General features: G+C 63.6%; 46 protein-coding genes and 4 pseudogenes (1 of these 50 running past the window's edge). 36 read left to right on the top strand and 14 right to left on the bottom strand.

Annotated features, from left to right (window positions below; translation table 11 throughout):
- A pseudogene (locus KZX66_RS23020) lies at window positions 1-366 on the top strand (L-arabinose ABC transporter permease AraH); the annotation flags it as partial.
- Window positions 367-420: 54 nt separating this feature from the next.
- Here the strand turns inward: KZX66_RS23020 and KZX66_RS23025 are convergent.
- Window positions 421-1,569 carry an aldose epimerase family protein gene (locus KZX66_RS23025; RefSeq protein WP_248083542.1) on the bottom strand — a complete coding sequence of 383 codons (1,149 nt, stop codon included), beginning with the start codon at window positions 1,567-1,569 and terminating at the stop codon, window positions 421-423.
- Window positions 1,570-1,705: 136 nt separating this feature from the next.
- Between KZX66_RS23025 and KZX66_RS23030 the strand changes: the two genes are divergently transcribed.
- The gene (locus KZX66_RS23030; RefSeq protein WP_248083543.1) at window positions 1,706-2,473 is read left to right on the top strand and encodes an SDR family oxidoreductase; all 768 of its coding nucleotides are present in this window, start codon (window positions 1,706-1,708) and stop codon (window positions 2,471-2,473) included.
- Window positions 2,474-2,536: 63 nt separating this feature from the next.
- Here the strand turns inward: KZX66_RS23030 and KZX66_RS23035 are convergent, their stop codons facing one another.
- Window positions 2,537-3,139, bottom strand: coding sequence for a glutathione S-transferase family protein (locus KZX66_RS23035; RefSeq protein ID WP_248083544.1), 603 nt, complete (start codon window positions 3,137-3,139; stop codon window positions 2,537-2,539).
- An 80-nt stretch (window positions 3,140-3,219) separates the two neighbouring features.
- Window positions 3,220-4,221, bottom strand: coding sequence for an AraC family transcriptional regulator (locus KZX66_RS23040; protein WP_248083545.1), 1,002 nt, complete (start codon window positions 4,219-4,221; stop codon window positions 3,220-3,222).
- 61 nt (window positions 4,222-4,282) lie between these two features.
- Between KZX66_RS23040 and KZX66_RS23045 the strand changes: the two genes are divergently transcribed.
- Both KZX66_RS23045 and yghU read left to right on the top strand, forming a co-directional pair.
- Window positions 4,283-5,518, top strand: a complete 1,236-nt coding sequence (locus KZX66_RS23045; protein ID WP_248083546.1) for an MFS transporter — start codon at window positions 4,283-4,285, stop codon at window positions 5,516-5,518.
- Between the two features lie 44 nt (window positions 5,519-5,562).
- Window positions 5,563-6,396 carry a glutathione-dependent disulfide-bond oxidoreductase gene (gene yghU / locus KZX66_RS23050; protein ID WP_248083547.1) on the top strand — a complete coding sequence of 278 codons (834 nt, stop codon included), beginning with the start codon at window positions 5,563-5,565 and terminating at the stop codon, window positions 6,394-6,396.
- A gap of 69 nt (window positions 6,397-6,465) precedes the next feature.
- On the opposite strand, the gene KZX66_RS23055 is transcribed toward yghU, so the two are convergent.
- The gene (locus KZX66_RS23055) at window positions 6,466-7,341 is read right to left on the bottom strand and encodes an undecaprenyl-diphosphate phosphatase (RefSeq protein WP_248083548.1); all 876 of its coding nucleotides are present in this window, start codon (window positions 7,339-7,341) and stop codon (window positions 6,466-6,468) included.
- Window positions 7,342-7,480: 139 nt separating this feature from the next.
- On the opposite strand from KZX66_RS23055, the pseudogene KZX66_RS23060 reads away from it, so the two are divergent.
- Window positions 7,481-8,025 (top strand): annotated as a pseudogene (locus KZX66_RS23060) (GNAT family N-acetyltransferase).
- On the opposite strand, the gene KZX66_RS23065 reads toward KZX66_RS23060, so the two are convergent.
- Window positions 8,003-8,947 (bottom strand): GlxA family transcriptional regulator, encoded by a 945-nt coding sequence (locus KZX66_RS23065; RefSeq protein ID WP_248083550.1) that lies wholly within the window; start codon window positions 8,945-8,947, stop codon window positions 8,003-8,005. The pseudogene KZX66_RS23060 and the gene KZX66_RS23065 sit on opposite strands and share 23 nt — an antisense overlap.
- Window positions 8,948-9,120: 173 nt before the next feature.
- Here KZX66_RS23065 and KZX66_RS23070 point away from each other — a divergent pair.
- From KZX66_RS23070 to KZX66_RS23080, 3 genes and pseudogenes are all read left to right on the top strand, one after another.
- Window positions 9,121-9,748, top strand: a pseudogene (locus KZX66_RS23070) (TetR/AcrR family transcriptional regulator).
- Window positions 9,745-10,422, top strand: coding sequence for a type 1 glutamine amidotransferase domain-containing protein (locus KZX66_RS23075; RefSeq protein WP_248083551.1), 678 nt, complete (start codon window positions 9,745-9,747; stop codon window positions 10,420-10,422). Before KZX66_RS23070 ends, KZX66_RS23075 begins: the two are co-directional and overlap by 4 nt.
- Before the next feature lie 77 nt (window positions 10,423-10,499).
- On the top strand, window positions 10,500-11,624 hold the full coding sequence (locus KZX66_RS23080) for an alkene reductase (protein ID WP_248083552.1): 1,125 nt from the start codon (window positions 10,500-10,502) through the stop codon (window positions 11,622-11,624).
- 187 nt (window positions 11,625-11,811) lie between these two features.
- Here KZX66_RS23080 and KZX66_RS23085 read toward each other — a convergent pair whose 3' ends face one another.
- Window positions 11,812-12,810: an NAD(P)H-quinone oxidoreductase gene (locus KZX66_RS23085; protein ID WP_248083553.1), complete on the bottom strand. Its 999-nt coding sequence runs from the start codon at window positions 12,808-12,810 to the stop codon at window positions 11,812-11,814.
- Window positions 12,807-13,064 (bottom strand): annotated as a pseudogene (locus KZX66_RS23090) (MFS transporter); the annotation flags it as partial. The pseudogene KZX66_RS23090 and the gene KZX66_RS23085, both read right to left, overlap by 4 nt.
- A 145-nt stretch (window positions 13,065-13,209) precedes the next feature.
- Here KZX66_RS23090 and KZX66_RS23095 point away from each other — a divergent pair.
- Window positions 13,210-13,596 (top strand): DoxX family protein, encoded by a 387-nt coding sequence (locus tag KZX66_RS23095; protein ID WP_248083555.1) that lies wholly within the window; start codon window positions 13,210-13,212, stop codon window positions 13,594-13,596.
- 55 nt (window positions 13,597-13,651) lie between these two features.
- On the opposite strand, the gene KZX66_RS23100 is transcribed toward KZX66_RS23095, so the two are convergent.
- The gene (locus tag KZX66_RS23100; protein ID WP_248083556.1) at window positions 13,652-14,470 is read right to left on the bottom strand and encodes an alpha/beta hydrolase; all 819 of its coding nucleotides are present in this window, start codon (window positions 14,468-14,470) and stop codon (window positions 13,652-13,654) included.
- A gap of 93 nt (window positions 14,471-14,563) precedes the next feature.
- Window positions 14,564-14,875 (bottom strand): hypothetical protein, encoded by a 312-nt coding sequence (locus tag KZX66_RS23105; RefSeq protein ID WP_248083557.1) that lies wholly within the window; start codon window positions 14,873-14,875, stop codon window positions 14,564-14,566.
- A 217-nt stretch (window positions 14,876-15,092) separates the two neighbouring features.
- Here KZX66_RS23105 and KZX66_RS23110 point away from each other — a divergent pair, with 217 nt between their 5' ends.
- The 3 genes from KZX66_RS23110 to KZX66_RS23120 are packed head-to-tail and all read left to right on the top strand — an operon-like array spanning window position 15,093 to window position 17,243.
- Window positions 15,093-15,737, top strand: coding sequence for a secretin and TonB N-terminal domain-containing protein (locus KZX66_RS23110; protein ID WP_248083623.1), 645 nt, complete (start codon window positions 15,093-15,095; stop codon window positions 15,735-15,737).
- Window positions 15,734-16,279, top strand: a complete 546-nt coding sequence (locus tag KZX66_RS23115) for an RNA polymerase sigma factor (protein ID WP_248083558.1) — start codon at window positions 15,734-15,736, stop codon at window positions 16,277-16,279. Before KZX66_RS23110 ends, KZX66_RS23115 begins: the two co-directional genes overlap by 4 nt.
- Window positions 16,280-16,316: 37 nt before the next feature.
- Window positions 16,317-17,243, top strand: coding sequence for a FecR domain-containing protein (locus KZX66_RS23120; RefSeq protein WP_248083559.1), 927 nt, complete (start codon window positions 16,317-16,319; stop codon window positions 17,241-17,243).
- A gap of 43 nt (window positions 17,244-17,286) precedes the next feature.
- Here the strand turns inward: KZX66_RS23120 and KZX66_RS23125 are convergent, their stop codons facing one another.
- Together KZX66_RS23125 and gspH are read right to left on the bottom strand one after the other, a co-directional pair.
- On the bottom strand, window positions 17,287-17,880 hold the full coding sequence (locus KZX66_RS23125; RefSeq protein WP_248083560.1) for a type II secretion system protein GspJ: 594 nt from the start codon (window positions 17,878-17,880) through the stop codon (window positions 17,287-17,289).
- On the bottom strand, window positions 17,877-18,329 hold the full coding sequence (gene gspH, locus KZX66_RS23130; RefSeq protein WP_248083561.1) for a type II secretion system minor pseudopilin GspH: 453 nt from the start codon (window positions 18,327-18,329) through the stop codon (window positions 17,877-17,879). The genes KZX66_RS23125 and gspH overlap by 4 nt, the downstream gene beginning before the upstream one ends.
- 93 nt (window positions 18,330-18,422) lie before the next feature.
- Here gspH and KZX66_RS23135 point away from each other — a divergent pair, with 93 nt between their 5' ends.
- On the top strand, window positions 18,423-18,854 hold the full coding sequence (locus KZX66_RS23135) for a type II secretion system protein N (protein ID WP_248083562.1): 432 nt from the start codon (window positions 18,423-18,425) through the stop codon (window positions 18,852-18,854).
- Here KZX66_RS23135 and gspI read toward each other — a convergent pair.
- Entirely contained in the window at window positions 18,841-19,206 is a 366-nt protein-coding gene (gene gspI, locus KZX66_RS23140; RefSeq protein ID WP_248083564.1) for a type II secretion system minor pseudopilin GspI, read from the bottom strand. The genes KZX66_RS23135 and gspI overlap by 14 nt on opposite strands.
- A 148-nt stretch (window positions 19,207-19,354) precedes the next feature.
- Between gspI and gspG the strand changes: the two genes are divergently transcribed.
- The 22 genes from gspG (at window position 19,355) to KZX66_RS23250 (ending at window position 53,678) form a co-directional block, all read left to right on the top strand.
- Window positions 19,355-19,804 carry a type II secretion system major pseudopilin GspG gene (gene gspG / locus KZX66_RS23145; RefSeq protein ID WP_248083565.1) on the top strand — a complete coding sequence of 150 codons (450 nt, stop codon included), beginning with the start codon at window positions 19,355-19,357 and terminating at the stop codon, window positions 19,802-19,804.
- An 8-nt stretch (window positions 19,805-19,812) separates the two neighbouring features.
- Window positions 19,813-20,691 carry a type II secretion system minor pseudopilin GspK gene (gene gspK, locus KZX66_RS23150; RefSeq protein ID WP_248083567.1) on the top strand — a complete coding sequence of 293 codons (879 nt, stop codon included), beginning with the start codon at window positions 19,813-19,815 and terminating at the stop codon, window positions 20,689-20,691.
- Window positions 20,688-21,758 carry a type II secretion system protein GspL gene (gene gspL, locus KZX66_RS23155; RefSeq protein WP_248083568.1) on the top strand — a complete coding sequence of 357 codons (1,071 nt, stop codon included), beginning with the start codon at window positions 20,688-20,690 and terminating at the stop codon, window positions 21,756-21,758. The genes gspK and gspL overlap by 4 nt, the downstream gene beginning before the upstream one ends.
- A complete protein-coding gene (gspM, locus tag KZX66_RS23160) occupies window positions 21,751-22,263 on the top strand; it encodes a type II secretion system protein GspM (RefSeq protein WP_248083569.1) in 513 nt (170 codons plus the stop codon). The genes gspL and gspM overlap by 8 nt, the downstream gene beginning before the upstream one ends.
- The gene (gene gspD, locus KZX66_RS23165; RefSeq protein WP_248083570.1) at window positions 22,260-24,563 is read left to right on the top strand and encodes a type II secretion system secretin GspD; all 2,304 of its coding nucleotides are present in this window, start codon (window positions 22,260-22,262) and stop codon (window positions 24,561-24,563) included. The genes gspM and gspD overlap by 4 nt, the downstream gene beginning before the upstream one ends.
- Window positions 24,560-25,978, top strand: coding sequence for a type II secretion system ATPase GspE (gene gspE, locus KZX66_RS23170; RefSeq protein WP_248083571.1), 1,419 nt, complete (start codon window positions 24,560-24,562; stop codon window positions 25,976-25,978). The genes gspD and gspE overlap by 4 nt, the downstream gene beginning before the upstream one ends.
- On the top strand, window positions 25,978-27,189 hold the full coding sequence (gene gspF / locus KZX66_RS23175; RefSeq protein ID WP_248083572.1) for a type II secretion system inner membrane protein GspF: 1,212 nt from the start codon (window positions 25,978-25,980) through the stop codon (window positions 27,187-27,189). The genes gspE and gspF overlap by 1 nt, the downstream gene beginning before the upstream one ends.
- Window positions 27,190-27,524: 335 nt before the next feature.
- The gene (locus tag KZX66_RS23180) at window positions 27,525-28,706 is read left to right on the top strand and encodes a substrate-binding domain-containing protein (RefSeq protein WP_248083573.1); all 1,182 of its coding nucleotides are present in this window, start codon (window positions 27,525-27,527) and stop codon (window positions 28,704-28,706) included.
- 198 nt (window positions 28,707-28,904) lie between these two features.
- On the top strand, window positions 28,905-41,180 hold the full coding sequence (locus KZX66_RS23185; RefSeq protein WP_248083574.1) for a filamentous haemagglutinin family protein: 12,276 nt from the start codon (window positions 28,905-28,907) through the stop codon (window positions 41,178-41,180).
- A gap of 241 nt (window positions 41,181-41,421) precedes the next feature.
- The gene (locus KZX66_RS23190; RefSeq protein WP_248083624.1) at window positions 41,422-42,015 is read left to right on the top strand and encodes a transposase; all 594 of its coding nucleotides are present in this window, start codon (window positions 41,422-41,424) and stop codon (window positions 42,013-42,015) included.
- 59 nt (window positions 42,016-42,074) lie between these two features.
- Window positions 42,075-43,658: a ShlB/FhaC/HecB family hemolysin secretion/activation protein gene (locus KZX66_RS23195; RefSeq protein WP_248083575.1), complete on the top strand. Its 1,584-nt coding sequence runs from the start codon at window positions 42,075-42,077 to the stop codon at window positions 43,656-43,658.
- A 24-nt stretch (window positions 43,659-43,682) separates the two neighbouring features.
- On the top strand, window positions 43,683-45,482 hold the full coding sequence (locus KZX66_RS23200) for a MotA/TolQ/ExbB proton channel family protein (RefSeq protein WP_248083576.1): 1,800 nt from the start codon (window positions 43,683-43,685) through the stop codon (window positions 45,480-45,482).
- 11 nt (window positions 45,483-45,493) lie between these two features.
- Window positions 45,494-45,919: a biopolymer transporter ExbD gene (locus tag KZX66_RS23205; protein ID WP_010211136.1), complete on the top strand. Its 426-nt coding sequence runs from the start codon at window positions 45,494-45,496 to the stop codon at window positions 45,917-45,919.
- A 3-nt stretch (window positions 45,920-45,922) separates the two neighbouring features.
- Window positions 45,923-46,627, top strand: coding sequence for an energy transducer TonB (locus KZX66_RS23210; RefSeq protein WP_248083577.1), 705 nt, complete (start codon window positions 45,923-45,925; stop codon window positions 46,625-46,627).
- Between the two features lie 69 nt (window positions 46,628-46,696).
- A complete protein-coding gene (locus KZX66_RS23215; RefSeq protein WP_248083578.1) occupies window positions 46,697-48,397 on the top strand; it encodes a putative porin in 1,701 nt (566 codons plus the stop codon).
- Window positions 48,398-48,415: 18 nt separating this feature from the next.
- Window positions 48,416-49,042 carry a DNA repair protein gene (locus KZX66_RS23220; protein ID WP_248083579.1) on the top strand — a complete coding sequence of 209 codons (627 nt, stop codon included), beginning with the start codon at window positions 48,416-48,418 and terminating at the stop codon, window positions 49,040-49,042.
- A gap of 20 nt (window positions 49,043-49,062) precedes the next feature.
- Window positions 49,063-49,530 (top strand): YbjN domain-containing protein, encoded by a 468-nt coding sequence (locus KZX66_RS23225; protein WP_248083580.1) that lies wholly within the window; start codon window positions 49,063-49,065, stop codon window positions 49,528-49,530.
- On the top strand, window positions 49,527-50,468 hold the full coding sequence (locus KZX66_RS23230; RefSeq protein WP_248083581.1) for a peptidylprolyl isomerase: 942 nt from the start codon (window positions 49,527-49,529) through the stop codon (window positions 50,466-50,468). Before KZX66_RS23225 ends, KZX66_RS23230 begins: the two co-directional genes overlap by 4 nt.
- A 51-nt stretch (window positions 50,469-50,519) precedes the next feature.
- Window positions 50,520-51,497: a LysR family transcriptional regulator gene (locus KZX66_RS23235; protein ID WP_248083582.1), complete on the top strand. Its 978-nt coding sequence runs from the start codon at window positions 50,520-50,522 to the stop codon at window positions 51,495-51,497.
- A 93-nt stretch (window positions 51,498-51,590) separates the two neighbouring features.
- A complete protein-coding gene (locus KZX66_RS23240) occupies window positions 51,591-52,181 on the top strand; it encodes a histidine phosphatase family protein (protein ID WP_248083583.1) in 591 nt (196 codons plus the stop codon).
- Window positions 52,182-52,190: 9 nt separating this feature from the next.
- The gene (cobF, locus tag KZX66_RS23245) at window positions 52,191-52,946 is read left to right on the top strand and encodes a precorrin-6A synthase (deacetylating) (protein ID WP_248083584.1); all 756 of its coding nucleotides are present in this window, start codon (window positions 52,191-52,193) and stop codon (window positions 52,944-52,946) included.
- Between the two features lie 12 nt (window positions 52,947-52,958).
- Window positions 52,959-53,678 (top strand): alpha/beta fold hydrolase, encoded by a 720-nt coding sequence (locus KZX66_RS23250; RefSeq protein ID WP_248083585.1) that lies wholly within the window; start codon window positions 52,959-52,961, stop codon window positions 53,676-53,678.
- Window positions 53,679-53,707: 29 nt separating this feature from the next.
- Here KZX66_RS23250 and KZX66_RS23255 read toward each other — a convergent pair whose 3' ends face one another.
- Both KZX66_RS23255 and KZX66_RS23260 read right to left on the bottom strand, forming a co-directional pair.
- Window positions 53,708-54,262 carry a hypothetical protein gene (locus KZX66_RS23255; RefSeq protein ID WP_248083586.1) on the bottom strand — a complete coding sequence of 185 codons (555 nt, stop codon included), beginning with the start codon at window positions 54,260-54,262 and terminating at the stop codon, window positions 53,708-53,710.
- A 72-nt stretch (window positions 54,263-54,334) separates the two neighbouring features.
- On the bottom strand, window positions 54,335-56,143 hold the full coding sequence (locus KZX66_RS23260; protein ID WP_248083587.1) for a monovalent cation:proton antiporter-2 (CPA2) family protein: 1,809 nt from the start codon (window positions 56,141-56,143) through the stop codon (window positions 54,335-54,337).
- Window positions 56,144-56,309: 166 nt separating this feature from the next.
- Here KZX66_RS23260 and KZX66_RS23265 point away from each other — a divergent pair, with 166 nt between their 5' ends.
- On the top strand, window positions 56,310-57,671 hold the 5' portion of the coding sequence (locus KZX66_RS23265) for a DUF726 domain-containing protein (protein WP_248083588.1). Its footprint extends 192 nt past the window's final position; 1,362 of the gene's 1,554 nt are visible here — the first part of the coding sequence; it begins with the start codon at window positions 56,310-56,312; its stop codon lies off the right edge, out of view.

Below are 57,671 nucleotides of genomic sequence, written 5' to 3' on the forward strand. Positions count from 1 at the left end.
ATCGGCGGCAACCCGGAAGCGGCGCTGCTGGCAGGTGTAAACGTGGATCGCACCAAGATCCTGATCTTCGCCGTGCACGGCTTGATCGGCGCACTGGCTGGGGTGATCCTTGCCTCGCGCATGACCTCGGGCCAGCCGATGATCGGCCAGGGCTTCGAGCTGACGGTGATCTCGGCGTGCGTACTGGGTGGGGTGTCGTTGAGCGGCGGGATCGGCATGATCCGCCATGTGATTGCCGGGGTGCTGATTCTGGCGATCATCGAGAATGCGATGAACCTGAAGAACATCGACACGTTTTACCAATACGTGATCCGCGGCTCGATCCTGCTGCTGGCGGTGGTCATCGACCGTATGAAGCAACGCTGATCAAAAGCCCTGTGAGGGTCAACGGTGGGAGGGAGCAAGCCCCCTCCCACCGTTTTACTCGGCGCTGAACTTGAAGACGGTGTTCTGCGTGTAGGTCTGCCCTGGGTTCAAACGAGTTGATGCAAAGCTGGGCTGGTTAGGCGCATCCGGATAGTGCTGGGTCTCCAGCGTAAACCCACTCCAGTGCAGGTAAGTCTTGCCTGCTTTGCCCTTCACCGAACCATCGAGGAAGTTGCTGGTATAGAACTGCACCCCCGGTTCGCTGGTGTAGAGCTGCAAGCGCCGGCCAGACTCCGGGTCATGCACTTCGGCGGCCAGCTTTTTCACGTCGCCCTTGGTGTCCAGCGCCCAGTTGAAGTCAAACCCGCCTTGCTTCGGTTCGGCGAATTTGAGCTGCGGATGATCGTCCTTGATGTGCTGGCCGATCGGCGTGGGCTTGAGGAAGTCCATCGGCGTGCCCTTGACTGGGGCGAGTTCGCCGGTAGGAATCAGCGTCGCATTGACCGGCGTGTAGTGGCTGGCATGCAAAGTGGCGACCTGTTTTAGGATGTCGCCATTGCCCGCGCCGGCCAGGTTGAAGTAGCTGTGGTTGGTCAGGTTGAGCACCGTGGGTTTGTCGGTGGTGGCCTTGTAGTCGATGTGCAGTTCGTTCTTGTCGTTGAGGCTGTAGGTGACCTCGGTTTTCAAGTTGCCGGGGAAGCCCATCTCACCGTCCTTGGACAGGTAGGTGAGGGTGACCCCAACCGAGTCCTTGCCCTTGACCGGCTCGGCTTTCCATACATGCTTGTCGAAGCCCTGCGCGCCGCCATGCAATGCGTTGGGGCCGTCGTTGAGCGGCACCTGGAAGCGTTTGCCGTCGAGCTCAAAGGCGCCGCCAGCCAGGCGATTGCCGAAGCGCCCGATGGTCGCGCCGAAAAACGCCGTACCGGCCTGGTAGCCCTGCACATCGTCAAAGCCAAGCACCACGTCCTCGACCTTGCCGTGTTTGTCCGGCACTTTGAGCGACTGCAAGACACCGCCGTAGGTGATGACCGTGGCTTGCATGCCATGGCTGTTGCGCAGGATGTACTGTTCGACGGCGGTGCCGTCATTGGTTTTACCGAAAGCTTTGTGCTCGCTGGTGAGCCCCGCCGCCTGGGCGCCGCCGCTGGCGACCAGCATGGACATGGCGAGGCCCGAGAGCAGGTATCGAGGGTGCTTCATGGTCGAACTTCCTTTTGTTGTTTTGAGTGGAATAGTTCTACTAATAGCGATATTTTGTTGGTGTTACAGCGAATTTATAGCCTTTAAAGCCTATTTCGTAAAATAAAATAAGACTAATTGATCGAGGCACCGTTATATGAGTACTGCACAGGCTGTTTATCCCGACCTTGAAGGCAAGACCGTACTGATCTCCGGGGGCGCCTCGGGTATCGGCGAATTCATGGTGCGCGCCTTTGCCGCGCAAGGCGCCAAGGTGGCTTTTGTGGATCGTGCACAAAGCCAGGGTGAACGCTTGGCGGCGCTGTTGAGCTCCCAGGGGCATACGGTGGAGTTCGTGTGTTGCGACATTACCGACGAGATCGGCTTTCGGGCGGCAATCACGCGGTTTGAGCAGTCGCTGGGGCCGATTACGGTGCTGGTGAACAACGCCGCCAACGACGTACGCCATACCCTGGAAGAAATCGACTCGGAGATGTTCGACCGGTTGATCGCGGTCAACCTCAAACACGCGTTTTTCGCCGCCAAGGCAGTGGTGCCCATGATGAAAGGCGCCGGCGGCGGCTCGATCATCAACCTCGGTTCGGTCGGCTGGATGATGGCCTCCGCCGGTTACCCGGTGTACGCCGCCAGTAAGGCCGCTGCGCACGGTATGACCCGCGGCCTGGCACGGGAGCTGGGGCCTCACCATATCCGCGTCAATACGCTCGTGCCCGGTTGGGTGATGACCGAAAAACAACTGGCCATGTGGGTCGACGATGCGGCCAGGGACCTGATCGCCCGCAGCCAATGCATGCCCGGCAGCGTGATGCCGGAGCATATCGCCAACATGGCGTTGTTCCTGGCCTCGGATGCCTCGGCGATGTGTTCGGCGCAGAACTTTATCGTGGACGGTGGCTGGGTCTGAGTCGGTCTGCGCAGGCCCATGTGGGGCAGGGAAAATCCCTGCTCCCACACGTGAACAGCGACCTTATTCGATGGGGTATTTCTTGAAGGCCGGGTGCTGTTCCAGGCGTTCGGCGAGGCGTTGCAGGTGCGGGAAGTCGGCCGCCTTTACCACGGATGCCACCGTGAACTGGCTGAACGACCAGGCCACCGCTGCCGTCAGTGAGGCTTGGTTCAAGTCGGCGTCATCGCCACGGGCGAGCTGTTCATCGAGCCGCGAGAAGGCCGCCAGCAACTGGCCGGTGACGCGCTCGAGCCACGGTGCATGCAGTTTTTCGGCCGGGCGCAGGTTGTGCTCATAGACGATCTGCACGCTTTTCTCACAGGCCGCCAGGGCCAGTCCGAGCAGTTGCAGGTCGCGTGCGCGTGCGTTTAATGCCTGTGGCAACAGTTTTTTGTCGGCGGGGGCCAGGGCTTCCAGGTAATCGAGGATCAGGCTCGAATCCATCAGCACCGTGCCGTCATCCAGCACCAGTGTAGGGGCCTTGACCACCGGGTTGATCTGCGAAAACTCGGTGAAGGTGCGGAACACGGACAAGGGCTCATGCACAAAATCCACCCCGTACAAATCCAGGGAAATTGCCACGCGACGCACGTAAGGCGAGTCCAGCATGCCGATCAGTTTCATGAAGCCTCCATTGCTATCAGGGTGATGAGCTCAAGAGATTAAGGGCACTCGGGCGACCTGCGCAATTGCCGGGACGCCCGTTATGCCGGGGGCCTGAAGCCTTGGCGGCTGGCGCCCGGCGGTTGTCCGGTGATGCGTTTGTAGGCGCGACTGAAGGCTGCCTGAGAGGTATAGCCGAGGCGGTACGCCACCTCTTCGATGGGCAGGCGCTCCAGGGTCAGCCACTGGCTGGCCAGGCGCATGCGCAGTTCGGTCACATAACGCAGCGGCGCAACCCCCAGGGTGGCCTGGAAACGCTCTGCGAACACCGAGCGTGAGGTATGACAGTGCGCCGCCAGTTCGGCCACGCTCCAGTCGCGGCCCGGTTCCTGGTGCAGGGCGAGCAGGGCGCCCGCCAGCCGGGTATCGCGCAATGCGGCTGCCAGGCCTGACGCGTTGGCGCAGGCGCATTCGACCCAGCCTCGCACGATCATCGCCGCCACCACATCGGCCAGGCGCGCGAGGATGCCGGCATAACCGATGCGGGCGCTGGAGACTTCGCGCTCCATCACCGCCAGGATCGGCATCAAGCCGGGGTAACGCTGGCCCCCGGCGTCGATCAGCATCAAGGCCGGCATCAGGTTGCCGAGCCCCTGGATACTGTCGAGCTCGAACTCCATGCAGGCGCTGAACAGCAGGGTGCTGGGAGCATCACAGGGCGAGGCGTTCACGGCACACACGGTATCGCCCAGCGGTGCGGCCTCGAAGTGGGCGATGTCCTGCACGGGGGCGTCCGGTTGGGATAACAGCGCATGGGCGCCACCGTGGGCGATAAACACCGCATTACCGGCGGACAGCTCAAAGAGGCTGCCGTCGTGCAGGCGCAAGGTCGCGCAGCCGGCGGCCAGGAAATGGAAATACGCATGGCCAGGCTTGGCCGCGAAGCTGATGCCGAATATCGGCCCGGCCTGGATGCGCCGGTACTGCACACCGCGCAGGCGCATGCTGCGCAGCAGCTCGTTAATCAGCTCGGAGGACAGGGTGAACGCGCTGTGGGCTGTCATCGTCGGGGTTTCGGTCAAAAAATCAAGGTTTTGAATCATAGATCATCCTGGCGACGAAACCTAGACTGGCCGTCACGCTAATGCTTGAGGATGTCTTGTGATGAATGATTGTGTGTCCCATGCCCCTGTCGATGGCAGGGCAGAACCGACCGCGCCGGCCTGGATGGCGGTGTTTTCCCTGGCGATGGGCGTGTTCGGCCTGCTCACGGCGGAGTACCTGCCGGCCAGCCTGTTGACGCCGATGGCCCTGGACCTTGGCGTGTCGGAAGCGTTGGCCGGGCAAGCCGTAACGGTGACCGCGGTGGTGGCCTTGTTCGCCGGTTTGCTGGTGCCTGGCCTGACGCGCGGCATCGACCGGCGCCTTGTGTTGTTGGGGTTTTCCACGCTGATGATTGCGTCCAACCTGCTGGTGGCGTTCTCGTCCAGCCTCCTGGTGCTGTTGTTGATGCGCATCCTGCTGGGTATTGCCCTCGGCGGTTTCTGGAGCATGGCGGCGGCGGTTGCGATGCGCCTGGTACCGGCGGCGTCGCTGCCGCGTGCGCTGTCGATCATCTTCAGTGGCATTGCGGTGGGCACGGTCGTCGCGGTGCCATTGGGCAGCTACCTCGGCGGTCTGTACGGTTGGCGCAGTGCATTTGTTGCGGCCGCCGCTGTTGGCGGGGTGACCCTGGCGTTCCAGCTGTTGACGCTGCCGCGCCTGGCCCCCAGCGGTACTGCGCGCCTGCGCACCGTGCTGGATGTACTGCTGCGCCCCGGCATTGCCATCGGCATGTTCGGCTGCGTGCTGGTGCACACCGGGCACTTCGCGCTGTTTACCTACATTCGCCCGTTTCTGGAAAGCAGCACCGGGGTCGGTACCCAAGGGTTGGCGTTGATGCTGCTGGGGTTTGGCGCGGCGAATTTTGTCGGCACGCTGCTGGCCGGATGGTTGCTGGTGCGTAACCCCCGTGGAACCCTGGTGCTGATGCCGGCTTTGGTGGGCGTCGCCGCGTTGGCACTGGTGCTGCTGCCGGCATCGCTGCCGGGCCAGGCGTTGCTCCTGGCGCTGTGGGGCATGGCTTTCGGCGGGGTGCCGGTGGCATGGTCGAACTGGGTCGCCCGTGCGGTGCCGGATCAGGCGGAAAGTGCCGGGGGCATGGTGGTGGCTTCAGTGCAATCGGCAATTGCGGCGGGTGCCGCTGGCGGGGGCGCGATGTTCAGTGTCACTGGCATCGACGGTGTCTTTCTGGGCGCGGGTTGCTTGATGCTGTTGGCGGCAGTGTTGATCGCGCTGCGTGTGCAGGTGCCCCGCAATAGCGAGGCAGGGAGTGTGACGCACCACCCGTCTTTGGTTTAGTCTCGAGCGCTCAGTCGATCGCAAACGCCTCTGGAGCCATAAGCATGACCGATTACGTACCCCCGAAAGTCTGGACCTGGGACGCCGAAAGCGGCGGCACCTTCGCCAGCATCAACCGACCTATTGCCGGCGCCACCCACGATAAAGCGTTGCCGGTCGGCAAGCATCCGCTGCAGCTGTATTCCCTGGCCACGCCCAACGGGCAGAAGGTCACCATCCTGCTCGAAGAACTGCTGGCCCTGGGGCACAGCGGCGCGGAGTACGACGCCTGGCTGATCAAGATCGGCGACGGCGACCAGTTCGGCAGCGGCTTTGTCGAGGTCAACCCGAACTCCAAGATCCCGGCCCTCATGGACCACAGCGGCGCCACGCCGATTCGTGTGTTCGAGTCCGGCGCGATCCTGCAATACCTGGCCGAGAAGTTCGGCGCGTTCTTCCCCACCGAGCCTGCGGCCCGCGCCGAATGCCTGTCGTGGTTGTTCTGGCAGATGGGCAGCGCGCCTTACCTGGGCGGCGGTTTCGGGCACTTCTATGCGTATGCGCCGAGCAAGATGGAATACCCGATCAACCGATTTGCCATGGAGACCAAACGTCAGTTGGACGTGCTCGATAAGCGCCTGGCGGTGAGCGAGTACATCGCCGGGGATGAATACACCATCGCCGATATCGCCATCTGGCCGTGGTATGGCGGCCTGGTCAAAGGCCGTTTGTACGGCGCGGCGGAGTTTTTGTCGGTGCATGAGTACAAGCATGTGCAGCGCTGGGCGGAGGCGATTGACGCACGGCCGGCGGTGCAGCGTGGGCGGCGGGTGAATCGGGTGTCGGGCGAGCCTCATGAGCAGTTGGCTGAGCGGCATGACGCAAGTGATCTGGATTGACTGTCTGGCGCGGTCAACATGTGTGCTGGCTGTTGGGGGCCGCTGCGCGGCCATCCCTCATCCCAATCACTACCCAGGCAGCAAACCGCTGCTGACCGCCACGATCAGGAACACCCCCAACAGCGCACGATAGATCACGAACGGCCAGGTGGAGAATCGCTCCAGAAACTTCATCAGGCCCCAGATCGCAAAGAACGCCGAGATGCTCGCTACCACCAGGCCGAACAGCAGGTGCGGCCAGGCGTGGGCCGGCAGGTCGGTGCGCAGTAACACCCACAGCTCTTTCAAACCGGCCAGGGCGATGGCCGGCAGGCCCAGAAGGAAGGAAAAGCGCGCAGCCTCTTCGCGTTTGAAATTGAGGAACAACGCCGCGGTGAGGGTGGAGCCCGAGCGCGATACCCCGGGAATCAGCGCGCCAATCTGCGCAACGCCCACGATCAACGCATCACGCAGGCGCATTTGGCTCATTTCGCGGGTATGTCGTGCGCGCAGTTCGGCCGTTGCCAGCAATGCCGCCATGACCAGGCACGAGACGCCGATCACCATCAGGCCGCGCAACGGCGAGTTGCACGCGTTCAAGGTCGAGGACAGCGCGAGCCCGGCGATGCCGATGGGAATCGTCGCCAGCACGATTGCCACCGCCAGCTTGAACCAGCGGTCGTTATAGTCACCCCGGCGTACCGCGTCGATGCTGCCTGTGGTCACCTGGCGCACATCGCGCCAGAAATAACTGACCACCGCCGCCAGCGCGGCCAACTGCATGGCCGCCGAAAACGCCGAACCGGGGTCTTGCCAGCCGAGCAGGGCGGGCACCACGCGCATGTGCGCGGTCGAGGACACCGGTAACAGTTCGGTAATGCCCTGGATCACCCCCAGAATGAATATCTGCAGGTAGTTCAGGGACGCAAAGCCCACATCCAGGCCGGCGGAACAGACGTTCGTCAAAATACGTGTCCTTGAGAAAAGGGAGATGTGGCGGAGTTTATTCCAAATGTTTCAGCGCTTCGGAAGGCACCGACGGCTATTTGCAATCGGTTCAGCAAGTAGAAAGGTTTGCCACACGAGTGGACTCTTCTCGGGTTTTGTGAACAATGGCGCCCTGTGTTTTTGACCGAGAGCCCCATGCCTGAAACCACCGTGGAACTGATCCAGACCAGCCCCGAAGAGGCCGAGCTGATCCGCAATCTTTACCAGTACTACGCCTATGAGTCGTCGGACTGGGAGCAGGAAGATGTCGAAGCCGATGGCCGCTTCTACATCCATGACGAGCACCTGAACCGCTACTGGCAAGACCCGCGCTGGAGCGCCAACCTGTTGCTGGTCGATGGCTTTATCGCCGGCTTCCTGTTGATCGAGGACAGTGAAGTGCCGGGTATCGATGCGCTGGAACTGGCCGACCTGTTCATCCTCAAACGCTACCGCCGCAAAGGCATCGGCCGCGCCATCGCCACCCAGGTGCTGTGCAGCGGCGAGGCCAATTGGCTGGTGCGCTTTTATGACCAGGATGAGGTGTCCCAGGCGTTCTGGCGTACGGTGCTCGACAGCCTGCCGCGCCCGGTGCAAACGCTCGAGCTTGCGGATGAACCGCAGCTAGTGAGTTACCTGATTACCCGAGTGGCGCTGCATTAAACGCCTGCTGCATCGCCTGCGGCGGTTGCCCGAACGCCCGTAGAAACGCCTGACGCATGCGCTCGCGATCACCAAAACCGGTTTCGCGAGCCACCACTTCCACCGGGTGGCGGCTGGTTTCCATCAGCGCCCGTGCTGCCTCTACGCGCAGGGCTTCGATGGCCTTGGCCGGGGTTTGCCCGGTTTCTTCGCGAAACACCCGGCTGAACTGGCGCGGGCTCAGCCGGGCGACGTCGGCCAGGGCTTCCACGGACAGGTCGTGGGTGAGGTTCTCGCGTGCATAGGCCAGGGCCAATTGCACGCGGTCGGACTTGGGGTCCAGCTCCAGCAAGGCCGACAACTGCGACTGCTCGCTGCCCCGGCGCTGGGCGATCACCAGTTTGCGCGCGATGCGCCGGGCCAGGTCGCTGCCCAGGTCGTTCTCCACCATGGCCAGCGCCAGGTCCACACCGGCACTCATGCCGGCGCCCGTCCACACCTGGCCGTCCACCACGAACAGCTTGTCTTCTTCCAGGTGGATATCCGGGTAGCGCTTGCGAAACGCCGGGGCGTGAATCCAATGGGTGGTGGTGCGTTTGCCCTCCAGCAACCCGGCTTCGGCCAGCACAAAGATGCCCATGCACAACGAGGCGACCCGCCGCGATTGCGCCGAGGCGGCCTTGACCAGTTCCAGCAGGTTGGCCTCCGGCAGGCGAAACTCCAGGTAGCCGCTGACGATCAGCGTGTCATACCCCTCGGGGCGAACGGCTGAGGTATTCACCGAAAACCCCTGGGAGGTCATCACCGCGCCGCCGCTTTCCGACACCAGATGGAACTCATACGCCGGCTCGCCGCGCAGCAGGTTCGCGCACTCGAACACCGAGCCCAGGCTGAGGCTCAGGGATTGGAAGTTCGGGTAAACCATCAGCGCAACGCTGTGCATCGTTATTCTCCAAGGGGGGGGCGAGGGGGGGATTGTCGGCGCGCTCCGGGTAAACGGCAACCTGCTTCGAGCCATGTCCGGAATCCTTGCGTATCTGACATTGTGGGTGTTTGGCCCGGCTCCTAACATGGCCCCACGAACTAGACGACTGGTCTAATCGGACGGGATAAACCATGAACAGCGAAACCAAAAGTGCGCGCCAGACCATTCTTGATACGGCGCAAGTGATTGTCGGCCGTAAAGGATTCTCTGCGGTGGGGTTGAACGAAATACTTCAAGCCGCCCAAGTGCCTAAAGGTTCGTTCTATCACTACTTCAATTCCAAAGATGCGTTCGGCGTTGTGCTGCTCGACACCTACTTCGACAACTATGTGCACGGCATGCAGCAACTGTTCGATCAGCCTGGCTTGACCCACGGCGTGAAGTTGATGCGCTATTGGCAAGTCTGGACCGACACCCAGACCGGCTGCACCGACACTGGTAAATGCCTTGCCGTCAAACTCGGCGCCGAGGTGTCTGACCTTTCAGAGCCGATGCGTCTGGCCCTGCAGCGCGGCACGTCACGCACCATCGATTTACTGGCGATTGCCCTGCAACGCGGCGTCGAAGACGGTTCGCTCACGCTTGGGCAACCCCCGCAAAAGCTGGCCCGGCGCCTGTACGCGCTGTGGCTGGGGAGCAGCGTCATGAGCAAGATCAGCCGTACCGGCGCGCCGTTCGATGAGGCGTTGCTGCTGACCCGACAGCTTGTGGGTCACCCTGAACACACTGACATTCACTGATCGAGGCACTGGAAAATGAAAGTATTAATGGTACTGACCTCTCACGACCAGCTTGGCGATACCGGCCGCAAGACTGGCTTCTGGCTCGAAGAGTTCGCGGCACCCTATTACGCGTTCAAGGACGCCGGCGCCGACGTGGTGCTGGCATCCCCGGCCGGTGGCCAGCCACCACTGGACCCCAAAAGCGATGAGCCGGATGCGCAAACCGAGCAGACCCATCGCTTTGCCACCGATTCGGCTGCGCAGCAGGCGCTGGCCAACACCATCAAGCTCGATACCGTCAACGCTGACGACTTCGACACCGTGTTCTACCCTGGCGGCCACGGCCCGCTGTGGGACCTGGCCGAATCACCGGTGTCCATCGCCCTGATCGAAGCCTTTGAACGCGCCGGCAAGCCCATTGGTTTTGTCTGCCATGCACCGGGCGCGCTGCGTCACGTCAAGGCGGTCAATGGCGATCCGCTGATCAAGGGCCGCCGTGTGACGGGCTTCTCCAACGCCGAGGAAGAGGCCGTCGGCCTGACCCAGGTGGTGCCGTTCCTGATTGAAGATGAATTCAAGCAATTGGGTGGCAAATATGAGAAGGGCGCCGATTGGCAATCCTTCGTTATCGAAGATGGTTTATTGGTCACAGGCCAGAACCCTGGTAGTTCCAGTGATGTCGCCAAGGCTCTGTTGAAACTCACCGCTTAAGTTAACTAACCGCTGTATTAATTGGCGGCTCATAAGAGCCGCCAATGCTTTTGCTCGTCCTGAATTTGGAAGGTCCCATGACAAACAGCATTTTAAATACCCCGATCAAACTGGGTCACCACACCTTGAACAACCGTGTGGTATTGCCGCCGCTGACCCGCCAGCGCAGCGCCCAGCCCGGCGATATCGCCACCGATCTGATGGCTGAGTATTACCGTCAACGCGCGGGCGCCGGGTTCATGGTCAGCGAAGGCACGCAGATCGAGCCCCGTGGTCAGGGCTATGCATGGACGCCGGGGATCTACACCCCGGCGCAGATCAACGGCTGGCGCAAGGTTACCGCAGCCGTGCATACCGAGGGCGGAGTGATCTTTGCCCAGTTGTGGCACGTGGGGCGTGTTTCGCACAACGCCTTGCAGCCAGGCGGCGCCGCACCGGTGGCGCCTTCTGCATTGCCGGCGTTGCAGGCCAAGGCCTTTATCGAAACCGGGCCGGGCATGGGTGAGTTGATGCAGCCGCCGGTGCCGCGAGCCTTGGCTGCGCTGGAGATCGAGGAACTGGTCGGGCACTACGCACAAGCGGCGCGCAATGCGCTGGATGCCGGGTTTGACGGGGTGGAGATTCACTCGGCCAACGGTTACCTGGTCAACCAGTTCATCTCGGCGCATTCCAACACCCGTGACGATGAATACGGTGGTTCGTTGGACAACCGCCTGCGCTTTCTGCGCGAGATCGTCGAGGCCGTGTGCAAGGTTGTGGGGCCGGACCGCGTGGGCGTGCGTTTTTCACCGTTGTTCAGCGGCACCGATGAAGACCGCGTCTACATCGGTCTGGTGGAAGAAGACCCGCATCACACCTATATCGAAGCGATCAAAGTGCTCGAAGCGTCGGGCATCGCCTATGTCTCCATCGCCGAGGCCGACTGGGACAACGCTCCCGTACTGCCGGACAGTTTCCGTGAAGCCGTGCGCAGCACCTTCAGCGGCCGCATTATCTACGCCGGGCGCTACACCGCTGAACGCGGTGCGAAACTGGTGGAGGCGGGGCTGGCGGACTTGATCGCGTTCGGGCGGCCGTTCATTGCCAACCCGGATCTGCCGCAGCGGCTGTTCAACGGCTGGCCGTTGAATCCGCTGCGTGAAGAGGGGATGTATGGCGGCGGTGAAGCGGGGTACATCGACTACCCGACGTACGCCGAATAACAGGTGCCAGCGCTTCAGCGCTGTATGTCGTGAGCGGGCTTGCCCCGCGCCGGGCAGCGCAGCAGCCCGGATACCGGCGATCCAGTGCTGTCTGGACGCATGCGGTGTCTGTGTTGGGGCCGCTTCGCGCCCCAGCGCAGGCAAGCCTGCTCACCACAACTGCAACCACACACCGCAGACCAAGCGCTCACACCACCCGCAACACAATTTTGCCGATATGATCGCCACCTTCCATCCGTGTGTGGGCCTGGGCGGCGTCGGTGTAGTCGTACACTTTGTCGATGATCGGCATGCAGCGACCCGCTTCCAGCACCGGCCAGATGTATTCACGCAGTTGCTCGGCAATCGCGGCCTTTTCTTCCCCGGTGCGTGCGCGCAGCAGCGAGCCGGTGATCACCGCGCGTTTGCCGAGGATGGTCAACAGATCAACGTCATTCGCCTTGGCGCCACCGAGGAACCCCAGCATCACGAGATGCCCGTCCATGGCCAGGGCCTTGAGGTTATTGTTGAGGTAAGAGCCGCCCATGATGTCAAGGATCACATCCACGCCCTGGCCGTCGGTCTGTCGGGCGATGACCTCGGCAAAATCCTGCTCGCGGTAGTTGATCGGTTCCCCACCCAGGGCGGTAATGGCCGCGCATTTGTCGGCGCTGCCGGCGGTGGCGAAGGTCTGGATGCCAAATTCGCGGCACAGCATCAGTGCGGTGGTGCCGATGCCACTGGTACCACCATGGATCAGCACCCGCTGACCGGTGTGCGCATCGCCGAGGCCGAACAGGTTGGCCCAGACGGTGAAGAAGGTTTCCGGCACGGCCGCGGCCTGAATCCAGTCCATGCCTTCGGGGATCGGCAGGGCCTGGCCGGCAGGCACCGCGCAATACTGCGCGTAGCCGCCGCCGTTGGTGAGCGCGCACACCTTGTCACCCAGCTTGAACGTCGACACACCATCGCCCAAGGCCGCCACTTCACCGGCCACTTCCAGGCCAGGATACGGGCTCATGCCGGGTTTCATCGGGTACTTGCCGGCGCGCTGCAAAGCGTCGGGGCGGTTGACCCCGGCGGCGTGCACGCGAATCAGGATCTCGCCGGGACCGGCCACCGGGACGTCGACCTGGCGCGGTTGCAGCACCTGTGGATCGCCAGGGGTGGTGATTTCAATCAGGGTCATGTGTGCAGGGAGGGTCATTTGAGTTTACCTGTAGCGATGAGCGTATGGGTTGGGACCGCATCGGGCGGCCGTCGGTTCAGCAGGGTCGTGCCCGGTTCCAGCGCCAGCGCGACCACGATCGCCACGACGGTGATGACGAACAACACAGCATGCGGGCCGCCGCTGAGGTTGAACAGCGCTGAATAGGCAAAGCCTGCGATCGCCTGGAAGGTGGCAAACGAGAGGGGCGCGCGGCGCCAGGCTGCTTGTTGCTGATGAGGGTGGGGGATCATCCCGCGGGTACGGGCGGTGACCGAGGAGATCATCGCGGCGTATGCCGGCACTGGAGAGTAAAAAGTCAGCACAGGCTTGCAAGCGTGCCAGCCCCTGGGTGGACACAATCGAGGTCGATAACCTGTCAATCACCAGGAAGCGCCTATGAACGAATCAAAACACCAGGACCTTGGGCTGTTGTTCCTGCGAGTGAGTGGGGCGCTGTTCCTGCTGTGGGTGCATGGCGTGCCCAAGGTGCTCAACTACAGCGAACAGCTGACGCTGATCGAAGACCCGTTTCACGTGGGGGCCACTGTCACGTTGCTGCTGGCGATCTTTGCCGAGGTGGTGTGCCCCGTATTGATCGTGGTCGGTGTCTGGGTGCGGCTGGCGTGCCTGCCGATCCTGGCGGTGCTATTGATCGCCATGCTGGTGGTGCATCCGCAGTGGACGTTATTGGAAGGGCAGTTTGGCTGGTTGTTGCTGATCATCTTCACCAGCGTACTGATCGCCGGGCCGGGTCGACTTACCCTGGGGCAGCGTTTTACCTGAACAAAAAAGGCCGGGCGAGCCCGGCCAAAGTAAGGAGAGCGGTGTTTCAGGCGTTTCAGCGGTTCAGGAACGCCAGCAAGTCTTCATTCAAGGCCTGGGCGTGGGTCACGGCAAAACCGTGCGGCGCATCCTTGTACACCTTCAGTTCGGCGCCCTTGATCATCTGGGCCGCCACCTTGCCGGTGGTTTCGAACGGCACGATCTGATCGCCATCGCCATGGATCACCAGGGTCGGCACGTCGATACTGGCCATGTCCGGGCGGAAGTCGGTTTTGGAGAAAGCCGACACACAATCCACCGTCGACTTGAGCGAGGCCAGCATCGCGATCTGCAAGGTTTGGCTCAGGGTGCCGGCGGAGACCACCTGGCCTTTGTTAAGGCCGAAAAATGGCGTGTTGAAGTCCGAGATGAACTGCGCGCGGTCCTTGAGCAGGCCAGCCTCGATACCGACGAACACCTCGACCGGCACGCCCTGCGGGTAATCGGCGGTCTGGCCGAAGATCGGCGTCACCGCCCCCAGCAAGACCAGGCCGGCCACCCGTGCGCTGCCGTGGCGGGCGATGTAGCGCGTCACATCGCCGCCGCCCATGGAGAAGCCCACCAGGGTCACGTCCTCAAGGTCCAGGTGTTCGATCAACTGGGCAATGTCATCGGCGAAGGTGTTGTAGTCGTTGCCGGTCCACGGCTGGTCCGAGCGGCCGAAGCCTCGGCGGTCGAAGGCGATGGTGCGGTAGCCTCGACTGCTCAGGTATTCCATCTGGTATTCCCACATGTCGGCATCCAGCGGCCAGCCGTGGCTGAACAGCACGGGTTTACCGCTGCCCCAGTCCTTGTAGTAGATCTGGGTACCGTCTTTGGCAACGAAAGTGCTCATGCAAAAACTCCTGGTTGAGGGGGCGAGAAGACGCAGTTCACTATCGCGCCAACAGGGACGGCGGGCTTGTACGGGTGTGCTAGGTTGGACGGTTCAGGGGCGTTGTGGCTTGACCGACGTGCCGAACGTATTGCCCATGCGCACGCTCGTCGCTGCCGGCGTGGATAAACCCACCGCGTTCGGCGCTCGTTTTTCCACGGACAGGTTCTGCGCCTCGCGGTTTTTCTTGGCGGCCTTGGCTGCATTCGTGTCATTGCCCAGCTGCCTGCCCAGGCAGCCATAGTCGGGCGCCTTGTACCCATCCACTGAAACCTCGGTGCAACTACCGGGCGCGTTTTCGGCGTGGGCGAGCGCAGGCAGGGCGGCGCACAGCAACAGGCTGGCGAGGGTGGTGAGCAGCTTCATCATGGCCTCCTGGCGGGCCCGAGGGAGTGGGCCGGTTAGGCTTGAAAGTGTAGAGCAGCGGGTCTCTCGTCACCGTGATGTTTTTTTTGCTGGCGCCGTAACATCAGATTCATAAACGGGCCTCAGGATGACGGTTTTCTAGGGCGCGTCGGCCGTGCAGCGATGCAGAGCGGGGGGTGAACAGGGGGGCTGGAGGCGCCGTGTATGCGCCTTGGTCTTGCTGTTGCTGCTGGTCGGCGCGCGCGTGGTGCAGGCCCAGACGCCGCTGTTGCCGCTCGACCTGCCGGCGCAAGACTTGGAACAGGCACTGCAAGCCTACAGCCGCGCCACCGGCATGGCGGTGCTGGTGGACCGCGAATTGACGCGGGGCCGGCGCTCCATCGGGGTGCGCGGGCGCTATACCGCGCAGGAGGCTCTGGCGATGTTGCTGACAGGGAGTGGCCTGATGGCACGTTATGCACGCAGCGATGCGTTCACCTTGCAGTTGCCCGAGGTCAGTCAGCCGCCCCAGACGGCTGGCGCGGCGGCGCGCAACGCCACGCGCATCAACAACAGCTATGCCACGGCCTTGCAACAGGCCATTGAAACCAGCCTGTGCCGGTCGCCGCTCACGCGCCCCGGCAGTTTTCGTGCGCTGGTGCAGGTGTGGGTCAACCGTGACGGGGTGATCGAACACAGCCGGCTGGTCAGCTCCACCGGCGATGAACAACGCGATGAAGCACTGGTACGCAGCCTGGGAACTGCACGGGTGGACCGCCCGGCGCCGAGTTCGCTGCGCCAACCGGTGACTTTACTTTTGATGCCCGACACAACAGGAACGCGCATGGAATGCACAGCAGCAACGGGAGCCTTGGGCGGATGAAAAATACCGGCCACAGTGCGATGGTCAGCTTGTTCCTGGCCTCCTATGAAGACTTCAAGGTACGTTTGCGCAAGCGTCTGGGCTCGGAAGACCTGGCCAATGACGTGCTGCACGAAACCTACCTGCGCGTCGACCGCATGGACGTGCCGCCGAACCTGGCGCAACCGAATGCCTACCTGTACCGCATGGCCCTCAACATCGCCGCCGACCGCCGTCAGGCCGATGCGCGTCTGCTCACCGGCAGCGAGGTGGAAGAACTGCTGCAAAGCGCCGACGAAGCCCAGGACCCGTCGCGGGTGGTGGGCGGCCAGAAAGAAATCCAATCCCTGGTCAAGGCGCTCTACGAACTGCCGGCCCGTCGGCGCAAGATCCTGATCGCCGCCCGCCTCGAAGAAGCGCCGCACCTGGAGATCTCCCAGCGTTTCGGCATTTCTACGCGCATGGTCGAGAAAGAAATCAAGGCCGCCCTGGGCCACTGCGCCAAGCGCCTGGAAAGAAAAGTGATCCAGCGGTTCGGTCCCGGGGCCGGAAAACCGTCTTAGTGTTGAGTCCCTGAAAAATCCGTGAGTATGTGCGCGCTTGAATATCTTTAGCCTCTCCATCGCCCGGCAATCCGCGGCCAGCCCCTTGCATGACGAAGCCCGTGACTGGTTGGTGTTGCTGACCTCGGGCCGCGCCACTGTGGCCGATGCCAAGGCCCTCAAAGCCTGGTGTGCCCAGAGCCCCGAGCACGCTCAGGCATTCGAGCAGGCCAAGCGTTTATGGCAGCACCTTGGCGCCGCGGCTGAGCAGTCGGAACGCCCTCGGCACTTTGGGCGTCGTGCGTTCCTGGGCGGTGCGATCGCCGCGTCGGCGGCGGTGGTGATGGTCAGCGTCGGCGTGCCCGGCGGCTTTGCCGGACTGACGGCGGACTATCGCACCGAAGTCGGCGAGCAGCGCCAAGTGCTGTTGAGTGACGGCGTGAGCCTGGAACTCAATACCCAGACGCGCATCAGCCGGGTCGGGCAGGGGATCGAATTGCTCGAAGGTGAAGTCGAAGTGCTCGCCCACGTGGCCCAGCCGCTCAAGGTCCAGGCTGCCGAGGGGTGGGTGAGCGCGGCGCAGGCGCGGTTCAATGTGCGGCACACCGATAGCACGGTGTGCGTGACCTGTATCGAAGGGTCGCTGTCGGTGGACGTCGCCGGTCACACGGTGAGCCTGGGTACTGGCCGGCAACTGAGCTACGGCGCGGCCGGGGTCAGTGCCGTGACGTCGGTGGATACGCAGGCCGTGGTGGCCTGGCGTGAACAGGTGCTGGTGTTCAATAACGCGACCCTGGCCACGGTGGTGGATGAGATCAACCGTTATCGGCCCGGAATGCTGGTGCTGCTCAACAAAGAACTGGGCCAGCGGCGCGTGCAGGCACGGTTCAGCCTGCGGCAGTTAGCGGGCGTGGCGTTGTTGATTCGGGATGCGTATGGCGCCAAATGCACCGAGTTGCCGGGTGGGGTGGTGTTGTTGAGTTAGCCGACCTCATCCCATGAATCTCTTTACAGAAGGCGTTCCGGCCTTAGCGCAAAGGCCCCATAACCTGCCGATACCGCTCCACCCCCTGGGGCGTCTGGCGCACCAGGCTGATCTCTAATCCCAGCGGGTCTTCACGTCGATTGCCGCTCAACTGCCGCCAGCCTTTATCCGCCTCCCACACCCGTACCTGCAGGTCACTGACGCCGGCCAGCACCACCACTGCGTCCCTGGCCGCCGGTAGCGGGAATCGATCCCGTGCCGGCGCCGCTGCGCGGTACAGGTTGTCGCCCTTGAGCCACCAGCGCACCCGTTGCAGGCCGTCACCGGGGACTGGCGCGCTGCGTATCACGTCGAGCCTGAAGCCCTTGCTGTCGGAACTGCGGATCGTTACCGCGGCGAGCCCTTCGACGTCGTTTTTCGGCGCGGTCAGTTCGACGCTGGCGCGCAGGCTGATATCGCGCTGCATCTGGTTCAGTGCTCGCAGCAGGGCTTCAGTCTGTTCGGTGCTGGCCTGTAAGTGCTGATCGGCGCGGGTCACGCTGTCGAGGCCGCGCCAGGCGATCAGGCTGACCAGCGCCATCAGCATGATCGCGACCATCACTTCGATCAGCGTAAAGCCTTTCTGGGACGTGCTCATGGTTGGCTCACCACACGCATCAAGCCCGCCGCATCCCGTTGCAGGCTGAGGCTGTGCTGCCCGTCCGACAGCACCACGCGCACCGGCGGGCTGATCCATTCTGCGTCAAGCACCAGGGTTTGCCGAGGTTCGATGCTGATCTGCATGGGCGTGCTCTCCCATAAGCGCGGGCGCAGTTGGGCGTCGTCCTGGAACGTCTCGGTTCCCGGCCCGCGGTCACTGCGGCGGTTGAAACCAAAGCCCTTGGCATCGGCGCGCCAGGTGATCGGGCGGCCGTCGGCGCGGGCTTCGGCCTGGGCCACTTGCAGCAGTTGGCTGAGGCGCTCGGCGTCTTTGCGCAGCAGGCGCAGTGGGTCGGGCTTGATGGTCAGGCTGATGGCGGCGCTGGCGATGCCGATGATCACCAGCACTACCATCAGCTCGATCAAGGTGAAGCCTTTTTGTTTCATCGCGAAGCACCTGCAGAACTGGCGAGGTTGTGACATAAAAACGTGCGAATTGGCCTGTACGCTGGTGACACGGACAAACAGGAGGTCCAACTCATGGCTTTTTCCCTGCGATTTTCAGCCGCCCATGGCGTGCAGCTCGGTGCGCTGCTGGCGGCCCTGGCCGGTGCGGTGGTGTGGACACCGCTGCTGCTCACCTCCGCCGAATCCCACACGCCCCAGGCCACCCCGCAGGCTCTGGCGGCGCGCAGCGATAACCCGGCGCTGCAATGGTTTTCCAATGCGCCGACGGCCTTGCAGGTCAAGGTTACCGGCGTGTTGGCCGGCGCGCGTGGCGCGGTGGCGATCCTTAGCCTCAACGACGGCCCGCCGCGCAGCTTTCTAGTGGGTGAACGTGTGAGTCCTGGTGTGCGCTTGACCGCCATTGAAGGCAACGGCGTGGAGATCGAGCGTGGCGGCGAGAAGCTGCGCGTGCACCTCGACAAGCTGCCGGATGCGCCGGCATTGCCGCGGCTCACTCGGCCATGACCTGGGTGGCCAGGCGCGCCAGGGGCGGCGCGTCGCGGCTGGCGTCGAGCACCTGTACCGAGACCTGAAACAGCGGGCCATCGGCGCTGATGGTTTGCTCGCAACGCAGCTTCAAGCGGCCCTGATCACACACGAAGGTCTGTTTGCCGCTGCGCAAGCGGCCCTCCAGACGCACCTGCGCCAAACGACTCTGGGCCGCCAGCAAGGCCATCGATTTGTCACGCAACAAGCCATTGCTCTGGGTCATCAAACCGGCCACGCGCACGGCGGCGGCCATGGCCACGGCAATGATCGCCAATGCCACCAGCACTTCGATCAGGGTAAAGCCTTGCTCGTTGCGATGGCCGTACATGGCACTCTCAAAGCCCGGAGACAGGCCCGCAGACTAACGCCGCGAGTTGACCGATTGGCGACCGAAACTCCCGAGGATTTTCAATACGACTGACATGTGTTCTTGCAACACTGCGCCACGAAATGCACTCAACCCAAGGAATGTCGAGATGGATATCGCGCGCCTAATGCCTCCATTGCCAGGCCCTCGCGGCCAGCGTGGCTTCACCCTGATCGAGATCATGGTGGTGGTGGTTATCCTCGGGATTCTCGCGGCGATGGTGGTGCCCAAGGTGCTCGACCGGCCGGACCAGGCGCGGGCCACGGCGGCCAGGCAGGACATCGGCGGCCTGATGCAGGCGCTGAAACTCTACCGCCTCGACCATGGCACTTACCCAAGCATGAACCAGGGCCTGAAGGTGCTGGTGGAACGCCCGGCGGACGCCAAAAACACCACCTGGCGCGCCTACCTGGACCGACTGCCCAACGACCCGTGGGGCCACCCATATCACTACCTCAACCCCGGTGCCAACGGTGAAGTCGACGTGTTCTCCCTGGGCGCCGACGGCCAACCGGACGGTGATGGCGTGAATGCTGATATCGGCTCCTGGCAGTTGTAAGGCGCCCCATGAAACGGTATTCGCCCACAGCGGCGAAGCAGCGCGGCATGGCGATTATCAGCGCATTGCTGATCGCTGCGGTGGTGGCGGTGATTGCAGGCGGCATGCTGACGCGCCAGACCGTATTTACTCGCAGCCTGGAAGCCGAACAACTGCGCATCCAGGGCCAGTGGTTGTTGCTGGGCGGTATTGAGCGCAGCCGCCAATTGCTCTGGGACGCGCGCCAGAAAGACGTGTTGACCCGCCTCGACCAGCCCTGGGCCCAGGCCCAGCGCGGCGTGTTCGATGGCCGGGTGGACGACGAACAAGGCAAGTTCAACCTGCGCAATCTGGTCAACCGCCAGCAAGTGGATACCGAGCAGTTGCAGAGTTTCGAGCGCCTGTGCGGCCTGATCGGGGTCGACCCGGCGCTGAGTCGGCGCATCAGCCAGCGGGTGATCGGTTCCTATGAGCGATTCGACACGCCGGCCAAATACCCGATGCTGCGCAGTCTCGATGACTTGAGCGCTGTGGAAGGACTCGACCCGCTGCTGTTGCAGCGCATGCAGGCCTTCATCAGCGTGTTGCCCGACATCACCTGGGTCAACGGCAACACCGCCCGCGCCGAGGTGCTCAGCGCGGTGGTGCCGCAACTGAGTCTGGCCCAGGCCCAGGCGCTGGTGGCCGAGCGGGACAGTGGGCAGTGGTTTATCAATCGCGGGGACTTCGTCAACCGCTTGCACCTGCCGCAAGTGCCGGTGGATTCGGTGCAAGTGGGCATTACCAGTGAGTGGTTTCGCCTGCAAGGCCAGGTGCGGCAGGACCCGCGCCGGGTGACCCTGGACGCGCTGCTGCATCGCCCGGAAAGTCGTCGGCCGCAGGTGATCTGGTCGCGGGTGGGCGTATGAAGCGCTTGCGCATTGGGTTGCCACCGCTGGCGCAGTTGAGCGTGGACAGCCAGGTCGCCTTTGCCTGGCTGGAGCGCGGCGCGGTGGTGTCCGAAGGGCATGAACGCCTGGCACGGCTGGGCAAGGGCCGCCAGGCGGTGGAGTGTTTTCTGCACCCCCGCGACAGTGTGATTACAAGCCTGGAACTGCCGCCATTGCCCGCCGCCAAAACTGCCGCGGCGGTGGCCTGTGCAGCCCAGGCGCTGATCCTCGGCCCCGTGGAGCAGATGCACGTGGCCCACGGCCCGCGCGAAAGCGACGGGTGCGTGCAAGTGGGCTGGGTGTCCACGGCCGAGCTGGAGCGGCTCGGCCAGGTCCTGGCGCAGGCACAACTGAAACTGCGGGGTGTGTACCCGGCACCCTATGCCTTGCCGGTGGGAGCGGCAGCGTTGGACGACGGTTATCTGTTGACCCGCGACAGCCCGCAACAAGGCACGGTGCATCCATTAGGGGGGCAGGCGCTGGATCTGCCGCCGATGAACGCGTCCCAGCGTTGGGCCGGCGCCGTACCTGCGTGGGGGTTGCATGCGCGCCTTCGCCAGGGGCCCAGTGGTGGCTGGGGCAGGGCGCTGGGCTGCATCGCCCTGGCCGCTGCCATTTGGGCCCTGGGCCTGAACCTGTACGCCGCGCGCAAGGTCGAGGAGGGCCAGCGACTCAAGGCGTTGATGAGTCAGCAGGTGCGTCAGGCATTTCCCGAACTGCCGGTGGTGCTTAACCCGTTGCAGCAGGCCCGTCAGCAACTGATGGCGCGCCAGAACGGTGCCGCTGCCGATCCTGCTCAGCGCTTTTCCGGGCTGTTGCAACTGGTGGGCACACACCTGCCGTTTATGGTGGGCAGTGTCAACGCCCTGACCTTCGAGCAAGGGCGCTTGCATCTGGAACTGCTGGCCGACAGCCGCAACCCGGCCGCGCAGGGCGATTGGCAGGCGGCGTTGGCGCAGGCCGGTTTTGCCGCCACACGGGACGATCACGGTTGGAGCATTGCCCCGGCGCAGGCCACGCAAAAATCGGGAGCCGACGATGAATAAATGGCGCCGCCTGCGCGGCCAGTCCCAGGTGTTCTGGAACGGCCTGGCCCTGCGCGAAAAACGCCTGCTGGCGGGTGTCGGCCTGTTGCTGGCGAGTCTGTTGAGCTGGCTGATTCTGGTGCAGCCGGCGCTGAAAAAGATCGACTACTGGCAGGCCGAAACCCCCAAGTTGCGCGCCCAGGCCGCCGCTTTACAGGTGCTGTTGCAGGACGTCGCAGCGCCCCGCGTGGCGGACGAAACCACGCTGCAAGAGGCCCTGGACAGCGCCGGCCTGCAAGGGCATTACCACTTGCAGGTGTTGGAACCCGGCGCTTGGCGCCTGACCTTCGACAACGCCCCGGCCGACGCGGTGGTTGGCTGGTTGCTGGGCAATCCCCGTTCGTTTTCTCTGGAAGTGTCCGAGGCACGTTTGCAACGTGCCGCGGACGCCGTCGACACCTCGGCCGGCACTGTGTCCGGGACCGTTCGCATGGATCAGGCGCCTGGCGCTAAGGAAGCTTCATGAAGTGGTCAGTCCCGCCTTTTCGCACCGTCGCGCCATTGCTGTTGCTGGCCCTCAGTGCGTGCAGCACCCAGGACGCATCCAAACCGTTGCTGGTGGACAGCGAACTTGGCCAGCCCTTGGCCGACACCCGTCGCAGCGGCGACACCGTGCTGGATCGCCAGCGCGACCCCGTACCCAAGCCGACCGTACAACATCGGGTGACCCAGAGCGCCCGTGGCCAGGCGCCGGCCACCGTCAAAGCGCGCAACCCATTGGGCGATCAGCCGGTGCAGCTCAATTTTGTCGACGCCGATATACAGGCCGTGGTGCGTGCGTTATCCCGTGCCACCGGCCAGCAGTTTCTGGTCGACCCGCGTGTAAAGGGCAACCTGACCCTGGTCAGCGAAGGCCAGGTACCGGCGCATCAGGCCTATGACATGCTGCTGGCGGCGCTGCGCATGCAAGGCTTCAGCGTGGTGGACGTCGGCGGTGTGGCCCAAGTGGTGCCGGAGGCCGATGCCAAGTTGCTCGGCGGGCCGATGTACAGCGCCGGCAGCAGCGGCATGCAGACCCGCACCTTTCGCCTGCAGTACGAAAACGCGGTGAACCTGATCCCGGTGCTGCGTCCCATTGTGTCGCCGAACAATCCGATCAACGCCTACCCCGGCAACAACAGCATCGTCATCACCGACTACGCGGAAAACCTCGCGCGGGTGGCCCAGATCATCAGCGGCATCGACACCCCCAGCGCCATCGACACCGACGTAGTGCAGATCCAGAACGGTATCGCCGTGGACATTGCGGCGATGGTCGCCGAGCTCCTGGAAACCCAAGGCGCCGACCAGACCCAGAAGATCACTGTGATCGGCGACCCGCGTTCCAACTCGATCATCATTCGCTCCGGCAGCCCCGAGCGCACGGAGCTGGCGCGCAACCTGATCTACAAACTCGACAACGCCCAGAGCAACCCCAGCAATATGCACGTGGTCTACCTGCGCAATGCCCAGGCGGGCAAGTTGGCCCAATCGCTGCGTGGGTTGTTGACCGGCGAGAGCGAGTCCGGCGTCAGCGACGAGGCGCGCAGCAAGCTCAGCAGCATGGGCGGCAGCGGCCAGAACACCGCGCAAGGCAGTAGCGCGCAAAACAGCAGCGGCACACCCACCGGCAGCGGCGTGCAGTCGGGCTATGGGCAAAGCAACAACACCGCGACCACCAGCACCGGTGGCACGGCCAAAGACCAGGACACCGCATTCAGCGCCGGCGGCGTGACCATCCAGGCCGACGCCACCACCAACACCTTGCTTATCTCCGCGCCGGACCCGCTGTACCGCAACCTGCGCGAAGTGATCGATATGCTTGACCAGCGCCGTGCCCAGGTGGTGATCGAAAGCCTGATCGTCGAAGTGGGCGAGGACGATGCCACCGAGTTCGGCGTGCAATGGCAGGCCGGCAACCTGGCGGGCAACGGCGGGTTTGGCGGGGTCAACCTGGGCGGCAGCGGCATCGTCAGCACCGGCAAGACCAGCATTGATGTGTTGCCCAAGGGCCTTAACGTCGGCCTGGTCAACGGCAGCGTGGACATTCCGGGGATCGGCAAGGTGCTCGACCTCAAGGTGCTGGCCCGCGCGCTGAAGAGCAAGGGCGGCACCAATGTGCTGTCCACGCCCAATCTGCTGACCCTGGACAACGAAGCCGCGAGCATTTTTGTAGGGCAGACCATTCCGTTCGTCACCGGCAGTTATGTGACGGGCGGCGGGGGCACCAGCAACAACCCGTTCCAGACCGTGCAGCGCGAAGAGGTCGGGCTCAAGCTGAACGTCCGGCCGCAGATTTCCGAGGGCGGTACGGTGAAGCTGGATATCTATCAGGAGGTCAGCAGCGTGGACACGCGCACCTCGGTGGACGCGGGTACGGTGACCAACAAGCGCGCGATCGATACCAGCATTTTGCTGGATGACGGGCAGATCATGGTGCTCGGTGGCTTGCTGCAGGATGGCTACAGCCAGAGCAATGATGCAGTGCCTTGGCTCTCCAGCATTCCCGGGCTGGGGGCGCTGTTTCGCAATGAAAAACGCAGTGTGAGCAAGACCAACCTGATGGTGTTTTTGCGGCCTTACATCATTCGCGACAGTGGCGCGGGGCGCAGTATTACCTTGAACCGCTATGAATTCATGCGCCGGGCCCAGGGCGGCTTGCAGCCGGAGCACAGTTGGGCGATGCCGGACGTGCAGGCGCCGCAATTGCCCTCGGTGGACAAGGCGATTCCGGGCGGGCAGCCGCCGGGCCCCAGGGCGGTAATTCGGGCGGTGCCGGCCCCATGAGCCTGCTGCCCTACGCGTGGGCCAAATCCCAGCGCATCCTTCTGCGCCCCGACGAGGCGGGCCGGCTGCTCACCGTCTGCCCCTCGACGCCCGGCTGGTCCATCAGCGAAGTCCAGCGCCAGTTCGGCGAGTCGCGGATAGAACAGGTGCGCGACGACGAACTCGACGGCCTCCTGGCCAGCGCCTATGCCGATACCGGCAGTGCTGCCGCGGTGGTGGGCGCCGCCGAAAACGAGGTGGACCTCGACCGCCTGATGCAGGACATGCCCGAGATCACCGACTTGCTCGACACCCAGGACGGCGCACCGGTGATCCGCATGATCAACGCCTTGCTCACCCAGGCCGCGCGCGACGAGGCCAGTGATATTCATATCGAGCCCTACGAAACCCATTCGGTGGTGCGCTACCGCGTCGACGGCACCTTGCGCGATGTGGTGTCGCCGCGCAAGGCGCTGCACGGCGCGCTGGTGTCGCGGATCAAGATCATGGCGCAGCTCGATATCGCCGAAAAACGCCTGCCTCAGGACGGGCGCATCGCCTTGCGCGTGGCCGGGCGGCCGATTGATATTCGCGTGTCGACCGTGCCCACCGGGCATGGCGAGCGCGTGGTGATGCGTTTGCTCGACAAACAGGCCGGGCGCTTGCAACTGGAGACCCTGGGCATGGCGCCGCAGTTGCTCGCACGCCTAGATACTCTGATCCGCCAGCCCCACGGCATTGTGCTGGTCACCGGGCCCACCGGCAGCGGCAAGACCACCAGCCTGTACGCGGCCCTGGCGCGGCTGGATGCGAGTACCAGCAATATCCTCACGGTGGAGGACCCGGTGGAGTACGACCTGCCGGGCATCAGCCAGATCCAGGTCAACGCCAGGATCGACATGACCTTCGGCCTGGCACTGCGGGCGATCCTGCGGCAGGACCCGGACATCATCATGATCGGTGAAATCCGTGACCTGGAGACCGCGCAGATCGCCGTGCAGGCCTCGCTCACCGGCCACCTGGTGCTCGCCACCCTGCACACCAACGACGCGGTGTCGGCGGTCAACCGCCTGATCGACATGGGCGTCGAACCGTTCCTGTTGGCTTCGTCGCTGTTGGGGGTGCTGGCGCAGCGCCTGGTGCGGCGCCTGTGCCCGCACTGCAAGCAGGAAGACCCGGCCGCGCCCGGCACCTGGCGCCCGGTGGGCTGCGCACAGTGCAACCAGATCGGTTATAGCGGGCGTACCGGTATTCATGAATTGTTCTGCGTCGACGACGACGTGCGCGGCCTGATCCACCAAGGCGCCGGCGAGCAGGAGTTGCGTGTGGCCGCGCGCCGTGCGGGGATGTTCAGCATGCGTGAAGACGGCGAGCGCTGGGTGCGCAGCGGCGCCACCGCGCCCGAAGAAATTCTGCGCGTCACACGGGACGCCTGATGAATCGCTATCGCTATGAAGCCGCCGATGCCAGCGGCAAGGTCGAGGCCGGGCATGTCGAGGCCGACAGCCAGAGCGGGGCGTTTGCGCTGCTGCGCAGCCGTGGCCTGACGGCGTTGCTCGTGCAGGTCGAGGTGGGGCAGCCAACGACGGCCGGTGGCAGCCTGTTCAGCGCCAAGCTGTCGGACAATGACCTGGCCTGGGCCACGCGCCAGCTGGCGAGCCTGCTCGGTGCGAGCCTGCCGTTGGAAGCAGCGCTGAGTGCCACGGTGGAGCAAGCGGAGAAAAAGCACATCGCCCAGACCCTGGCCGCCGTGCGCGCCGATGTACGCGGCGGCATGCGCCTGGCGCAGGCGTTGGCCGCGCGACCGCGGGATTTTCCGTCGATCTACCGTGCGTTGATCGCGGCGGGAGAGGAGTCCGGTGACCTGGCCCAGGTGATGGAGCGCCTGGCCGACTACATCGAGGAGCGCAACAACCTGCGCGGCAAGATTCTCACCGCGTTTATCTACCCCGGCGTTGTGGGGCTGGTGTCCATCGGCATCGTGATTTTTTTGCTCAGCTACGTGGTGCCCCAAGTGGTCAGCGCGTTTTCCCAGGCGCGCCAGGACTTGCCGGGGCTGACCCTGGCGATGCTTAACGCCAGCGACTTTATCCGCGCCTGGGGCTGGCTGTGTTTTGGTGGCATCGTCGGTGGTTTCTGGAGCTGGCGCCTGTACCTGCGCAACCCTGTGGCGCGGTTGAATTGGCACAGCCGCGTGCTGCGCCTGCCGCTGATCGGGCGGTTTGTGCTGGGCCTGAACACCGCGCGGTTTGCCTCGACGTTGGCGATTCTCGGCGGTGCCGGCGTGCCGCTGTTGCGCGCTCTGGAGGCGGCACGTCAGACCCTGTCCAACGAGCGCCTGAGCCAGTGCGTCAACGATGCCACGGCCAAGGTGCGCGAAGGGGTCAACCTGGCGCCGGCGCTGGCGGTGGAAAAGGTGTTCCCCCCGGTGCTGATCCACCTGATCGCCAGCGGCGAAAAGACCGGCTCGCTGCCACCGATGCTCGAACGTGCGGCGCAAACCCTGTCGCGGGATATCGAACGCCGGGCGATGGGCATGACTGCGTTGCTGGAGCCGCTGATGATCGTGGTGATGGGCGCGGTGGTGCTGGTGATTGTGATGGCGGTGCTGCTGCCGATCATCGAAATCAACCAGTTGGTCACCTAGGTCAGCGGAGCGAACTCGGGTTCCTCATCCTGTCATGTTTCACCCGTTCGGCACGCCCCGCGCGGCCTCCAGCCCACGGTTGCGAAGGCGTACTGAAACGCCGCTGTCACGTGGGCCTAAAACGCTCAAAAGTATGACCAAAACACCCGAGAATCTTTTTAAAATCAAGCGCTTCCTCCCGAGGTTTTTTCCTATATCTGTCATCGGAAACTGCGAGTTTCGTTCCCATGGTTTTCACCCCCGGCCACCCCCGCATACCGGCTTGGGACCGAAGCCATGGCGTCATGCAAGAGCCCTCTACCCATACGTACAAACACGACGAAAGGAGATTCTTCATGTTTAAGCGCAACGTTCTCGCGGTATCCATGACCCTCGCTGCACTGTGCTCGGCCCAGGCTGCAATGGCTGACATCAACGGTGGTGGTGCAACCCTGCCACAAGCGCTGTACCAGACTTCCGGCGTGCTGACTGCCGGTTTTGCCCCGTACATCGGCGTGGGCAGCGGTAACGGCAAGGCCGCCTTCCTGAACAACGACTACACCAAGTTCCAGGCCGGCGTGACGAACAAGAACGTGCACTGGGCGGGCAGCGACTCCAAGCTGAGCGCCACTGAGCTGTCGACCTACGCGTCTGCCAAGCAACCGACCTGGGGCAAGTTGATCCAGGTGCCGTCGGTGGGTACTGCGGTCGCTATTCCCTTCAACAAAAGCGGCACCGCAGCGGTTGACCTGAGCGTCAGCGAGCTGTGCGGTGTGTTCTCGGGGCGTATCACTGACTGGAGCGGTATTTCCGGTTCCGGCCGTACCGGCGCGATCACCGTGGTCTACCGTAGCGAAAGCAGTGGCACCACCGAGTTGTTCACCCGTTTCCTCAACGCCAAGTGTGCTGAAACCGGCACCTTCAATATCTCCACCACGTTCGGCACCAGCTACACCGGTGGTTTGCCTGCCGGCGCCGTTTCTGCCGCCGGCAGCCAAGGTGTGATGACCGCATTGGCCGGCGCCGACGGTGGTATCACCTACATGAGCCCTGATTTCGCGGCCCCAACCCTGGCCGGTCTGGACGACGCGACCAAAGTGGCACGTGTCGGCAAGGACGTCGCGACCAACACTGCGGGCGTTTCGCCTGCCGCCGCTAACGTCTCCGCTGCCATCAACGCCGTACCCGTGCCGGCCTCCACCGAGCGTGGCAACCCGGACGCCTGGGTTCCAGTGTTCGGCAAAGCCAACACCGCCGGTGTGCAGCCTTACCCTACCTCGGGCTACCCGATCCTGGGCTTCACCAACCTGATCTTCAGCCAGTGCTACGCCGATGCCACCCAGACCAGCCAAGTGCGTGATTTCTTCGCCAAGCACTACGGCGCCTCCAACAACAACGATGCAGCCATCACCGCCAACGCTTTCGTGCCGCTGCCAACCGCTTGGAAAGCCACCGTTCGCGCCAGCTTCCTGACCGCGAGCAACGCCCTGAGCATCGGCAACACCAACGTCTGCAACGGTATCGGTCGTCCGCTGTAACCCTCGCTTTCAACGACCTGCACCACCTGATCAGCAACGGCCTGCGCCGTTGCTGATTTTTTGCGTGGGTGCCCGCCGTTACCAGCCCTATGTGAACTTTGCATGACATAAGTTCAGTCCCGTCTCCCGCCAACCGCCTAACCCTCATACGTGAGCCTGTCTTGCTCCCTGCGTGATAACAAAGAAGGAAGATTCCCGATGGTCCGCTGCAAATCACCGGTCAACCTGAAAGCCCAAGAAACCGTGCTGCGCCTCAAGCCATTGGCCCAGGCCATTGCCTTGTTGATGGTGGCGGGCAATGCCCATGCGGCCACGGCGTTCAGTTCCAGTTGGTTTGCCGACAAAGGTGCGACGCAAGCGGCGACGGCGGCGCGCATCAGTGCCGGGCAGGTGCCGGGAATTCCTTCGCTGAACCAGCAGGCGCGGGTCAACCAGCAGTTGGCGCGTTCCATCAGCACCTTGAACACCAGCGTCGCGGCGATTGCGGCGCAGCAGGCCGCGCAAGCGGCGGGGCGTCAGGCGGCGTTCGGCCAGGTCTCGACGATTCCCGATGGCCTCGGCAAAGGTGGCCTGCAGGTGGATAACAGCCTCACCCAGGGCTGGACCAACGCCAAGGCCCCGACCCAAAGCCAGTCCGGCGGCAAGACCACGGTGAGTATCGAGCAAACCGCCGACAAGGCCATCCTCAATTGGGAGACCTTTAACGTCGGGCGCAACACCTCCGTGGATTTCCAGCAGCAGTCCAGTTGGGCCGTGCTTAACCGCGTCAACGACCCCGATGCGCGGCCCAGTGAGATCCAGGGCCAGATCAATGGCGCCGGCACGGTGATGATCATGAACCGCAACGGCGTGGTTTTCGGCGGCACCAGCCAGGTCAACGTGCGCAACCTGGTGGCCGCCGCAGCGAACATGACCGATGAGCAGTTCACCCAGCGCGGTCTCTATGTGGATGGCACCGGCACCCAGCCGACCTTCACCGATGCGGCGGGCAAGGTCCAGGTGCAGCGCGGCGCGCTGATCCAGACTCACAACCCGGCCACGTCCACCGATGCAGGTGGCTACGCCTTGTTGCTCGGTTCGGAAGTGGACAACGCCGGTACGATCATCACCGCCAAGGGCCAGACCACCCTGGCGGCCGGTGACAGTTTTTACATCCGCAAGGGCGTGAGCACGTCCGGCAATGACCGCTCCACCACGCGTGGCAACGAAGTGGCGACCAGCCTCAAACCCGGCAGCAGCGCCGGCAAGGTCAGCAACAATGGCCTGATCATGGCCGCCACCGGGGACATCACCCTGACCGGGCACCAGGTGCAGCAAAATGGCGTGGCCCTGGCCAGCACCTCGGTGGACACCCGTGGCACGATTCACCTGCTCAACTCCGCCACCGACACCACCGGCAGTGTGACCCTGGGCGAGGGCAGCACCACCGCGATCCTGTTGGACAGCAGTGGCAGCACCGCGCTGAACAGCCAGCAAAGCAATGGCCTGGTCAACCTCGACGGTATGCCGGCCAATCAGGCGACCGGGCGTTTCAATAACCTCAGCACGGTGGCCGACCGTACCGATCAGTCGCGCATCGAGATCGTCAGCGGCGGCACCGTGGATTTCCAGAAAGGCTCGATCACCCTGGCCACCGGCGGGCAGGTCGCGGTCAGTGCCGCCGGGCGCAGCCTGTTACGCGATGGGGCGCTGATCGACGTGTCCGGCGCGGTGGGCGTCAAGGTGTCGATGGAATCCAACAACATCAAGATCAACGTGCAGGGCAACGAGCAGCGCGACGCGCCGGTCAACCGTGAAGACGGGAAGCTGATCAACAACGATGTGTGGGTCGACCTGCGCGATCTGGTGTTTGTGCCCGCAGGCACCAACGGCTATGCAACGGATCGCTGGTACACCGCCGGCGGTTTGCTGGAAGTCGGCGGTTACCTTGGCACGCAAGGCCACTCGGTGGGCGAGTGGATGGCCCAGGGCGGCACCGTGACCTTTACCGGCAAGGAGGTGGTGACCCAGAAGGGCGCGCAGATCAACCTGTCGGGCGGCACCGTGGACGTGCAGGATGGTTATATCCAGCAGACCTGGCTCAAGGGTCCGGATGGGCGTTTGTATGAGCTGTCCAACGCGCCGGGGGACATTCTCTATTCCGGGTTCTACAAGGGCTATGAAGACACCAGCAAGCGCTGGGGCCAGACCGATTACTACTACAACCCGATGATTGCCAGGCAACGCCGTTTCGAGAGCGGGTACACCGTGGGCCGCGATGCCGGCAAGCTGGTGGTCGGCACCACCAGCGCGGTGCTCGAAGGGCAGGTGGTCAGTGATGTGTTCCAGGGCGATCGCCAGACCCAGGCACCGAATATCAACCTCGACGGTTATCAGCAGTCGCAGAAGGCCATGGCCCAGCGCGCGCAGTTGATCATTGGTGGCTACACGCCGGTCTACAACAAGAGCACCGGCACCCTGCGTTATGCGTTGACCGGCATTGCCGATGAGGTGCTGATTGACCGCAACACGCAGAAAATCGCCGACGGACTCGACCTCACCACCGCTCTGCCAGCGGATCGCCAGGGCAAGATGGTGCTCGACAGTGATCAGCTCAATGGCTATCAACTGGGCGCGATCAAAGTCGGCGTCACCAATCAGATCAAAGCCGGTGTCACGCAGCAGATCACCGTCAAGGGCGCGCTCAATGTGGCGGATGGCGGCGAGATCACCCTGTTCGGGCCAGTGGTCAACCTCAACGCCAACCTCACCGCCCATGGCGGCAGCATCAATGCGGGCAACATCCTCAATCAGGTCAATCTCAATGCCGGTAATGCGCTCGACGATGTGATCCTCGCGGGCAGCGGGCGGGTCGATGTGGCGGCGGGCGTCAAGCTCAATGCCAGCGGGCGGTGGAACAACCTGGCGCTGGACCCGAACACCCGTGAAGGCCTGGCGTATGTGAACGGTGGCAAGGTCTCGCTGCGCAGTACCGGTACGCTTGATCTGGCGACCGGCAGCCTGGTGGATACGTCCTCCGCAGGCACGCTCGGCGTTGACGGCAAGCTCAGCGGCGGCAAGGGCGGCGACGTGACGCTGGGGGCGCTTTGGGCCTTGGCGCTGGGCGGCGACATTCGCGGTTATGGCGTCAACGGCGGCGGCACGCTGGCGTTGCAGGGGCGCAAGGTGCAGATCGGCGACAGCGCCAATGCACCCGATATCGACACGCTGCAATTGACTGGCGGCTTCTTTAACAAGGGTTTCTCGGCCTACGACATCACCGGCAACGAGGGGCTGCTCGTCACCGACGGTACCCAAGTCGATGTGAATGTGCCGGTCTACCGTTTGGGCGAGCAGACAGCGATGACGCCAAGTGGCAGCGACCCGGCCACGGCTCTGGAGCGTTGGACGCCGACGCTCTACCAGGAAAACCCGACCCAGGGCGTTCTGACCCAGCGCCGGGGTGCCAGCCTGACGCTGACGGCCGGCTCCAAGGATTCCACCGCCGCAGAACTGGCGACCACCGCCCTGACGGTAGGCCGGGGGGCAGTGATTAATGTCGACCCCGGCCAGGGCATCAATTTGCGTAGCATCGGCCAGTTGACCCTCAATGGCAGCCTGAATGCCTGGGGCGGCAGTGTCAGCCTGGGCGGTTTGAGTGTCTCGCCAAAGACCTGGGAACCGTCGATTGCCGCGGGTCACGACCGCTCGATCCGGGTGGGCGAAGAGGCGTTGATCGACGTTGCAGCCCGAGCGGTCACGGCGGTGAGCAGCCGGGGCAACGTGTACGGCCAGGTCCTCAATGGCGGCAAGATCAGCATCGGCGGCGATATCAACCTGACCACCGGGATTGCCAGTGCCGGCGATGTGTTTGTGGTGGTCCGTGAGGGCGCGCGGCTGGACGCCTCCGGTGCCCAGGCGGTGCTCGACGTGCCCGGTCAGGGTCGCGTGCCGGTGGCCAGCAATGGCGGCAGTATCAGCTTTGCGTCGAACAACGGCCTGTACCTGGACGGCAGCTTCGTTGCCCGTGCGGGCGGGGCGGGTGCGGCGGGCGGCAGTTTGGCGCTTGCGCTGGAAAGCCCGTATTACCTCAAGGCCGGCGTCAATGACCGGGTGCTCAACGTGCGTGAACTGGTGCTCAGCCAGACCCATCAAACCAGCCCGAACGCCAGCCTGGAATACGGCCATGGCCGCCTCGGGGTGGACCAGGTCACCGCCGGCGGTTTCGACAACCTGGCGCTGCTCAGCAACGGCTTGCTGAGTTTCGACGGCGATGTGTCGTTGAGCATGGGCCAGAGCCTGCGCCTCTACGGTGGCAGCTATAACCTCAGTGAAACCGCCGCGGCCAGTTCACGGGTCAACCTGTCGGCCCCGTACCTGCTGCTGGCCGGCCTGCTCGCGCCCGCAGAAACCGGCAAGGAGGCCTACACCCGCGCGGTGCCGGTGTTGCCCAATCCCTCGGTGCTGGCCACCACGGCGCAGTTCAACGCCAACGCCAACCTGATCGAGGTGCGTGGCAATGTGGTACTCGGCAACAAAAGCTATCTGTTGCGGCCCGACAACAGCCGGGCCAGCCTTGAGCGGCGTGGGTTTGATGATGTGCAACTGACCAGCCAGGGCGACTTGCGCTTCCTGGCGGGGGCGGGGGCAGATGTGATTGCCCAGGGCATCAGCACGCAGTTAGTGACCGGTGGTGACATGACCCTGCGCGCGGCGCAGTTGTATCCGGCGACTGAAGTCGGCGCCCGGGTACTGGCGGGCTATGTGAATAATGCTGCCAGCAATGGCACAGGCTTCAATTACGATCCGACACGCACCCTGACCATCGCACGCACCGCCAACAGCAATGCCGCCATGCCTTACTCGGTCTTTGGTCGTCTGCAATTGGGCGGGCCTACCATCAAGCAGGACGGGGTGGTGCGTGCGCCCCTGGGGCTGATCGAGATCGGCAACCTGGGTTCTACAAACGTGCAACTGCTGCCGGGCAGCCTCACGTCGGTGAGTGGCAAGGGCCTGGTATTGCCTTACGGCGGTACCGTGGATGGCCAGATCTACAAGTACAACGGCAAGACCGTAACGTTCATAGGCCAAGGTGGCGGCAACGGTGCAGGCAGTCTGAACGTCGGGGTGATTCTGGGGGGCCAGACGGTGGCGGTGCTGCCGCAGGCGACGTTGGATCTGTCCGGCGGTGGCGAACTGCTCGGCGCCGGCTTTATTTCCGGGCGCGGGGGGTCTACGGATGCACGTTACAACCCACTGGTACAGTTCGGTGCGAACGGCGGGTTTGTACTGCCGGGTCTGAGTACCAACCCGATCTATGCGATTGTGCCGGGCGTGCAACCGGGTTATGCCCCGGTGGCGCCGGAAGGTGGCGCGGTCGATCCGTTGATCGGCCAGCAGATCACAATCGGCGCCGGCGTGCCGGGCCTGGCGGCCGGCACCTATACGCTGATGCCGTCCACCTATGCATTGATGCCGGGGGCTTTCCGGCTGGAGATCAACGGCCTGGCCGGTATGGGCGCCGACGGTGCGACCCAGGCGTTGCGCAATGGCTCATGGGCCACGGCAGGGCGCTTGTCCATCGCCAATACCGGTATCAGCAACAGTGCGCCCAGCCAGGTGATTCTCACGTCGGCCGATAGGTTGCGTCGTTACTCCCAATACAACGAGACCGGCTATTCACCCTTCGCCGTGGCCGACGCCACCCGGCTTGGTGTCCCTCGGGCACTGCTGCCGGTGGATGCCAAGACCCTGCAACTGGCCCTGCGGCCAGGCGCAGGTGCGGATGCCTTTTCGTTCCAGGGCATCGGCCGCTTCGAGGCCGCTGCTGGCGGTTACGGCGGGACCGTATCGCTGATAAACGGAGAAAAAACCGACATCGAAATTGTCGCGGCAGGCAACGCGGCCACCGCCAATTTCAAAGGCATTACGGTGGCTGCGGACAGCCTGAACGCAATGGGCGCGGCTCGCCTGCTGATCGGTGGAATGACCTATGTCACGTACGGCCAGGGCGGCAACTACATCAACCTCCCCAGCAACGTCACCAGCTCCATCATCCTGCGCGACGGCGCGAACCTGGCGGCGCCGGAGGTATTACTGGCGACCGTCACCGGGAAAATTACGCTCGAACAAGGCGCCTCGATCAACACGATAGGCCAGGGCAAGGCCAGCTACGACGCACGTGACGGCTTTATCTACAACCTGAGCAATGTGCTGGCGGTGTCCAACGGTTTGCTCAATGTCATCGCCGCTCCTTCGCCGGGTGGAGTCCCCAGCAAGGGCATTCAGTTAGGCGTATGCGCGAACGCATCCTGCAGTGGGCAGACGGCCCTGTATTCCGAGGGCAGCATCGTTACCGTCACCGACAGCACCCTGCAGATGGGCGACGAGGTACGTTATGGCACCCGTCACCTGAACCTGGGCGTGTCCAGCATCAACGTCGGCAGCCCCGAAGCCCTGGCCGCTGCAGCCGCCAACAATCGCCTGCCGGTGGGCATGACCCTCAACCAGCAAGTGCTGGAACGCCTGCTGCGCGGCGACAGCCAATTCGGCGCCCCGGCGCTGGAAACCCTGCAACTGTCGGCGCGTGACAGCTTCAACTTCTACGGCACCAGCACCCTGGACACTTATGACGCGGTGACCGGCAAGTCATTGCTGAGCAACCTGATGCTGTCCACGCCGGCGATCTACGGCTCTGGCGGCTTGAACGACGTGGCGACTATCCACACCGCCAACCTGATCTGGCAAGGTGCCGAGGCAGCTCCTGTGGCGGCGGTGACCGGTGGTGCCGGCAGCGGCAGCGGGCGCCTGGATATCAATGCCGAACGTATCGAATTCGGCTACGGCGACTTTGCCCAGCCGAGCACCACCAAGACCTTCGACCGCCTGGCCCTGGGCTTTGCCAGCGTCAATTTTAATGCCAGTGAGCGCATCACCGCCAACCACAAGGGCAGCCTGTCGGTGTACCAGAGCCAGGGTGCATTTGATGCGATCAAGGGCTTTGCCTACAGCGGCGGCAACCTGAATATCCTCACGCCGCTGATGACCGGTGAGGCCGGTTCGGTCAACCGTATTACCGCCGGTGGCGCGATTGATGTCAGCGCCTCGGCTGGCGCAGCAGGCAAGGTGGACGGCATCGGCGGCGAATTGTCATTGCAAGGCGATAGCCTGCGCCTGGCCACTGCCGTGGTGCTGCCCAGCGGCAAGGTGACCTTGGGCGCGCGGGGCGACGTGGTGTTGACCGATGCCGCCTCGATCGATGTGTCCGGCCGGGCCATTGCCTTCAATGACGTGACCAAATACAGCGCCGGCGGCGAGGTGTTGCTGGAAAGCCGTGCGGGCAATGTGCAGCAGGCCGCCGGATCGACCATCGACCTGTCGGCGCAGCACAACCAGGCGGGCACGTTGCGCGCAGTGGCGGTGGCCGGCGCAGCGGGGATCGTTGACCTGGCGGGCAAGATCACCGCCGGCAGCAGCGGTGGCTACGATGCCGGTGGCACCCTGGTGCCGTACCTCGCTGGCGCGGTGGAAATCCAGGCCCAACGCCTGGGCGGCAATGGCACCCTCAGCGACCAGTTCGCCGCGCTCAACCAGCGCCTCAACCAGGGCCAGGTCTACGGTGCGCGCAGCTTCCAGCTCAAGCAGGGCGACCTGACCATCGGCAGCGACGTCAAGGCCAACAGCGTCAACGTCTCGATCGACAATGGCAGCCTGCGCGTGACCGGCCTGGTGGATGCCAGCGGCGAGCGCGTGGGCAGCATCAACCTGGCCGCAAAAAATGGCCTGACCCTCGACGGCAGCGCCGTGCTGGACGCCCATGGCACACAATTACGCGTGGACAGTTACGGCAAGATCATCGATTCGCCTAACCGCGCCACCGTGGTCCTTAGTTCTGGCCAGGGCCAGTTGACCCTGGCCACTGGCGCGCGCATCGACCTGCGCCATGGCACCGAGGCCGCGACCGGCAACGACGGGCGCAACCGTGGCACGCTGGAACTCAACGCGCCGCGCGTGGGTGGCAATGACATCGCCATCGACGCCCGTGGGCCGTTGACTATCCAGGGCGCGCGTTCGATTGCCCTCAACGGCATGAGAACCTACGACGATGCCCCGACCAAAACCGATGAAACGCCGGATGGGCGCCCGTACCAAGTGATTGATCAGGACTACCTCAATGGCGTCAATGACGCGAATACGACATTCATCGATGCCGCGCGCGTTAACAGCAACTTGCTGCAGAAGCTCGCCGGCTTGAACAACGCGACCTACGGCGACGTGTTCCACCTGCGCCCCGGTGTAGAAATCATCAGTAAAACCCCGGACGGTGATCTGGTCGTGCAGGGCGATCTGGACCTCTCCAGCTATCGCTACGCCAGCCTTAAATCAACGGCCAAGACCGAGTCCGGCAGCCTGACCCTGCGCGCCGGCGGCGACCTGAACATCTACGGCAGCATCAACGATGGCTTTGCCGCGCCACCGCCCACCGACGATGACAGTGGCTGGGTGCTGCGCGCCGGTATCGACCACACCGGCGGCACTGTGGTGGTACCGGGCAGCGGCGTGACCCTGGATGTGGGCACCGTGTTCCCTGCGGGCGCTGCGCTTAATTTCGATGTACTGACCAACCCCCTGTTTCTGCCGGCGGGCACCCGCTTGCCCGTGGCGGCCACGCTGACTCAACCGTTGGTACTCCCGGCGGGTACGGTGTTGGCGGCGGCTGTTCGGGATGCCTCGGGCACTGTGCTGTTCGCGGCGGGCACGTTGCTGACTCAGAGCCAGACCCTCGCCAGTGGCAGTGTCCTGGAGGCCGGCAGCCTGTTGGGCACTTCAGCCAGTGTCGCCAGCCTGATCTGGCCCAAGGGCGTGCCACTGGCCACCAAGGTGACCCTGACCGCCAGCAAAGTGCTGCCCCGTGGCGCCCTGTTGCCGTCTGGGACAGACGTGAAGCTGCCGGGCGGCGTGGCGTCGGTGACGTTGCGTGACACCGGCCATCCGGGCAAAAACTGGGCCATTGCTCCCATGTTGGAGGAGGGCTCGCAGTCGTGGTCGATTCGCCTGGTTGCGGGGGCCGACACCGAGGCAGCCGACAGTCGCCTGCTGCAGCCGCACCCGGTAAGCGGCAATCTGCGATTGGCGGACAGTCACTACGGGACGTTTGGGAAGGGCGCCCAGGTCTGGACCCTTGAGGGCTCAGAGGGGTGGTTCGGCGATGACAGCATGGTAGGCCAACCGGTTGATTTCGACGCAATACAATACCCGGGGATATGCGAAGACCTCCCGGAATACTGCGTTATCAGTGGTACTGCCTACACGCTGCTGGTGGGCGGCAGCACTCGCTTCAGCGTAATCCGCACCGGCGCTGCCGACCTTGACCTGCTGGCCGCCGGCAACCTGAGCATGGAGTCGCTGTTCGGCGTATACACGGCGGGCAGTTCGTCCACCGGCACCTCGGCCAGCGATCCGTATAACCTCAAGCGAGCCCTGGGCAGCAATGGCAAGGTATTGGCTAACGCCGGGGGCAACGAAAAGCTGGTCAACGCAGACACTGCCAGCCCGTACCGTGCCTGGTACCCGGATACGGGTGGCAACTTGCTGCTTAAAGTGGGCGGCAACCTGACTGGCAATATCACCAGCCCGGCGCTGAATGGCGTCGGCCGTCCGGTGCCCAGCGACCTGGGCCAGGACTCAGCCAATGTCGGCAATTGGCTGTGGCGTCAGGGCAATGGCCTCAGTGGCAGCCAGGCGCAGGCCACCGCGTGGTGGGTCAACTTTGGTTCCTACGTGCCCGGCATGGCCTACCCAGGTGCGGACCAGATGGTCGGGTTCACGGGCTTCGGCACCCTGGGGGGAGGCAACCTTAACGTTGATGTGGGCGGCGACGCGGGGGTTCTCAACGCGTCGTCGGGGCCGCAGAACGTCAGCCCCCGCAGCCAAGGCCTGGTATTGGCCATCGGCGGCACCGGTCGCGTCGCCACCGATGGCAGCGTCCAACTGACCGGTGGCGGCGATCTGAACCTGCGGGTCGGCGGAGCGCTCAACCCAGCCGGCCAGATCAACCTGAACCACCTCAATGGCGTACTGGTGAATACGCGAGGGCATGTACAGCTCACTGGCGGCGCTCTGGGTAGCCTGACGCTGCTGTATGGTAACCAGGCCAGCTACCAGAGCCCGAGTGAGGTGCGCGCCTACGACCCGCTGCGCTCCACGTCCGCCAGGGCGGCGGGTGGTTTGAGCCTGTTGCCGGGTGACGCTACCTTCAGTCTCGCCACCCGCGGTGACCTGGTGCTGCAGGATGTCGCCGATCCGGGCCGCGCGCCGCAAGTCAACGCATTGGCCTACGCCAACGGTGGCGTCAACGGGATTGGCCACAGCTGGTTCAGCCTGTGGACCGACCGCACGGCGGTGGACCTGTTTTCCGCCGGGGGCAACCTCACGCCCCTGACCGAAACGCTGGACACCGACATGGCGGCCGTCTATCCCGCCACCTTGCGCGCCGTCGCCGCCAGCGGCAGCCTGTACTACGGTCGCGCATCGTACGGTGACCCAAGTACCGTGCCGCCGCTCAGGGCCATGGTGCTGGCGCCTTCGGCCAACGGGCAACTGGAACTGCTCGCCGGCGATTCGATCTACGGCGGCGACCTGCCCATCAGCCGCTCCAGCGCAGCCCCGCAAAGCCTGGCGACGATTTTGCGCCCGGCGTTTCTTGGTTTTCTGACTGATCAAAACCCGGTCAGCGGCAGCGGTAATCTGTCCAGCGATGGCAGCATTGCCACCTTCACGGTTTCGCCGCTGTTTGCCTTTGGCCCCAACACCGCCAGCACGGCCTGGGGCGACGCCCTGGAACCGGCACGTTTCTACGCGCTGAGCGGGGACCTGCTGGGTGTCAACAGCGGGCGTGCAATCACCATTACTACTGACGCCTCCAAGGACCCGCGTTTTGGGCAGACCTACTACGAGGGTGCCGGTCCGGTCTGGATGCAGGCCGGTCGCGACATCGTCAGCAGCGGTACGCCACTGAGCGGTGCCAATGGCGGTAATAAGACCACGGGTGAATACACCTACGCCGGCAACCTGTTCGTGCACAACAGCCCCACCGATATCTCCATCGCCAGCGCTGGCCGCGACATCCTCTACAGCAGTTTCAACGTTGCCGGCCCCGGTACCCTGGAACTGACGGCGGGGCGCAACATCCAGATGGAAGACAGGGTCGCGGTGAACAGCCTGGGCGCTGTGGCGGCCGGCGACAGCCGCCCTGGCGCAAGCATCGTCATGCAAGCCGGCATGGGCGCCAACGGCCCGGATTACCGCCGCTTCGTCGAGGCTTACCTGAACCCCGCCAACCTGGCGCAACCGGGTGAATCCCTGCAAGGCGCCAAGGTGGCCAAGACTTACGAAAACGAGCTGGTTACCTGGCTCACCGAACGCTTCGGCTTTGCCGGCGACAGCGAACAGGCCCGTACCTACTACGCCGCACTGCCCGCCGAACAACAACGGATCTTCGCCCGCGACGTGTACTTTGCCGAACTCAAGGCCGCCGGCCGTGAGTACAACCAGGACGGCAGTGTGCGCCAGGGCAGCTATGTGCGCGGCCGGGTGGCGATTGCCAAGTTGTTCCCCGAGACCGACGTGGCCGGCAACCCGATCACCTACAAAGGCGACATTACGATGTTCGGCGGCGCGGGTGTGCACACCAACTTCGGTGGCTCGATCCAGATGCTCACCCCCGGCGGCCGCCAGACCTTTGGCATCGAAGGCGCCGCACCACCGTCGACGGCGGGTGTGATCACTCAAGGCGCGGGAGATATCCAGCTGTACTCCCTGGGCAGCATCCTGCTTGGCCAGAGCCGCATCATGACCACCTTTGGCGGCTCGATCATGGCCTGGACCAGCGAGGGCGACATCAACGCCGGGCGCGGCTCCAAGACCACCGTGGTGTACACGCCGCCCAAGCGCGTCTATGACAATTGGGGCAACGTGAGCCTGTCGCCGTCGGTGCCGAGCACCGGTGCCGGGATCGCCACGCTCAACCCGATCCCGGAAGTGCCGGCGGGGGATATCGACCTGATCGCGCCATTGGGCACCATCGATGCCGGCGAGGCGGGAATCCGGGTGTCGGGTAACGTCAACATCGCCGCCTTGCGTGTGGTGAACGCGGCGAATATCCAGACCCAGGGCAAGTCGTCGGGCGTGCCGGTGACAGCGACGGTGAACACCGGCGCCATGAGCTCGGCCAGCGCGGCGGGGGCGGCGGCCTCCCAGGCGGCGGAAGACGCGGCGCGCGGTCAGCAGGCGGCGGCCAGGCAGGGCCGGGCCTCGATCGTGACCGTGGAGGTGTTGGGGTTTGGCACCGAACCGGTGCCCCGTGAGCCGCAGGAGCAGCAGAAAACCTCGGCGTACAACCCCAACAGCCCGGTGCAGGTGCTGGGCGCAGGCCCCTTGAGCGAACAGGCGCGGGCGCGTTTGACCGATGAGGAGCGCAAGCAGATTACCTTGTAGGGCGGTGCAAAGACCTCTCGTTGTACCTTGGGGGCGATCAGTGATCGCCCCGTTTTTTTGCAAGGTGGTGTACCCCATCCAGCCAAAAAATTGCCTCCCACCTAATCCCGAATGAACCTTTCATGACAAAAGTTCGGTAGCCCTTGGCCATCCCCGTCTCTCCTGTGTAACGCGCTCAAGGACACCATCACGGTGTTTCTCAAGTCGCCAGCAGGACGCCAGGAGTGGGGCAATGGGAACTATGGAACGTTATTCGAAAGTCGGCATGCAGGAGCTCGATCAGCGCCTGTCGAAGATCGTCGAAGCGGCGCGCAAGAAGCCGGTGTCGGTCTATCGCTATGGCGCGCCCTGGGTGTGGATCGTCTCCCAGGACGATTGGCAAGGCGCTTTGAAGGAAGTCTCCAGCTACATCCCCGCCGGTCATTCCCTGGTGTTGCTGCGTCCGCAGATCGACGAGGTGCTGGACCAGCACCGCGACCTGTTGGTGGTCGCGCCGTCAATGCAGATCGCGCCACACACCGTGCTGCAGATCCTGTTGCTGCAACTGCTGTACTCGGTGCCCAGCGAACAGCAACTGCACGAACAGCTCAATTACAACCTGCTGTTCCGCTGGTTTGTCGGTCTGGACCTGAACCAGAAGGTCTGGAGCATTCAGGTGTTGAGCCGCGACATTGCCACGCTGCTCGACAACCCGCGGGCGGTGCAACTCATCCAGAAAATCATCAGTGACGTGTTTTGTGGCGCCTTGCTGCACATGCCGGAGTTCTCCTTGAACTTCGCCTTGCTGCACACCTGGCTGGCCCGCCACGGCAACACCGCGATCGCCAGCAATTGAACCGGTTGAACGCCGGGCAACGCAGGGCGGCGCATAAAAATAGACCATTAGGGGGCGGTGTGGAGCATCTGTTCAAGTCAACGCTGGCGCTGTGCTGCCTGACGCTTTGGGCCATGGCCCAACCCGTGCTGGCAGAGGACGAAGCGGCGGCACGCAAGGTCGACGTCAATGAGTATTTCGTGCGCGGCAACACCGTGCTCGATGCGGCCACGATCGAAGAGGCGGTGTACCCGTTCCTGGGGCCGCAAAAGACCCTGGACGATATCGAAGGCGCGCGTGATGCGCTGCAGAAGATCTACCAGGCGCGTGGCTACCAGTCGGTGTTTGTCGAGCTGCCGGAGCAGAAAGTCGATGACGGCATCGTCTACCTGCAGGTCAGTGAAACCAAGGTCGGTCGGGTGCGTGTGGTGGGCGCCAAGCATTACTCGCCGGTAGAAATCCGCGAGCAAGTGACCGGCCTGGAGGAGGGCGCGGTGCCGGACTTTGCCAAGGTGCAAAGCCAATTGGCCGGGCTCAACCGCAGCGCCGGGCGCCAGGTCACGCCACTGGTGCGCGAAGGCCAGCGCCCCGGCACCATGGATGTGGACTTGCAGGTCGAAGACCAGAACCCCTGGCACGCCAGTCTTGGCCTGAACAACGACTACAGCGCCGACACCAAGGAACTGCGCTCAGTCGCCACCCTTGGCTACGACAACCTCTGGCAACTGGGCCACAGCATTTCCCTGACCTATTTCACCGCACCCGAGGACACCTCGAACGCCAAGGTCTGGTCCGGCTCTTACAGCGCGCCGTTGGATGAGCGCTGGACCTTGCAGTTCTCCGGTTACCAGTCCGACAGCGACATCGCCACCATCGGCGGCAGCAACGTGTTGGGCAAGGGTCACTCCTACGGGGTGTCGGCGATCTACAGCCTGCCAGCCGCCGGCAACTGGGCCAACTCTTTCTCGTTGGGTATCGACTTCAAAGACTTCGACGAGCGGTTGAAATTCGGTGCCAGCAGCGATCAGGTGCCGCTCAAGTACGCACCGTTGACCCTGGGCTACAACGGCTATCGCTATACCGAGCAATCCCAGTTGGGCCTGGGCCTGAACCTGATCGTCGGCACCCGCGCCTTCTTCGGCTATGGCAGCGACGCTGAAGAATTCGACTACAAACGCTACAAGGCCAGCGCCAGTTTTGCCGTGCTCAAGGGCGACCTGACTTACAGCTACACCTTCGCCAATGATTGGCAGTCGGCGTCCAAGGCCGGCTTCCAACTGGCCTCAGGGCCACTGGTGTCCAACGAGCAGTACTCGGCCGGTGGCGCCACCTCGGTGCGTGGCTATCTGGCGGCGGAACGCACCGGCGATGAGGGCTTGCTGCTCTCCCAGGAACTGCGCACGCCGTCCCTGGCCAAGTTCCTGGGCAGTTACGTGCAGGAGTGGCGCTTCTATGCATTCGCTGAAGGTGCGCGTCTGCGCCTGCACGAACCGCTGCCCGAGCAAGAAGACGAATACAGCCTGGCCAGTGTCGGCCTGGGCACCCGCGCCAGTTTGAGCAAATGGTTGTCCGGCAGCCTGGATTGGGGCTACCCGCTGCTCGATGGACCGAACACCCAGAAACAGGACTCGCGACTGCACTTCAGTGTGCAGGCGACTTTCTGACTTTTTCTTCCGGAGACTTCACCCATGCAACGCCTATTTCTGAGCCTGATGATCTGCCTGGGCTTCGCGCTCCCGGCCACCGCCCATGCCTGGTGGCAGGATGATTGGCACTACCGCAAACAGATTTCGGTAGACACCACCGCCCAAGGCGCGGCGATCAGTCAGGCCTTGGGGCGCACCGCACTGCTGGTGCGCCTGCACACCGGCAACTTCACCTTTGACGGGGTCAAGGACGACGGCGCTGATTTGCGGTTTGTGAGTGCCGATGACAAGACCGTGTTCAATCACCAGATCGAGAGCTTCGATCCGCTGATGGGCATGGCGTTGATCTGGGTCGATGTGCCCAAGGTCGAAGGCGGGCAGCGCCAGGACCTGTGGATGTACTACGGCAACCAGAAGGCCCCGGCCACGGCCAACGGCCAACTGACGTTCGACCCCAATTACACCGCGCTGTACCACTTTGACGGTGCCAACGCGACGCCGCCGCGCGACACCACGGCCTACGCCAATAATGCGTTGAACGCCGCCGGCTCGAGCATCGATGGCGTGATCGGCCGTGCCTTGCAGTTCGGCGGCCAACCGCTGATGTTGCCGGCCAGCCCATCGTTGCAACACGCGGCAGGCGGCGCGTTCACGTTCAGCGCCTGGCTGCGCCTGGACCAGGCCAGCGGTGAACAAATCGTCCTGGCCCGGCGCGACGGGCCCCACAGCCTCTTGCTGGGGCTGAACCAAGGCTCGCCGTTTGTTGAAATCGACGGCCAGCGTGCGGTCTCGACGCAGCCGCTGAACCCCGGCCAATGGCAGCACCTGGCGTTCACCGCCGAGGGTGACAAGGTCGCGCTGTATGTCAACGGCCGCGAAAGCGCTAGCCTCGCCGTGGCCATGCCCGCGTTCAACACGCCGTTGGCCATCGGTGCCGACCTGCCGGACGCAGCCGCTACGCACCAGCCGTTCGCCGGGGCCATGGATGAGCTGCGCCTGTCCAAGGTGGCGCGCCCGGCCGCGCTGTTGCTGGCCGATGCCAGTGCCCAGGGCGCCGAGTCGAAGCTGGTGGCTTACGGGGTGGATGAAGAGCAGTCGGGCATGGGCTTCGGCAGCCTGGGCTTTTTGCTCAACGCGGTGCCGGTGGACGCCTGGGTGATCATCCTGGTGTTGGTGGCGATGATGGTGCAATCGTGGTTCATCATGCTGCGCAAGAACCGTCAGGTCAGCCGCGTGAGCAGCGCCAACGAGGTGTTCCGCGAGCACTTTGCGCAGATCGGCACGCGCCTGGAGATGTACGCCGACGACGCCCAGTTGGGCGAACGCCTGACCTATTCGTCGCTGTGGCGCCTGTACCTGGTGGCGGTCAAGGAAATCCGCACCCGCCGTGCCCAGGGCGCGGACACTTCGTCGGTGTCGGCCGCCACCATCGAAGCTATCCGCTGCTCCATGGACGGCGTGCGCACCCGCGAAAACCAGGCCCTCAGTGCCAAGCTCTCAACGTTATCCAACGCCATCGCCGGCGGCCCCTATATCGGCCTGCTGGGGACGGTGCTGGGGATCATGGTGGTGTTTCTCGGCACGGCCATGGCCGGTGACGTGAATATCAACGCCATCGCCCCCGGTATGGCGGCGGCGTTGCTGGCCACGGCCATGGGCCTGTTCGTCGCGATTCCTGCACTGTTTGGCTACAACCGCCTGATCACGCGCAACAAGGAGGTCAGTGCGGACATGCGCGTGTTCGTCGACGAGTTCATCACCCGCCTGGCGGAGATGCACGGCGAGAGCCAACACAGCGAGACGGCGCATCGCCGTGAGCATCACGCATCGGTTCCGGCCTGAGGAGAATTGCCATGGCTTCTGTAAATGCCTCCCACGACGATGACGATGATGCGGCCGTCGACAGCATCAATATCACGCCCCTGGTGGACGTGCTGATGGTGGTGCTGGTGATGTTTATCCTCACGGCCACCGCCCAGGTCTCGGGGATCCAGATCCACCTGCCCAAGGCCAGCGCCTCGGTGTCGCTGTCGGAGGCCAAGACCAAGGCGATCTCGGTGAACGACGGCGGCCAGGTGTTCCTTGACGCCTACCCGGTGACCCTCGGCGAGCTGGAAGAGCGCCTGCGTATCGAGAAAGCGTTGAACCCGGACTTCCCGGTAATCGTGCGCGGTGACGCCATGGTGCAGTACCAGAAGGTCATCGAGGTGCTCGACTTGCTGCGCCGGCTGGAGCTGTCCCAGGTCGGGCTGGTCACCGGCAAACCGAGCCAGGGCTGAGTCATGACCGCACAGATGCCGATCACGCCCTTGCCGACCAAGACCAAGCCGCCGTTGCGCCCGCTCAAGTGGGGCGCCGGCCTGCTGTTGGGGGCCGTGGCCGCCTGGTTTTTGTGGCAATGGGCCAATGACATGAGTGGCGTACGCCGCGAAGCACCGAAGGTGCCAACGATCATTCCGTTGCCGCCACCGCCGCCGCCACCACCGGAAAAACCCAAGGAGCCCGAACCCCAGGTGGAAGAAAAAGTGCCGGAGCCAATACCGACCCCAGCACCGGAAGAGGTTAAGCCGGCCGAGGAGGCGCCACCGTCGCCCGCCGATGATCTGGCCAACCCGATGCAGATCGACGGCGATGCCCAGTCGGGCACCGACGGTTTCAATATCGGCGCCGGCAAGGGCGGGGGTATGGCCGGTTCCGGAGGAGGAGGCCTGGGCACGGGCACTTACAAGCAATACCTGGCTGGGGTGTTTCAACGCCTGCTGCGCGAAGACCCGGAGTTGCGCAAGAAGGCTTACAGCGTACAGGCGGACTTGTGGCTGAACGCCGAGGGCGAAGTCACTCGCGTGGCGTTGGCCAAGTCCAGCGGCGATGCCGACACCGATGCCCAGGTATTGGCCGCGTTGCGTGCACCCCATGCCACGCAACGGGTGCCGGCCTCGGTCAGCATGCCGGTACGCCTGTCGCTCAAGGGCCGACGGCCGGATTGATCGGATACGTATTCAACCGCATTGCTCAACTGAATTTTTTCAACGGTTTTTTACAGGAGTTGCGTACACATGATTTCCCCCGTGAATCGACTGACCCTGGCGGTTGGCATGGTCATCGCGACCCTGGTTGGCCAGGCGACGGCCGCCCCGGTCGCGCCTTCGGAAAACGTCACCATCAACCTGATCCGCCTGCTGGTGCAGCAAGGCGTGCTGACCCAGGACACCGCCAACGGGCTGATCGCCCAGGCCGAAAAAGAGGCCCGGCAGGCACGCCAGGCCAATGCCGCCGCGGCGGTCGCCAGCGGCCCGCCTACCGCCCCTGGGGACGTGCGTGTGCAATACGTGCCGCAGGCGGTGCGCGACCAGATCCGTGATCAGGTCAAGGCCGAAGTCATGGCCACCGCCAAACAGGAAAACTGGGCCCAGCCCAATACGTTCCCGGACTGGATCTCGCGTATCAGCTTTGATGGCGATATCCGTTTGCGCGACGAATCGCGCTACTTCTCGGGTAACAACAGCAACAACATCACCGACTTCGCCAAGCTCAATGACACCGGCCCGTACGACGTCAACAAAAACTCCAACACCAAGTTTCCGCCGCTGCTCAACACCCGCGAGGACCGCGAAAACCTGTTCCGCCTGCGCGCGCGCCTGGGCATGAAAGCGGTGATCTCGCCGGAGTGGACCGCCGGCATCCGCATCGCCACCGGCTCGGACAACAACCCGGTGTCCACCACCCAAACCCTGGGCGGCGGCTTCGGCAAAAAAGACATCTGGCTCGACCAGGGCTACCTGACCTGGAAAACCACCGATTACATGACGCTGACTGCCGGGCGTATCGCCAACCCGTTCTATTCCACCGACATGATGTATTCCAACGACCTCAACTTCGACGGCGTGGCGGCGCTCTTCAACCACCGCCTCAACAGCGAGTGGGGCCTGTTCGGGACCCTCGGTGCGTTCCCGGTCGAATACACCTCCGACACGGCCAGCAGCAACGGCATCGACAAGGAAGACAGCCAGACCAAATGGCTGTTCGGCGGGCAGATCGGTGCCGACTGGAAGATCAACCGCAGCAACCGCCTCAAGCTCGCTGCCGCTTATTACCAGTTCCAGGACATCGAGGGCGAGCGCTCCAGCCCTTGCTCCACGTGGCAAGGGGCAGCGGGGTGCGACACCGACGGCTCGCGCGTGGCGTTCATGCAAAAAGGCAACTCAGTGTTCAACCTGCGCAACAACACCACCAACCCGGCTGATCCTGTGCGCACAGCCGACCCGCAGTTTGTGGGCCTGGCGTCCAAATTCGACGTGCTCGACCTCAACCTGGTCTGGGACAGCGAACTGCCAAGCGACTTCAAGCTGCGCAGCCAAGGCAACTTCATCCACAACCTGGGCTACGACAAGGGCGAAATGCTCAAGCGCAGCGAAGGCGAGATCGTCAACAACATCAACAGCAAGGGCCAGTTTGAAAGTGGCGGCAATGCCTTGATGGTCTCGTTCACCCTCGGCAGTGCGCTGGAGATGCGCAAGCGTGGCGACTGGAACGTATTGGCCGGCTACAAGTACATCCAGCCCGACGCCTTGCCCGACGGCTTCAACGACTCCTCGTTCCACCTGGGCGGCACCAACGCCAAGGGTTACTTCATTGGCGGCAACTACGGCATCGACAAGAACATCTACGCCAGTGCGCGCTGGTTGAGCGCGTCCGAAGTGTACGGCCAGCCGTTCGAAGTGGACGTGATGCAACTGGAACTCAACACGCGCTTTTGATGCGCCGGGAGATGCCACATGAACACGCGAATCTGCGCACTGCTGTTGTTGTTCGTCGCCACCGGCGCCTCGGCCGAAGGCATGGAAGAGCGCCTGCGTACCCAACTGCGCAGCACCACCCAGCAATTACAGGCGCTGCAAAGCGAACAGGCCCAGGCCAGTGCGGCACGTCTGGCGGCCGAAACCCAGGCCAGGCAGGCCCAGGCGCAAATCAAGCAGCTTACGGCCGAGCTGGAAAAGACCCGTGGCATGGCCGAGCAACTGGCCGGCCAGCAACAAAGCCTGCACAGCCAGGCGCAGGCCCAGGTGGCGGCGCGGGATGAGCAGCTTGGCAAGTTCAAGAAGGCTTATGACGAACTGCTGGTACTGGCCAAAGGCAAGGAGGCCGAGCGCGCCCGATTGCAGGCGCAACTGAGCGAACGTGACACACAAGTGCAGCAATGTTCGGTCAAGAATCAACAGATGTACGGGGTCGCCCAACAGTTACTCACGGCCTATGAAAAAATCGACGTGGCGCAGGTCATGAGCATTCGCCAGCCCTTCGCCAGCAGCACGCGGGTCAAGTTTGAGGAATTGGCCCAGGGGTTTGGTGACGATTTGTACAAGAGCCGTTTCGATGCGCCCCAGGCAACCGCCAACCATTGATAGACAAGGAAGAGATCACCATGAGCGAATTGATCACCAGCGTCAGCGTGCAGAGCCTCACCGAGCTGTTGCAAGAGGCCGGCTACCGCGTCAACCAAAGCGAACAGAACGGCATCGTGCAGTTGCTCAGCGCCAGTCAGGGCATCGGCTATGCGGTGCGCTTTGGCAACGCGGCGGCCGAGCAGGGGAGTTATGTGGATTTCACCTACAGCTGTGCGCTGCGGGTACAGGGCGAATTGCCTGAAGGCCTGGCCCAGGTGTGGAACGCATCGCGGCGTTTTGCGCGCTTGTCGGTGCAGGGCGAGTTTCTGCTGATGGAAATGGACGTGGTGGTCGCCGGCGTTGGCGCCATGCACCTGCGCAGCCAGCTGGAACTGTGGGACCGCCTGTTGCAGGAGTTCATCGTGTACCTGCGTGAATACAGCCAGCACGCGGCGCACTTGCAGACCCAGTCCACACCCGTTGCTGAAGAGGCGCCGGCGCTGTGAAAAAGCCAACCTTGATGGTCGGCGCCGGCGCGCTGGCCCTGCTGGTGGTGGCGGTGGGCTTGAGCCTGCGCCCGGGCAGCGACCCGGTGGCGGCGCAACAGCCGGCTTCGGTGACTAACCCTGTAGCGGGCGGGCCGGCGGTGGCGCGCCTGGGCAACCAGCAAATCGACCTGCCGGAACTGAAAAGCGTATTGGCGAGCCTGCCGGCTGAGTCCCGCGAGCAACTGCGCGGCAACCGTGGCGCCCTGGAAACCTGGATTCGCTCGCGCCTGGCGCAAAAGGCCGTCCTCGAACAGGCCGACGCCCAGGGCTGGCGCCAGCGCCCGGAGGTGGAACAGCAGACCCGCGCCGCGACTGAGCAGATTGTGTTTCGCGACTACATGCTCTCGGTCAGCCAAGTGCCGGCCGATTACCCCAGCGCTGTCGAACTGCAACAGGCGTATGACAGCGGCAAGGCCCAGTGGATGACGCCGCCGTTGTACCGGGTAGGGCAGATCTTCCTTGCGGTGAATGACCCGCAAAGTGCCGATGCGGTACGCCGTCAGGCCCAGGAATTGAGCCGCAAGGCCCAGGCCGCGCCGGCGGACTTTGCCGCCCTGGCCACGCAGTTCTCTCAGGACCCGGACAGCGCCGCGCGCGGTGGCGACTCGGGCCTGCAGCCCTTGCAGCAACTGGTGCCGGCCGTGCGCGAGGCCGTCTCGCGGCTCAAGGTCGGCGCGGTGTCGGACGCGGTGCAGAGCCCGGCCGGGTTCCATGTACTCAAGTTGATCGGCCAGCAACCGGCGCGCACCGCCACCCTCGACGAACTGCGCGAACGCCTCACCCAGGCCCTGCGTGCCCAGCGTCAGGAGCAGATCGCCAAGGCCTATCTGGAAGGCATGCTCAACACCGCCACGCTGAGCATCGACGGCGCCGAGCTGAATAAAGTGCTGGAGTAATACGCTCCAACCCGCATTGGATGCATCGACCGACAAGACAGGGAGTCTGCCATGGCATTACTGGAACCGTCCGGCCCTCAGGGCCCCGCCGCCTATCGTGCACCGGCCGAGTCGCGCAGCCATTGGCTGGCTCTGGCCCATGAGATCGACCCGGAGGTGGCGCGTTACTTTCTGGTCAGTGCGCGCTGCGGCTGCTTCATGCAGGCCGCGCGCAGCTTGAATATCAAGGCCACCTTGCTGCGCAAACGCCTGGCGCAATTGGAAGGACACCTGTGCCACGCGTTGTTCAGCTACCAGGGCAATGGCCTGGTGCTCAGTCGCGATGGCCTGCAATTGCAGGCCCAGTTGGTTGCCCTGGCCCATGAACGGCGCCTGCCGGCGGTGGCGCAACCCTTGATTCGCCTGGCGGTGGCCGAGCCGATCCTGCACGACATCCTCGGGCGTGATCTGATTGCCTTGCTGCGCCGCAATGCCAGCGTGCGCCTGGAGATCATCTCCCTCGACAGCCGGCAGTCCCTGCAAGCGCTGGACGTGGACATCGTGCTGTGGTTATCGGGCAACGACGGTCCGTTGCCCGGTCCGGGTTTTGCCACCGAACCGCCCCGAGCGCTGGCGCGGTTGCAGTATTTGCCGCACATCGCCAAGCGCTATTCACGCGTGACCGCACGCCCGGACAGCGAGGCAGACCTCGACGATTACATGCTGGTGCAATGGCAGCCCGACGCACAGGTCGACGCGTTGCAACCGTGGAACCAGGTGGTGGAACGACGCCAGGCTGCCGTGGTACAGGTGCAGGCGTACTCGCTGATGCTGGAGATGATCCGCTGCGGTGCCTGCATCGGTTTGCTGCCGCACTACATGAGCAGCTTCGACCGTGGATTGGTGGCGCTGCCGGGGTTGCTGGCCGAGAGCATGCAGCGCCAGGTGTGGCTGGCGGTGAATGCACAGGTGCGCGATGCCGAGGCGGTGCAGATGATTGTGGCGCTGATCGTCAGTACCTTCGAGGGGCGACGCGCTTGGTTTGATTAGCGCTGCGGCGCTTTGTGCGGCCAGAGGCGTTGCGCCCTGGCGCTATCTGCGCCAGTCTTGACGGCCTCGTCCTTTGTGTTGGAGCAACCTGCGATGCAGGCCACCCGTTTGACCCTCGTCTGCCATGCCGTTACGCCCCTGCAAAAACAGGGGCGTTTTGCCGAGGACGAGTCGGTGGCGATGGACTGGCAAGGCGCGCGGTTGTCCCTGGCCGGCCGTTACACGAAAAACCTGCGCCTGCTGTGTGGCCCCGAGGCGCGAGCCCGGCAGACGGCGGGACTGTTCGGCGCACACCCGGTGATCGAAACCGCGCTGCGCGACGTTGACCTGGGGGCTTGGGCTGGCCGGGACATTGGGCAGGTTGAACCTGATCAACTGAGTGCCTGGCTCACCGATAGCAGCTGCGCGCCCCACGGGGGCGAGTCGGTGGCGCACCTGTGCACGCGGGTGGCACAGTGGCTGCAATCCCTCGAAAGCCAGCCGGGTCACGTCGTGGCCGTTACCCATCCCTTTGTGGTCCGCGCCGCGCTGCTGTACGTCATGCAGTTCCCGGTCTCGATGTTCTACCGGATCGATGTCGAGCCGTTGTCCACCACGGAACTGCGTTTCAACGGTGTGTGGCGCCTGCGTCTGGAAACTCACGCCCAGGCGCCTGAACATGGCAAAATCCACGCCCCGCAATGAGAGCAACCCATGAAACGCATCCTGATCATCGGCATTGGCGCCGGCAACCCTGACTACATCACGATGCAGGCCGTGAAGGCGCTGAACCGCACCGACGTGTTTTTCCTGATGGACAAGGGCCAGAGCAAAGACAAGCTGATCGACCTGCGCCGCGAGATCTGCCAGACCTATATCACCGAACCCGGCTACCGCTTTGTCGAGGCCGATTGCCCCGAGCGCGTGCGCGGTGACATCGACTACACCACCGCCGTGCAGGACCTGAACCGCGACAAGCAAGCCACCTTCGAACGCATGATCAACGAGGAAATGGCCGACGGTGAAGTGGGCGCGTTCCTGGCCTGGGGCGACCCGGCGCTGTACGACAGCACCATCCGCATCCTGCAGGCGATCCTGGCCAGCGGCCGCTGTGCATTTGAGTTTGAGGTGATCCCCGGCATCACCAGCGTGCAGGCCCTGGCGGCGCAGCATAAGGTGGCGTTGAACCGTATCGGCAAGTCTTTGGAGATCACCACCGGTCGACGCCTGGCGGCGGGGCAGGCGAGTGATGCCGACACCCTGGTGGTCATGCTCGACGCCGAAGATTCCTACCACACGGTGGCCGATCAGGACCTGGATATTTATTGGGGTGCCTACCTGGGCACGCCGGATGAAATCCTGATCAGCGGTAAAGTCAGCGACGTGGCTGACGAGATTCAACGGGTGCGCAAGGCGGCACGCCTGGCCAATGGCTGGATCATGGATACGTATTTGTTGCGCAAACCCTGAGGTAACGTCCCCATGTTCAAGCTGTTTGCCCTCGCGCTGACCCTGGTGGCCGGCGTTGCCCACGCTGATTCCGAGTTGCACACCGATTTGCCGCTCGCTTACCTGGAACAGAGCCAAAGCGATGCGCGCAATGAGCCGCTGGTGATCTTTTTGCACGGGTTCGGCAGCAATGAGGAAGACCTGTTCGGCATCAAGGACGCGTTGCCGTCCACATGGACCTACTTGTCCGTACGCGCGCCGATGCCGGTGCAGCCCAGCGGGTTTCGCTGGTTTACCAAGACGCCGGGTGACGGCGATTACGATGGTGTGACCGCTGATTTGCGCAGCAGCGCCAAGCTGATCAAGGACTTCGTCGTCAAGGCCACCGCGAAATACCACACGCAAAGCGATCGGGTGTTCCTGGTGGGGTTCAGTCAGGGCGCGATCATGTCTTATGAGGTGGCTTTGCGTGATCCCGCTCTGGTGCGGGGCATTGCGGCGTTGAGTGGCAGCCTGTTGCCGGTGCTCAAGGCAGAGCTCAAGCCGGATCAGCGCTTGGGCAAACTGGCGATCTTTATCGGCCACGGCACGCTGGACCAGGCGTTGCCGTATGTCTCGGCGACGCGGGCGAATGAGGTGCTGGTGGGGTTGGGGTTGCAACCCGAGTTTCATGGGTACCCGGGGATGAATCACACCGTCAGTGAGGCGCAGTTGAGCGATTTGAAGGCCTGGTTGCAGAAGAGCCTGCGCTGACGGAGTGTCTGTCGGCTATTGAGTCGGCGTTACTTACCGCCCGTAATCTGCTTCACCAGCGCGGCATGCCCCTTCGCATCGTCGGCCCGCGAGATTGCCTGGATCACCAGCAGCTGGTTGCCCGAGCCGCCCAGGAAGGTGGAGTTCAAAGTCTTGCCGCCGCCCTGGGTGGCGGTGCTGTCCACCTGGCGCAGGCCCAGGCCTTTGAGGGTCAGTTTTTTCTCACTGAGTTTCTTGAAGTCGGGCAGGGCGGCGCTTTGGTCCTTGACGAAACCGGCCACGGCGCCGTCGAGGAACTTCGAGTCGTTGTCCTGGATGTTTACCCCATCGTTGCGCACGGTTTCGGCGACGATCACCACACTTTTCGTGGTTTGGTTGGCGTACATCGTGCCCTGGGTGTCGGCGGTGCCGTCTTCGGCCTTGCCGGCCGGCAGGGTGTCGGCCGCGTAGGCCTTGGGCAGGGTGAAGGTGAACTTGCCGCCCAGGGTGGAGATGGTCTGGGTGGTGGGCTTGGCTGCGGCGAACGCGCTGCCCGCGGCGAGCACGAGGGCGAGCAGGGCGGCGGTCTTGGTGAAGGTGGCCATGAAGCGCTCCAGTGATGAACGAAATTGCGGAACATTCTGTCAGAAATTTCGCAATTTCGTTCACCCGCAGGCTCACCCCTTGTCGGACTCCTCCTCAAGGCGGTCCATCTCAAACAGTCGCGCCAGTTCCGTGCGGGCTTCCTGGGCGGTTTGCATCACCTTGGCGGCATCGTCGTAGACCGCGTGTTGGGCGGCCAGCACTTGCAGGTCGTGGTTCTTGAAGCGGTTGATGCGCGCATCGGCCTGGGCTTGGGTCAGGCCCAGGCCGACCAGGGTGCGGCGGCTCATTTCCAGGCTGGAATAGAAGGTCTCGCGCACCGGCGACGCATCCAGGTCCACCAGACGATGCACGTGCTGGCGGTTACGGGCACGGGCGATGATCTTCATGTGCGGATAGAGGTTGCGCACCAACTCGGCGGTCTTGATGTTGATCTCCGGGTCGTCCATGGCGATCACGAAGAACTCCGCCTGGTCGACCTTGGCCGCGTGCAGGATCTCGGGGCGTTGCGGGTCGCCGTAGAACACCGGCATGCCGCCGAAGCTGCGGGTCAGCTCGATGGTTTCCACCGAGGTGTCGAGGGCGATGAACGAGATGTTCTGGGCGCGCAGGATCCGCGCCACGATCTGTCCCATCCGTCCCATGCCGGCGATCACCACCCGCGGCGCATCGCTCTCGATGGCGCGGAATTCCTCCGGCACATGCACTGGTTTGACCTTGGGCTTGAACAGCTTTGGGCACACCAACAGCAGTAGCGGCGTGACGGCCATGGACAGGGTGATGGTCAGCACCAGGATGTCGTACAGGTGCGGTTCGAACAGGCCCTGGTCGCGGCCGATCTTGAACACCACGAAGGCGAACTCACCGCCCGCCGCCAGCACCACACCCAGGCGCAGGGCACTTTCGCGGTTGAGGTCGCCCACCAGCCGGCCCACGGCATAGAGCAGCGGCAACTTGAGGCCGATCAATAGCAGCGTCAGGCCAATCACCACCAGCGGTGAACTGAGCAGCAGGCTGAGGTTGGCGCCCATGCCCACGCTGATAAAAAACAACCCGAGCAACAGGCCCTTGAACGGTTCGATCTGGGATTCCAGTTCGTGGCGGTATTCGGAATCCGCCAGCAGCAGGCCGGCGAGGAACGCGCCCAGCGCCATGGACACGCCTACCAGTTCCATCAGCCAGGCCGTGCCGATCACCACCAGCAAAGCGGTGGCTGTGGACACTTCGCGCAGGCCGGTCTTGGCGACGATGCGAAACACCGGTCGCAGCAGGTAACGCCCGCCGATGATCACCACCGCAATGCTGCCGAGGATCTGCAGCACGTGTTGCACGCCTTGGGCTTCGGTGGTCGGGTGATCACTGCCGGCCAGCAGCGGCACCATGGCGATCAACGGGATCGCGGCGATGTCCTGGAACAGCAGGATGGCAAACGCCAGCCGACCGTGGGGCTGGTTCAGCTCTTTGCGTTCGGCCAGGCTTTGCAGACCGAATGCGGTGGACGACAGCGCCAGGCCCAGACCCAGCACGATGGCGCTGTTCCAGGCCTGCCCAAACACCCAGAGCGCCACGGCGCCCATCACCAACCCGGTCAACAGCACCTGGGCCAGGCCGACCCCGAAGACCGCCTTGCGCATCACCCATAAACGCTTGGGTGACAGTTCCAGGCCAATGATGAACAGCAGCAACACCACGCCCAGCTCGGAGAACTGCGCCACGCTTTGCGGGTTGCCGATCAGGCCCAGCACCGACGGGCCGATGATCACACCGGCAAACAGATAGCCCAACACCGCGCCGAGTTGCAGGCGCTTGGCCAGTGGCACGGTCAGCACAGCGGCGAGCAGGAACACTACGGCTGCTTGTAACAGGTTGCCTTCATGGGGCATTGCGAACTCCAGAATCTTTAAAACCAATCAACAGGCGCGTATTAGAGCGCTTTTTGCCGGTTGAAAATTGTGTTTTTGCTGCGTGGCCGTGAGATATCGCGTGATGGGCGTTGTCGCTCAGCCTTTGTTACTATCGCTCCCCCTCGTCACCAGGAGTCACTGCCCCATGCAACACCAGTGGGATGAAATGCACCGCACCCGCAAGCCCACGTTCGTACTGTGCGGCGAGCCCCAGGGGGATGTGCTCAATCTCTATGTTCACGGTTATTCAGCGTTCTTTAACCGGCAACAACTGGGCAATTTCCAGCAGCAGTTGGCGCGCATTGAGGGCTCGACCAATCTGATGCTGTTCTGGCCGGCGGGGCACTTTCTGGAAAACCTGTTTGCACCTTTCAAGGAAGTGATTGGCGCGATGCTCGGCGGCGGCAGTGTGGGGGCTGCCACCGTGGGCGTGGGCAAGGCGATTGCGTATTTCCTGGACCACTATAAAAGCGTCGAGGCGCGAGTGGATGAGGTGGCCAAGAGCCTGCTGCCGGAACTGGCCGGCTACCTGCATGGCCAGGCGCTGCCAGTGCGGCGTATCAATTTGATCGGGCATTCCCTGGGCGCGCGGATTCTGGTCAAGAGCCTGCTGGCCAGTCCTGAAACCGCGCGTGAGCTGCCTTTGGACAACTTGCTGCTGATGGGCGGCGCGATCTGCACATCGAGCCCCTGGGATGAGGTGTCTGCGCCACTCAAGGGACGGCTGATCAACTGCCACTCCAGCAAGGATTGGGCCTTGGCCCTGAAGCCGGACACCGAGCGTTGCATCGGGCGTTATGCGATCCCCGTGACGCCGGCGCTGAAGGCGAAGGTGACCAATGTGCATTTGGCCACCTTCGACCACGCCGCCTACTGGCCGCAGTTACAAACAGTGGTGCAGTACACCGACCTGCTGCACGAACGACGCGGCATGATTCGCTCCGACCAGCGCAGTGCCGAGGTGCGCTTTGCCGAAGAAGACACCGAGTTGTTCCCGGCCTTGGTGCAGGCGCGGCCTGAGGAGTTGAAATTCCTCGCCGAGTTGATGGCGCAAAAGCGCAGTGCATCGATTGACACCACGGTGCGTGAGCCGCTCAAGCTGGCCATCGAGTTGCAGCGCATGGGTGGCGATACCTTTATGAACCTGGCCCGTGGTCATGGTGTGAGTTACCGCCAGATCACCGAAGACGTGGCGCAGCGCCTGGGGATCAAGTTTGACGACCCGCTTGAGAGCGTGGTGCTGGCGGACATTGAAGCCCAGGTCGCAGAAAAACTGATCGAGCAGTACAAGGACAAACTCAGCAACGCTGACCGGCAAGTATTCGATGCCGAACTCAAGGCCGCCGCGCAAAAAGAGCAGGGCTTGTTCAATCGCATCGACCTTGGCCGTTCGGCCACCACTGCCTTGAGCGGTACGGCATTGGCGGGGCTGACCGGGTTTATCCTGCGTCGGGGGGCGGCCACTGCAATTCCGGTGGTGGGGCAGGCGTTGGCGGCGGCGATGCTG

Source organism: Pseudomonas sp. EYE_354 (assembly GCF_023148575.1).
Taxonomy (GTDB): domain Bacteria; phylum Pseudomonadota; class Gammaproteobacteria; order Pseudomonadales; family Pseudomonadaceae; genus Aquipseudomonas.

Coding starts and splice junctions, on each gene's coding strand:
- gspL (WP_248083568.1), top strand. CDS start 20,688: ATGAAGCGCTTGCGCATTGGGTTGCCACCGCTGGCGCAGTTGAGCGTG.
- KZX66_RS23045 (WP_248083546.1), top strand. CDS start 4,283: ATGAATGATTGTGTGTCCCATGCCCCTGTCGATGGCAGGGCAGAACCG.
- KZX66_RS23255 (WP_248083586.1), bottom strand. CDS start 54,262: ATGGCCACCTTCACCAAGACCGCCGCCCTGCTCGCCCTCGTGCTCGCC.
- KZX66_RS23115 (WP_248083558.1), top strand. CDS start 15,734: ATGAAAAATACCGGCCACAGTGCGATGGTCAGCTTGTTCCTGGCCTCC.
- KZX66_RS23080 (WP_248083552.1), top strand. CDS start 10,500: ATGACAAACAGCATTTTAAATACCCCGATCAAACTGGGTCACCACACC.
- KZX66_RS23040 (WP_248083545.1), bottom strand. CDS start 4,221: ATGATTCAAAACCTTGATTTTTTGACCGAAACCCCGACGATGACAGCC.
- KZX66_RS23250 (WP_248083585.1), top strand. CDS start 52,959: ATGTTCAAGCTGTTTGCCCTCGCGCTGACCCTGGTGGCCGGCGTTGCC.
- cobF (WP_248083584.1), top strand. CDS start 52,191: ATGAAACGCATCCTGATCATCGGCATTGGCGCCGGCAACCCTGACTAC.
- gspE (WP_248083571.1), top strand. CDS start 24,560: ATGAGCCTGCTGCCCTACGCGTGGGCCAAATCCCAGCGCATCCTTCTG.
- gspG (WP_248083565.1), top strand. CDS start 19,355: ATGGATATCGCGCGCCTAATGCCTCCATTGCCAGGCCCTCGCGGCCAG.
- gspK (WP_248083567.1), top strand. CDS start 19,813: ATGAAACGGTATTCGCCCACAGCGGCGAAGCAGCGCGGCATGGCGATT.
- KZX66_RS23200 (WP_248083576.1), top strand. CDS start 43,683: ATGCAACGCCTATTTCTGAGCCTGATGATCTGCCTGGGCTTCGCGCTC.
- KZX66_RS23205 (WP_010211136.1), top strand. CDS start 45,494: ATGGCTTCTGTAAATGCCTCCCACGACGATGACGATGATGCGGCCGTC.
- KZX66_RS23135 (WP_248083562.1), top strand. CDS start 18,423: ATGGCTTTTTCCCTGCGATTTTCAGCCGCCCATGGCGTGCAGCTCGGT.
- KZX66_RS23180 (WP_248083573.1), top strand. CDS start 27,525: ATGTTTAAGCGCAACGTTCTCGCGGTATCCATGACCCTCGCTGCACTG.
- KZX66_RS23220 (WP_248083579.1), top strand. CDS start 48,416: ATGAACACGCGAATCTGCGCACTGCTGTTGTTGTTCGTCGCCACCGGC.
- KZX66_RS23240 (WP_248083583.1), top strand. CDS start 51,591: ATGCAGGCCACCCGTTTGACCCTCGTCTGCCATGCCGTTACGCCCCTG.
- yghU (WP_248083547.1), top strand. CDS start 5,563: ATGACCGATTACGTACCCCCGAAAGTCTGGACCTGGGACGCCGAAAGC.
- KZX66_RS23190 (WP_248083624.1), top strand. CDS start 41,422: ATGGAACGTTATTCGAAAGTCGGCATGCAGGAGCTCGATCAGCGCCTG.
- KZX66_RS23125 (WP_248083560.1), bottom strand. CDS start 17,880: ATGAGCACGTCCCAGAAAGGCTTTACGCTGATCGAAGTGATGGTCGCG.
- KZX66_RS23105 (WP_248083557.1), bottom strand. CDS start 14,875: ATGAAGCTGCTCACCACCCTCGCCAGCCTGTTGCTGTGCGCCGCCCTG.
- KZX66_RS23215 (WP_248083578.1), top strand. CDS start 46,697: ATGATTTCCCCCGTGAATCGACTGACCCTGGCGGTTGGCATGGTCATC.
- KZX66_RS23260 (WP_248083587.1), bottom strand. CDS start 56,143: ATGCCCCATGAAGGCAACCTGTTACAAGCAGCCGTAGTGTTCCTGCTC.
- KZX66_RS23085 (WP_248083553.1), bottom strand. CDS start 12,810: ATGACCCTCCCTGCACACATGACCCTGATTGAAATCACCACCCCTGGC.
- gspH (WP_248083561.1), bottom strand. CDS start 18,329: ATGAAACAAAAAGGCTTCACCTTGATCGAGCTGATGGTAGTGCTGGTG.
- KZX66_RS23100 (WP_248083556.1), bottom strand. CDS start 14,470: ATGAGCACTTTCGTTGCCAAAGACGGTACCCAGATCTACTACAAGGAC.
- KZX66_RS23210 (WP_248083577.1), top strand. CDS start 45,923: ATGACCGCACAGATGCCGATCACGCCCTTGCCGACCAAGACCAAGCCG.
- gspF (WP_248083572.1), top strand. CDS start 25,978: ATGAATCGCTATCGCTATGAAGCCGCCGATGCCAGCGGCAAGGTCGAG.
- KZX66_RS23095 (WP_248083555.1), top strand. CDS start 13,210: ATGAACGAATCAAAACACCAGGACCTTGGGCTGTTGTTCCTGCGAGTG.
- gspI (WP_248083564.1), bottom strand. CDS start 19,206: ATGTACGGCCATCGCAACGAGCAAGGCTTTACCCTGATCGAAGTGCTG.
- gspD (WP_248083570.1), top strand. CDS start 22,260: ATGAAGTGGTCAGTCCCGCCTTTTCGCACCGTCGCGCCATTGCTGTTG.
- KZX66_RS23235 (WP_248083582.1), top strand. CDS start 50,520: ATGGCATTACTGGAACCGTCCGGCCCTCAGGGCCCCGCCGCCTATCGT.
- KZX66_RS23185 (WP_248083574.1), top strand. CDS start 28,905: ATGGTCCGCTGCAAATCACCGGTCAACCTGAAAGCCCAAGAAACCGTG.
- KZX66_RS23075 (WP_248083551.1), top strand. CDS start 9,745: ATGAAAGTATTAATGGTACTGACCTCTCACGACCAGCTTGGCGATACC.
- KZX66_RS23030 (WP_248083543.1), top strand. CDS start 1,706: ATGAGTACTGCACAGGCTGTTTATCCCGACCTTGAAGGCAAGACCGTA.
- KZX66_RS23065 (WP_248083550.1), bottom strand. CDS start 8,947: ATGCACAGCGTTGCGCTGATGGTTTACCCGAACTTCCAATCCCTGAGC.
- KZX66_RS23025 (WP_248083542.1), bottom strand. CDS start 1,569: ATGAAGCACCCTCGATACCTGCTCTCGGGCCTCGCCATGTCCATGCTG.
- KZX66_RS23225 (WP_248083580.1), top strand. CDS start 49,063: ATGAGCGAATTGATCACCAGCGTCAGCGTGCAGAGCCTCACCGAGCTG.
- KZX66_RS23035 (WP_248083544.1), bottom strand. CDS start 3,139: ATGAAACTGATCGGCATGCTGGACTCGCCTTACGTGCGTCGCGTGGCA.
- gspM (WP_248083569.1), top strand. CDS start 21,751: ATGAATAAATGGCGCCGCCTGCGCGGCCAGTCCCAGGTGTTCTGGAAC.